This is a genomic window from Pseudomonas sp. R1-43-08 (assembly GCF_003852255.1).
GTDB lineage: Bacteria > Pseudomonadota > Gammaproteobacteria > Pseudomonadales > Pseudomonadaceae > Aquipseudomonas.
In genome coordinates this window covers 4,005,817-4,063,487 of record NZ_CP027734.1, presented here as the reverse complement: position 1 = coordinate 4,063,487, position 57,671 = coordinate 4,005,817, and the positions used below count along the sequence as shown (strand labels likewise).

The following is a 57,671-nucleotide window of genomic DNA, read 5'->3' as shown; positions in this document are numbered from 1 at the left end:
CTTGGTATTCGATCACCGCCGCCATGGCCGCTTTGCGGGCGGTCTCAAGATCACGGGCGGCCACGGCCAGTACTACCTGGCCGACGAACTGCACGGTGTCGATGGCCAGCAGCGGATCGCCGGGCATCAGCGGGCCGATGTCTTTCAGGCCCGGTACGTCTTCGTGGGTGATCACGATACGCACACCGTCGAAGGCGTAGCAGGGCGCGGTGTCGATGCTGAGGATTTTCGCGTGGGCGCGGTCGGACATGCGCGCATACAGGTGCAGTTGGTTGGGAAACTCGAGGCGGTCGTCGATGTACTGCGCCTCACCGCTGACATGCTTGGCGGCGCTGTCATGCTTGACGCTGCGGCCGACCCCGGAGGTCAAGTCGCGGGCGAACAGTTCGGCCAGTTCAGCCTGGGTTTTTTCCACGGCGTGATGGTTAGACATATGCGGTCACCCGAGTCTCGATGTGCGGCGTTTGCAGTTCGATGAAGTATTTGCGCAACAGGTTCTGCGCGCTGAGCAGGCGGTATTCCTTGCTGGCGCGGAAGTCCGAGAGCGGGGTGAAATCCTCGGCCAGGGCGGCGCAGGCTTTCTCCACGGTGGCGGCGTTCCAGGTGGCGCCCGTCAGCTGCGTCTCGCAATGCCTGGCGCGCTTGGGGGTGGCGGCCATGCCACCGAAGGCGATGCAGGCCTCGCTGACCACACCGTTGTCGAGCTTGAGGTTGAAGGCGGCGCACACGGCAGAAATATCATCGTCCAGGCGCTTGGAGACCTTGTACGCGCGAAACAGTGAGTGGCCCTTGGGCACGATGATTTTCTCGATGAATTCGCTGTCCTGGCGGGCGGTCACGCGGTAGTCGATGAAGTAATCTTCCAGCGCCAGGGTGCGCCGGGTATTGCCCTTGCACAGCACAATCTGTGCGCCAAGGGCGATCAGCAACGGCGGCGAATCGCCAATCGGCGAGGCGTTGCCGATATTGCCGCCGAGGGTGCCCTGGTTGCGGATCTGCAGCGAGGCGAAGCGATGCAGCAATTCGCCGAAGTCGGGGTATTCGTGGTGCAGCGCGGCGTAGCAGTCGGAGAGGGCGGTGGCGGCGCCGATTTCCAGGCGGTCGTCGAAGGATTCGATGCGCTTCATTTCTTCGATATTGCCGACGTAGATCATCACCGGCAGGGTGCGATGGAACTGGGTGACTTCCAGCGCCAGGTCGGTGCCGCCGGCCAGCAGGCGGGCTTGCGGATAAGCGTCGTAGAGGTCGGCCAGGTCGGCGACGGTCAACGGCACCAGGCAGCGTTTGTCGCCACTGTTGAGTTCACCGGTTTGCGTCGGCGCAATCGCCTTGAGCTGCGCGATGGTCTGGGCGGCGCGGCTGTCGAACTGGTCCTGGGGCTTGTTGCAGCAGGCCTGTGCGGCGGCGGCCAGAATCGGGCGATAACCGGTGCAGCGGCACAGATTGCCGGCGAGGGCTTCGTGGGCTCTCTGGCTGTCGGGGGCGTCGCTGTTCTTTTGCAGGGCAAACAACGACATCACGAAACCCGGGGTGCAGAAGCCGCACTGTGAACCGTGGCACTCGACCATCGCCTGCTGCACGCTGTGCAGTTGGCCCTGGTGCTTGAGGTCTTCGACACTGATCAGTTGCTTGCCGTGCAGCGACGAGACAAAGGTCAGGCACGAATTGAGGCTGCGATAACGAATCTGCTCGACGCCTTGATCGTTGCGGTGCAACTCACCGACCACCACGGTGCACGCACCACAGTCGCCGCTGGCGCAGCCTTCCTTGGTGCCGGATTTGCCCACATGCTCACGCAAATAGTTGAGCACGGTCAGGTTGGGGTCCAGGGCGTGCTCGCTACGGAGTTCCTGGTTAAGTAAAAACTGGATCACGGAAGGCCTCGCAGATTCATTATTGTTGTTAACCGCTTTGCGCCGAATCTAGTCATGTCTGACTTTTCGGTCAATGATTTTCTGACCTAAGGGTCAAGAAACTGCGGTCACAACCTATTCAATTATGGTTCAGTCTTCTGGAACCGGTGTTTTCAGGGGCTTGTGGCTTTCCAGGCTTGCGTGTTTCATGCCAAATTCGCCACCGTGGGCGTAGCGCCATCAGCGGGCCAATGCGCTACACTGCCGCGCTTGTACCGATAGCAGATTTTGAAGGGAAAACATGACGTTCAAGGCGCCGGACAGTCTCGCCGAGCAAATCGCTCACCACCTCGCCGAACGTATCATTCGCGGCGATCTCAAGCCTGGGGAGCGGATCCAGGAACAGAAAGTCACGCTGGCGCTGAATGTCAGCCGTGGTTCCGTGCGCGAAGCCCTGCTGATCCTCGAGCGCCGGCACTTGATCGCGATCCTGCCGCGCCGTGGCGCCCACGTCACTGAACTCAGCGCACACAAAGTGCAGAGCCTGTGTACGTTGATGGGCGAGATGTACATCCTGCTCGGCAATGCGGTTGCCGAAGGCTGGCAGACCCAGGCCGACATGGCGCCCTTCCTGCAAATCCAGCAGCGCCTGATGGCCAGCTATGAGCGCCAGGACATCCGCGCCTTCGTCGAAGAAAGCTTCAATGTGATGCGCGCCGCGTACCCCTTCGCCAACAACCCGTATCTGCAGGAAACCGTCGAGAACCTGCAGCCGGCGATGAACCGTGCCTATTATTTGGCCCTGGAGCAGCGCAAGGCGGAAATGAGCGAGTACCTGACGCTGTTCGAACAGCTGCTCGCTGCCGTACTGGCCCGTGACCTGGCGCAGATCCGCCTGGTGTTGTCGGCTTACTGCCAGCGCAGCAGCTCGCTGGTGATCGCAGCGTTGGCGGACGCCTAAGCGTGCGGCTCAAGTGCATCAAGTTGGCGGGGTTCAAATCCTTCGTCGACCCGACCACGGTGAACTTCCCCAGTAATATGGCGGCGGTGGTCGGGCCCAATGGCTGCGGCAAGTCGAACATCATCGACGCCGTCCGTTGGGTGATGGGCGAGAGCTCGGCGAAAAACCTGCGCGGCGAGTCGATGACCGACGTCATCTTCAACGGCTCCACCAGCCGCAAGCCGGTGAGCCAGGCCAGCATCGAACTGGTGTTCGACAACTCCGACGGTACCCTGGTCGGCGAGTACGCGGCCTACGCCGAAATCTCCATCCGCCGTAAAGTCACGCGCGACAGCCAGAACAGTTACTTCCTCAACGGCACCAAATGCCGTCGACGCGATATCACCGATATCTTCCTCGGCACAGGCCTGGGCCCGCGCAGCTACTCGATCATCGAGCAGGGCATGATCTCCAAGCTGATCGAAGCCAAGCCTGAAGACCTGCGCAACTTTATCGAGGAAGCGGCGGGCATCTCCAAATACAAGGAGCGCCGCCGCGAGACCGAAAACCGCATCCGCCGCACCCATGAAAACCTCGCCCGCCTGACCGACCTGCGCGAAGAACTGGAGCGCCAGCTGGAGCGCCTGCACCGCCAGGCCCAGGCCGCCGAGAAGTATCAGGAATACAAGGCCGAAGAGCGCCAGCTCAAGGCCCAATTGTCGGCCCTGCGCTGGCAGGCGTTGAACGAACAGGTTGGCCAGCGCGAGGCGATCATCGGCACCCAGGAAGTCAGCTTCGAAGCGCTGGTGGCCGAGCAGCGCAACGCCGACGCCAGTATCGAACGCCTGCGGGACGGGCACCATGAGCTGTCCGAACGCTTCAATCTGGTGCAGGGGCGCTTCTATTCGGTGGGCGGCGACATTGCCCGGGTCGAACAGAGCATCCAGCACGGCCAGCAGCGTCTGCGCCAGTTGCAGGACGATCTGAAGGAAGCCGAACGCGCGCGCCTGGAGACTGAATCGCACCTGGGTCACGACCGCACCTTGCTGCTGACCCTGGGCGAAGAGCTGGACATGCTCACCCCCGAACAGGAAATCACCAGCGCCGCCGCCGAAGAAGCAGCGGCGGCGTTGGAAGAGGCCGAAACCAGCATGCACGGCTGGCAGGAGCAGTGGGACACGTTTAACCTCAAATCCGCCGAACCACGGCGTCAGGCCGAGGTGCAGCAGTCGCGTATCCAGCAACTGGAAACCAGCATGGAGCGTTTGGCCGAGCGTCAGCGCCGTCTGCAGGAAGAGCGCGTGTTGCTCGCCGCCGACCCGGAAGACGCGGCGATCCTGCAGTTGAGCGAGCAACTGGCCGAAAGCGAAATGACCCTGGAAGAGCTCGAGGCCAGCGAAGCGCAGCAAGTGGAACGCCTTGAGCAATTGCGCCAGCAACTGCACACCGCAACCCAGGCGCAGCAGCAGGCCCAGGGCGATCTGCAGCGGCTTAACGGGCGGCTGGCATCGCTCGAAGCCTTGCAGCAAGCCGCGCTGGACCCTGGCACCGGCACCGCCGAATGGCTGCGCGACCAGCACCTGGCCGAACGCCCGCGCCTGGCCGAGGGTTTGAAAGTAGAAGCCGGTTGGGAGCTGGCGGTGGAAACCGTGTTGGGCGCCGACCTGCAAGCGGTGCTGGTGGATGATTTTGGCGGCTTCGACCTGGCCGGTTTTGCCCAGGGTGACTTGCGTCTGCTCAGCCCGGCCGCCGATGGCACGCGCGTGCCGGGCAGCCTGCTGGACAAGGTCGAGGCGGCGATTGACCTGTCGCCGTGGCTGGGCCAGGTCAAGCCTGTGGAAACCCTTGAGCAGGCTTTGGCCCAGCGCAGCCAGTTAGCGGCCGGCGAAAGCCTGATCAGCCGCGACGGTTACTGGGTCGGCCGGCACTTTCTGCGCGTGCGTCGCGCCAGCGAAGCTGAAAGCGGCGTATTGGCCCGTGGCCAGGAAATCGTCAACCTGAGCGCCGAGCGTGAAGAGCGCGAAGCCACCCTGGAAAGCCTGGAAACCGAACTGCAAACCCTGCGCGCTACCCAGCGCCAGCAAGAGACCGGCCGCGAACACCTGCGCCGTCTGTTGCAGGACGAGGCGCGCCAGCAAGGCGAACTCAAAGCCCAGTTGTCGGCGAGCAAGGCCAAGGTCGAACAGTTGACCCTGCGCCGCACCCGCCTTGACGAAGAAGTCGCCGAGATGGGCGAACAGCGCGCCCTGGAGCATGAACAGGTCGGCGAAGCGCGCCTGCACCTGCAGGAAGCCCTCGACAGCATGGCCCTGGACACCGAGCAGCGCGAACTGCTGCTGGCCCAGCGCGACAGCCTGCGCGAACGCCTCGACCGCGTGCGCCAGGAGGCCCGCCAGCACAAGGACCACGCCCACCAATTGGCGGTGCGCCTGGGCTCGTTGCGTGCCCAACATGATTCCACGCGCCAGGCCCTCGAGCGCCTGGAGATGCAGTCGGAACGCCTCACTGAAAAGCGCGAGCAACTGAGCCTCAACCTGGAGGAGGGCGAAGCGCCCCTTGAAGAGCTGCGCCTCAAGCTTGAAGAACTGCTCGACAAACGCATGAGCGTCGACGAAGAACTCAAGACCGCACAGATCGCCCTGGAAGACGCCGACCGCGAACTGCGCGACGCCGAAAAGCGCCGCACCGTGGCCGAGCAGCAGTCCCAGTTGATTCGCGGCCAGCTCGAACAACAGCGCATGGAATGGCAAGCCCTGACCGTGCGCCGCAAGACTTTGCAGGATCAATTGCTCGAAGACGGTTATGACCTGCACGGCGTGCTCAACACACTGACCGCCCAGGCCAACGAAAAAGACGCCGAAGAAGAACTTGAGCGGATTGCCGCGCGTATCCAGCGACTCGGTGCGATCAACCTCGCGGCCATCGATGAGTACCAGCAACAGTCCGAGCGCAAACGTTATCTGGATGCCCAGGACGCCGACCTGGTCGAAGCCCTCGACACCCTGGAAAACGTGATCCGCAAGATCGACAAGGAGACCCGCAACCGCTTCAAGGATACCTTTGATCAGATTAATGGCGGTTTACAGGCGTTATTCCCAAAAGTTTTCGGTGGTGGCAGCGCCTACTTGGAACTGACGGGCGAAGATCTACTCGATACAGGGGTAACGATCATGGCGCGGCCTCCGGGCAAGAAGAACAGCACCATCCATTTGTTGTCCGGCGGCGAAAAGGCCCTGACGGCGCTGGCGCTGGTATTTGCCATTTTCAAGCTGAACCCGGCACCGTTCTGCATGCTCGACGAAGTTGACGCACCGCTGGATGACGCTAACGTTGGACGCTACGCTCGGCTGGTCAAGGAGATGTCCCAGACCGTGCAGTTCATCTATATCACCCACAACAAGATCGCCATGGAAATGGCCGATCAGTTGATGGGCGTGACGATGCACGAGCCAGGCTGTTCGCGTTTGGTGGCGGTGGATGTGGAAGAAGCGATGAAGATGGTGGAATCCTGAGGTAAGGCAGGAAGGAATTTTTACGGCACGCCGTAGGGCGATTTACCGGTTTGGCAAAAGTGGCAAATGGACATATTTGTTCAAGGCATTTTGACAGACGGTGTAAAGTTATCTTTGGTCGTGCTAGTTTAATGTCAATTTTTCGTATGCGTGGGCAAAACGTCAGTCAGAACATAGAGTTGGCGCCACGTTTTAAAGCGGTTTGCACGGTGCTAAACCCCTTATTTTTCAGCATTTTTTATAGAGGCACGGGATTACATGGAAATCGGTCTGCGCGAGTGGCTGATCGTCATCGGCATCATTGTCATTGCCGGTATTCTTTTTGATGGCTGGCGCCGCATGCGCGGTGGCAAGGGCAAGCTTAAATTCCGCCTGGACCGGAACCTGTCCAACTTGCCCGACGACGACGGCAGCGCCGAGTTGCTGGGGCCTCCCCGTGTGCTGGACACCCACAAGGAACCGCAACTGGACGAGCACGACCTGCCGTCGATGAGCGCGCCGGTGCGTGAAGCCCGTGAGCCGTCGTCCAAGCGTGGCAAGCGCGGCAGTGCTGGCGTGGCCGAGCCGCATCAGGGCGACTTGAACCTCGATGTCGACGAAGGCCCGAGCTTCAGCAGCCGTGACGATGACTTCCCGGATGAAAACGCCGGCAAGAACGCCCCGCGCCAATCGGTCAATGATCAGCCGGCCGCTGAAGAAGTGCTGGTGATCAGTGTGATCTGCCGCGATGCCGGTGGCTTCAAAGGCCCGGCGCTGTTGCAGAATATCCTTGAAAGTGGCCTGCGCTTTGGCGAGATGGATATTTTCCACCGTCACGAAAGCATGGCGGGTAACGGCGAAGTGCTGTTCTCCATGGCCAACGCGGTCAAGCCGGGCACGTTCGACCTGGACGATATCGACCTGTTCAGCACCCCGGCGGTCAGTTTCTTCCTCGGCCTGCCAGGCCCGCGTCACCCGAAACAAGCGTTCGATGTGATGGTGGCTGCAGCGCGCAAGCTGTCCCAGGAACTGAACGGCGAGCTCAAGGACGACCAGCGCAGCGTGCTCACCGCCCAGACTATCGAGCATTACCGTCAGCGCATCGTCGAGTTCGAGCGTCGCGCCCTGACACAGAAACGCTGAGGATTGCGCTTCGGCGTTGTCAGTAGAATAAGCGCACTAACATATTGAGCAGCTTCGGCTGCTCTTTTGCTTTATGAGAGAACACCCATGACCGCCGCCCATACCCGCATCCTTGAACTGCGCGCTGAACTGGATCAGCACAACTACCGCTACCACGTCCTCGACGAGCCGAGCATTCCGGACGTCGAGTACGACCGCTTGTTCCATGAGCTCAAGGCCCTGGAGGCCGAGCATCCGGAACTGGTGACGCGTGATTCGCCGACGCAGCGGGTCGGCAGTGCGGCGCTGTCGGCGTTCACCCAAGTCAGGCATGAAATCCCCATGCTCAGCCTGGGCAACGCCTTCGATGAAGCGACCATGCTCGAATTCGATCGGCGGGTGACCGAGGGGCTGGACCTGCCGGCCGGTGACCTGTTCGCCAGCGTCGAATACAGCTGCGAGCCGAAGCTGGACGGCCTGGCGGTCAGCCTGCTGTATCAGGACGGCGAGTTGGTACGCGGCGCGACCCGAGGCGATGGCACCACCGGCGAAGACATCAGCGTCAATGTGCGCACCGTGCGTAACATCCCGTTGAAGCTGCACGGCAGCGGCTGGCCGGCCACCCTGGAGGTACGCGGTGAAGTGTTCATGTCCAAGGCCGGGTTCGAACGCCTGAATGCCTCACAACTGGAGGTTGGCGGCAAAACCTTCGCCAACCCGCGCAATGCGGCCGCCGGCAGCCTGCGCCAACTGGATTCGAAGATCACCGCCAGCCGCCCGCTGGAATTCTGCTGCTATGGCATCGGCCAGGTGACGGCGGATATCAGTGACACCCATATCGGTAACCTCAAGCAGTTGCAGAAGTGGGGCATGCCGATCAGTCATGAACTGAAACTGGCCAAGGGCATTCAGGAATGCCTGGACTACTACCGCGACATCGGCGCGCGGCGTAACAGCCTGTCGTATGAAATCGACGGCGTGGTGTTCAAGGTCAACAGCATCGCCTCCCAGCGTGAACTGGGCTTCCGCGCCCGCGAGCCGCGCTGGGCCATTGCGCATAAATTCCCGGCCATGGAAGAGCTGACCGAGTTGCTCGACGTGGAATTCCAGGTCGGTCGCACCGGCGCCGTCACGCCCGTGGCACGGTTGAAGCCGGTCAAGGTGGCGGGCGTGACCGTGTCCAACGCCACCCTGCACAACATGGACGAAGTGGCGCGCCTGGGCCTGATGATCGGCGATACAGTAATCATCCGCCGCGCCGGGGATGTGATCCCGCAGGTGGTGTTGGTGGTGGCCGAGCGTCGCCCGGAGCACGCCCGCGCCGTGCAGATCCCCGAGCACTGCCCGGTATGCGGTTCCCATGTGGAGCGCACGCAGCTGGTCAAGCGCAGCAAGGGCAAGGAAACCGTCAGCGAAGGCGCGGTGTACCGCTGCGTCGGGCGCCTGGCCTGTGGCGCGCAGCTCAAGCAGGCGATCATTCATTTCGTCTCGCGCCGCGCCATGGACATCGACGGCCTGGGCGACAAGACCATCGAGCAACTGGTGGATGAAAAACTCATCGGCTCGCCCGCCGACCTCTACAAGCTCAAGTACGAGCAGATCATCGACCTGGAAGGTTTTGCCGATATTTCCAGCAAGAAGCTGATCGCCGCCATCGAAAACAGCAAGACGCCGACCCTGGCGCGGTTTATCTACGCCCTGGGTATTCCCGATGTGGGCGAGGAGACCGCTAAGGTGCTGGCGCGCTCCCTGGCCTCCCTCGAGCGTGTGCAGAAGGCATTGCCGGAGGTGCTGACATACTTGCCGGACGTGGGCCTGGAAGTGGCGCACGAGATCCATAGCTTCTTTGAAGACAGCCATAACCAGGACGTGATCGGCGCGCTGCTCTCGCCCGATGAATGCGCCCTGCAATTGCAGGAGCAGGGCGACCTGAGCGCCGAATTCGCCGCCAGCACCACCCTGGGCGGCCTGCTCGACAAGCTGCACGTGCCCTCCGTGGGGCCGGGCGCGGCGCAAAAACTGGCGGACAAGTTCGGCAGCCTCGAAGGCGTGATCAAGGCCGACTGGCTGGACATGCGCCAGGCCCTGCCCGAAAAACAGGCCAAGGCCGTGCGTGAGTTCTTCGACAATCCGGACAACGCCCGCCATGCCCTGGCCATCGAGCAGCAGCTCAAAGACTTCGGCATGCACTGGCAGAGCGAGAAGAAGGTCGTCGAAGGCCTGCCGGAAGCCGGGCATACCTGGGTGCTCACCGGCTCCCTGGAGTTGATGAGCCGCGACGTGGCCAAGGACAAGCTGGAAAGCCTCGGCGCCAAGGTGGCCGGTTCCGTTTCTGCCAAGACCCATTGCGTGGTGGCCGGGCCCGGCGCTGGTTCCAAGTTGGCCAAAGCCAGCGAACTGGGGCTTAAAGTGCTGGACGAGGAGGCCTTCGTCGCGTTCCTGGCCGGGCACAATATCCCCGTATGACGATCGTTCCCACGCTCCGCGTGGGAATGCCACCCCGGACGCTCCGCGTCTGCTCTTCCAAGGCATGACGCGGAGCGTCACCGTATGCATTCCCACGCTGAGCGTGGGAACGATCCTGCGAGGGAAATGATCTAGTCTCAGTCATCCCAGGGAAAGATCGCCATGTTCCGCTACTTCGACCAGCTCAGCTCGCGTATCGCTGCACCGTTCATGGCCGGATCTTCGCGTAACAGCAAGGTATGGCAATGCCGCTGCGGCCAGTCGTTGTTCTTTCGCAACAGCCAATGCCTGGCCTGCTCGGCGCTGCTGGGCTATCACCCCTGGCAAAGTCGCCTGTCCTCACTGCAGCCCGGCCCCGCAGTCGGCACTTGGCTCATGGACGACAACCTCGACGCCGGCGCCTTTCGCCGGTGCGCCAACCTCGAGACCCCGGCCGCCTGCAACTGGCTGATCCCGGCGCACAGCACCTTTCCCTTATGCGTGGCCTGCAGCCTGAACCGTACCATCCCCGACTTGTCCGTCCCGGAAAATCCCGAACGCTGGCGCAAGGTGGAAACCGCCAAGCGCCGACTGGTGGCGCAACTGATCAGCCTGGGCCTGCAGGTGGTGCCCAAACGCGTCGACGAAGACACTGGCCTGGCATTCGACTTCGTCGGCGTCGACCTGCAAGGCAATGCGCCCACCACCGGTCACGCCAACGGCCTGATCACCCTCGATATCAAGGAAGCCGACGACGCCCATCGGGAAAAGATCCGCGTGCAGATGCGCGAGCCCTACCGCACGTTGCTCGGGCACTTTCGTCATGAGGTCGGCCACTATTACTGGGATCGCCTGATCGCAGGCAGCCATTGGCTTGAGCCGTTTCGCAGGCTGTTCGGCGACGAACGCGCCAGTTATGCCGACGCGCTCGACCAGCACTACCAGAACGGGCCACGTCCGGACTGGCAGCAAAACTGCGTCAGCGCCTACGCGACCATGCACCCTTGGGAAGATTGGGCCGAAACCTGGGCGCATTACCTGCACATGATGGACGCGGTCGACACCGCCTTGGGCTTCGGCATGAGCGCCCGCGAGATGGACCTGGATTACCAGCCGTTCCCCCTGACCACGCTGTACGACCCCGAGCACCCTGGCGGTGCGGCGTTCCTCTCCTTCGTCAACGCCTGGATCGAACTGGCCGGCATGCTCAACGAATTGTCGCGCAGCATGGGCCAGCCGGACTTTTACCCCTTCGTGCTGCCGCCAGCGGTGATCGCCAAGCTGCACTTCATCCACCTGGTAATCCAGGAAGAGGGCGGCCGGGCCGATGAGGTCCTACAGGCACAATGATCAGCCAGTGTGGGAGGGGGCTTGCTCCCGATGACGGAGTATCAGCCTACTCATCAGTGGCTGACCCACCGCCATCGGGAGCAAGCCCCCTCCCACATTGGATAGCGTCATTGTTGAAGGCCATGGCAAGTACTTGAAGCTTCTCATTTTTTACGGTTGTAACTTCCGATGAGATCGGTACAATGGCCCCGCTTGCCGAGAGGCCAGCGTCGTTATGGTGACCCCATCGGTCCCCCCGCAACGATTACCCGTGAACCTGGTCAGAGCCGGAAGGCAGCAGCCACAGCGGGAACATTGTGTGCCGGGGTGTGGCTGGTGGGGTTGCCTCCATAACGCTCCTTCCTGTAGTACCCTTCTCTGAATCCATATCCCCAGCCAATCATCTGTGACGCTTGTTGCACAGTTCATGACGGCTATTTCACCGCGAGTGGCATACTCCCAAGCGTTTCTCCCCTGGCTATGAGGCTGTATGCATTCGGAACATTTTGATCTATCCAGCCCTGTATTCCTGCCGATCACGGACGAAACCTGTGCGGGTTTGTTGGGCGCCGACGCTGCCAATGCGCTCGTCGCCCTGAGCGAGCCAGAGCTGGCAGCGGTGCTGGTGATCCAGAATCTTGCGCAAATGCCGGAAAACGAATTGAGCGCGGTGGGCGCTGAACGGGTGCTGGCCAAGCTCATTGGCTGGGCGGTGGATGCCAGGCATTCAGCCACCGTCAGCTTGCTGTCGGAAGCGCAGCGGCTGTTTGATCCACGCAAGCTGTACTTCGGCCTGAATGTGGTCAAGAGCCTGAAGTTGCGTTTCCTGCTGGCCGATGAAGTCCTGGCGCGAACCTACCTGTTGCCCGACGGAAAATGGGACGTCGAATACAAAGTTCGTCACCTCAAGGCCAACAACCCGTTCCGCCAGCAGATGGTCACGCCCAGGCACCGCGAGCGCTGGTTGAGTGCCGAGCAGGACAAACTGGTCAGGACCTTTCGCGCCAACCTGAACGAAGACCTGCACGTCCAGGGGTACGCCGGCATTGGCAAGAGTCACCTGCTGGTGGCGCTGATGGAGCACTTGCGCCCCGAAAAGACCCTGCTGCTGGCACGTACGCCGGCCAAGCTCGAGACCCTGCGCGCACGCATGGTGGGCACGCGGGAGCGAAAGGCCGGGCACACCTTCCAGGCGTTCGCGCATGCCTTGTTGCATGGCCCCAGGCCGCAGCCGGTGAATACGCAAGTGCGCGTCCCGAGCAAACAGGCACTGGCCCAGCAATTGAACATCTTCGGTTTTCGTCGCCTGGAAGGGCAGGCGGTGCTGGATGTGTGCCTCAAGGTGCTTGAAAGCTACTGCCGCTCCTGGGATTACAGCCTGTCGGCCAAGCATCTGCCGCATTTCAAGCAACCGTTGTCCTCTGTCGATGCCCAGGCGCTGGTCGAATATTCCAGCCGGTTATGGGGCTACCTGGAGGCGAATGCGGCCTGGAGCAGCCACACCGGGTTCGAAGCCTTGTTGATGATCAAGCGCGCAAGCCTGGCGGGCAGTGTGGTGCCTGACCGCTATACCCATGTGCTGATTGACGAGAGCCAGGACATTCCGGCGCCCTTGCTGCAAATCATCGAACGCGGTCGCCAGGTGCTGATTACCCTGGGCGATGAGTATCAGCAGGCCAGCGGGGTGATGGTCAGGCGTGCCCGTGAGGTTCGTCACACGGATGTGAGCTACTCCGTGCGTTCCGGGCGCAATGTCGAGCGCCTGGTCAATCCGCTGATCAGCCAGCACTCCGAGAAAAGCAAGGTGCTCTTCGAAGGCGCGCGGGACGCTGATGTCGGTATCGAGCTGTATCCCCAAGGCTTCGTACCGCCACCCGGCTGCGTGGTGCTGACCGCGTCCCACTGGGACACCATGAAATGGCTCATCCAACTGAGCGAAGAGCGTTGTGCCTGTGCCTTTCCCAGCAATGAGGCGCAGCAGGACCTCAAGCACTTCATGGACACCGTCATTGCGCTGTTCAAGCCAGAGTTCTATGGCAGCGAGCACAGTGACCGCGGGCCCCATCCGTTTTTCAGCGATCTGGCCGACTGGCAGCAAGTGCGCGACGCGTGCCGGTTCGATGAGGCATTCCTGTGGGTCGAGGCCGAGCTGGAAAAAGGCTTCAACGTCGCCGACGTGACCCGCTTGAACAGGCTGAGCGGCCATCCGGGCGAGCGCTGTTTATTGATGCTGGCCCAGGACGCTGGCGGCATGGAATTCGATCAGGTGTTGCTCACGCCTGAGCTGTTGACCAATGTGAAATTCAAGGACGCCTATGCGTTCGATCAGCGCCTGTGCGCGGTGTATATCGCCATTTCCCGGGCCACAACGCAGCTTTATCTGCCCTATGACGTGGTCGAGTGGATCGACTACCACCAGTACCAGAAGACCCGTGACGTGCATGGCTACTGAGTGATTTACCCTGGCTGATTCACAACTTTCCAAACCCCCTCTGGACAACCCCAAACCACCTTGTTAGCGTGCGCCGGCTGCTTGTTTCGGCGTATGCCAACGGCGCGGATCGGTATTGAAGTGCTCTCACTTCTTTAACTCACAAGGATGTCTGTCATGAAAAGCCTGCAAGGGTTGCCTCGTCTTATCAGTGCCTCGGTCGGCGCGCCCGGTAAAGCTCGCAACTTGCCTGCCGATGTTCAGTGCATCCAGTATTTATTCAACCTGATCATCCCCAAAATGGGTTTCCCCCTGCCCGAAAACGGCAAATGCGACGGCCAGTTGGTGCAGTGCATCAGCCAGTACCAGTTCCGTCATCTCAAATATGCCCACCCCGATGGCGTCATCGACCCCACCGGGCGTACGTTCAACAGCTTGATCGAAGAGGCGGTGAAGGTGCCGGTGCAGGCCTTCCCGACCACGCGTATTCCGAGCTTTCTCAACGCGTTCGGCAATAACAATGCCGATGCGGTGCAGGCCACGGTCAATGTCTACCTCAACCAGGTGCGCGCGGTGATCGAGGCCGAACGGCGTAACCGGCAGCTGATGATGCAGGCCACCTGCGACGGCGGCACGACGCTGAGCGAAACGGACTTCCAGAACGCTGCCAAGCAACTGGGCAACGGTATCTCGGTGAATGTCATCAAGGCATTCGCCACCGTGGAGTCGGGCGGGAAGGTGGGCTTCGGGCCGGCCAAGTTGCCGATCATCGCCTTTGAAGGCCATCAATTTCGCAAATACACCAAGCACATCTACGACCAGGCGCACCCGCTGCTGTCGTACATCTACAAGAAAAAAGCCGGGCCGCAGTGGCAGGCCAACAACAAGGATCAGGTCAAGGCCTGGGAAACCATGGCCACTGCGTTTGCGCTGGACCAGGAAGCAGCGTTGATGTCGGCCTCGTGGGGCATGTTCCAGATCATGGGGTTCAATTTCGCGTCGTGCGGGTTCAAGACGGTATTTGAGTTCGTAGCGTCAATGAAAGTGAATGCCGGCAATCAGCTCAAGGCCTACCTGGCCCTTTGCGGCAAAAATACCGCGTTGATGAGTGCGATGAAAAACAAGGACTTTACCGCCATGGCCCGCAACTATAACGGTGAGGACTATGGCAACTACGACGTGCTGATGAAGCAGGCCTACGACCTACTGGAAGGGAAGAAATAAGATGATTCGTTTTCTGGCGGTAGGTGTGTTGTCGCTGTGCGCCGTGGTGCCGGCCCTGGCAGGCTCGGCCGCGTTGCATTCGGGTAAGTACGAAGGGCTGATGCTGGCAGTGACGCCGCAGCAGCAGGTCGAAGGGTTCTACTCGGAAAGCCTGGGCGAGGGCGTGACGCGGGGCTGCAGGTTTTTTCTGCAGGGCACGCCCGCGGCGCTGACCACCTGGCTCGATGTGGCGTATCCCGGCAGCGTGGCGGCGGCGTCCGACGGGGTGAGCCTGACCGTGGCGCAAGGCCGTCAGCATCCTGGTTGCATCAATGTGTTGATGCCAGAGATTGCGACGGGCCTGGAGCTGAGCCAGACCGCCAGGAAAAAATGGATCGGTTTGGTGACTGTATCGGCCGACAAGGCTTACCTGTTGAAAGCCCCGGGTGCCAAAGCCGCCAAGCGACCCTACATCGTCAAGAATGATGTGGTGGGGGTGCTGGCCTTCAAGGACGGCTGGGCGCAGGTCGAGTTCATCAATGCCGATGACCGTTCGTTCACGGGCTGGATCAGCCAGGAGCAGTACGCACGCTTGGTGGCGCCGAAGATTTAAACCGGCGGGAGGCGACTTTATGAGCGTGCCGGATGCAATTTCCCCCCTGCTCCGCTAGCATTACCGGCTTCCGCTTCCCAGTTGCGACGGTTTTCGATGAGTTATCAGGTTCTTGCACGTAAATGGCGCCCGCGCTCGTTCCGCGAAATGGTCGGCCAGACCCATGTGCTCAAGGCTCTGATCAATGCCTTGGACAGCCAGCGGCTGCACCACGCCTACCTGTTCACCGGTACGCGCGGGGTGGGCAAGACCACGATTGCGCGCATCATCGCCAAATGCCTGAATTGTGAAACCGGTATCACATCGACCCCTTGCGGCACCTGTTCGGTGTGCCGCGAGATCGACGAAGGGCGTTTCGTCGACCTGATCGAGATCGACGCCGCCAGCCGCACCAAGGTCGAAGACACCCGCGAGCTGCTCGACAACGTGCAGTACGCGCCGAGCCGTGGCCGCTTCAAGGTCTACCTGATCGACGAAGTGCACATGCTGTCCAGCCATTCCTTCAACGCGCTGTTGAAAACCCTGGAAGAGCCGCCGCCCTACGTCAAATTCATCCTGGCCACCACCGACCCGCAGAAACTTCCTGCGACGATTTTGTCGCGGTGCCTGCAGTTCTCCCTGAAGAACATGACCCCTGAGCGGGTGGTCGAGCATTTGACCCACGTGCTGGGCGTCGAGAATGTACCGTTCGAAGACGACGCGCTGTGGCTGCTTGGCCGCGCTGCCGATGGCTCGATGCGTGATGCCATGAGCCTCACCGACCAGGCCATCGCCTTCGGAGAAGGCAAGGTCCTGGCCGCCGATGTGCGCGCCATGCTCGGCACGCTGGACCACGGCCAGGTGTTCGACGTGCTGCACGCGCTGATCGAGGGCGACGCCAAGGCGTTGCTCGAAGCCGTGCGCCACTTGTCCGAGCAGGGCCCGGACTGGAACGGTGTGCTCTCGGAAATCCTCAATGTGCTGCACCGCGTCGCCATCGCCCAGGCATTGCCTGAGGGTGTCGATAACGGCCATGGCGACCGCGACCGCGTGTTGGCGCTTGCCCAGGCGCTGCCGGCCGAAGATGTGCAGTTCTATTACCAGATGGGCCTGATCGGCCGCCGTGACCTGCCCCTGGCGCCGGACCCGCGAGGGGGCTTCGAGATGGTGCTGCTGCGGATGCTGGCCTTCCGGCCCGCCGACTCGGCGGATGCGCCGAGACAGCCGCTAAAGCCAGTGGGGATCAGCCAGGCCACAGTTGATTCCGCCAAACCAGTGGCTGGCGCGGCGGTGGTTGCGCCAGTAGTGGCTGCGCCCGCAGCGGTTCCCGAGCCTGTGGTTGCCGCCCCGGTGGCCGCGCCTGAAGCGGTTATCGAGCCAGAACCAGAGCCGCAAGTCGCCCCGGTGGTCGATCTGCCCTGGAATGACCCGGTTGAAGCGCCCGTCGAGCCCGAGCAACAGCCCGCCGTGGAGCCGGTCCTGGACACCACCGGCGAGCAGCCGGAGTTGACCCCCATGCCCACGCCAACCCCGGACAGCGTGGTGCCGGATGCGCCGGAGTGGGTATCCGCGCCTGTGCCCGAGCCGACTGTCGCCCAGGTTGAGGCGGCCACCCCCGGTATCGACTTGGACGACGAACCGCCGCTGGACGAAGACTACATCGAGCCGGACATGGATTCGGCCTACAGCTACCTGGACGAACTTGCCAGCGAACACACCGCCGAGCCGGCCCCTGAGCCGGAGGCGGAGCCTGCCGCCGCCCCGGCCACCGGCCTGGCCCTGCAATGGCTGGAATTGTTTCCAAAATTGCCGATCTCCGGCATGACCGCCAGTATCGCGGCCAACTGCACGTTGATTACCATCGACGGCGACCACTGGCTGCTGCACCTGGACCCGGCCCACAGCGCCTTGTTCAATGCCACTCAGCAGCGCCGGCTCAATGATGCGCTCAACCAGTACCATGGGCGCACGCTGACCATCGCCATCGAGTTGATCAAGCCCGAGCAGGAAACCCCGGCCCAGGCTGCGACGCGTCGGCGCCTGAACCGCCAGCGCGACGCCGAGGCGTCGATCCAGGCTGATCCGCTTATCCAACAAATGATGCAACAGTTCGGTGCGGTCGTCCGTCACGATACTATTGAACCTGTCGAAGCCCCGGCGCCCCAGGCGTCATGAACCGGGCGACTAATTTGATCCACGTACTTTTGAGGTGATTCCCATGATGAAAGGTGGCATGGCCGGCCTGATGAAGCAGGCGCAGCAGATGCAGGAAAAGATGGCCAAGATGCAGGAAGAACTGGCCAACGCCGAAGTCACCGGTAAAGCCGGTGGCGATATGGTCAGCGTGGTGATGACCGGTCGTCACGACATCAAGCGCGTCAGCATCGACCCCAGCCTGCTCGAGGGCGTCAGCGATGACGACCGCGAAGTGCTGGAAGACTTGTTCGCCGCTGCCGTCAACGACGCCGTGCGCAAGATCGAAGCCAACAGCCAGGAAAAAATGGGCGGCGTGACCGCTGGCATGCAACTGCCACCGGGTATGAAGCTGCCGTTCTGATTGACCGGCTTTGCGCTGCACCCGAATGCCAGGCCTCGTGCCTGGCATTTTTGTATGTGCCTATTGGATCTGAACCCTGGCGCAACAATCAGGGTCTGCACCCTATACGCATGCATTCGCTAAGGAGCCCCTGATGCCTCAAGAACCGACGCTCAACCAACGCATCGTCCTGGTTTCACGCCCTCAAGGCGCGCCAACCCCGGAAAATTTCCGCCTCGAACGGGTAACCCTGCCAGAGCTGGAGGACGGCCAGGTGTTGCTCAAGACGCTCTACCTGTCCCTGGACCCCTACATGCGCGGACGCATGAGCGACGCGCCGTCCTACGCCGCGCCGGTGGAAATCGACGAGGTGATGACCGGTGGCGCTGTCAGCCGTGTCGAGCAGTCACGTCATCCGAAATTCGAAGTGGGCGACCTGGTCGTGGGCTCCACCGGCTGGCAAAGCCACAGCATCAGCGATGGTCGCAACCTGATGCCGGTGCCCAATGGCTTGGCGAGCCCGTCGATGGCCCTGGGTGTGCTGGGCATGCCAGGCATGACTGCCTACATGGGCCTGATGGACATCGGCCAGCCCAAGGCCGGTGAAACCCTGGTCGTGGCGGCTGCCTCCGGTGCGGTGGGCTCGGTGGTGGGCCAGGTCGCCAAGCTCAAGGGTTTGCGCGTAGTGGGGGTTGCTGGCGGTGCGGACAAGTGCCGCTACGTGGTGGATGAGCTGGGCTTTGATGCCTGTATCGACCACAAGGGCGCAGATTTTGCCAACGAGCTGGCGCAGGCCTGTTCCAGCGGCGTGGACATCTACTATGAAAACGTCGGTGGCAAGGTGTTCGATGCCGTGCTGCCGCTGCTCAACCCCAAGGCGCGGATTCCGCTCTGCGGGCTGATCGCCGGGTATAACGCCCATGAAGCGCCAAGCGGCCCGGATCGCCTGCCGGCGCTGCAACGCACCTTGCTGACCAAGCGGGTGCGCATTCAGGGCTTTATCGTGTTTGACGACTACGGTGATCGTCAACCCGAGTTCCTGAGCGCCATGGCGCCTTGGGTGCGCGATGGCAAGATCAAGTTCCGCGAAGACGTGGTCGACGGCCTGGAGCAGGCACCTGAAGCCTTTATCGGTTTGCTCGAGGGACGCAACTTCGGCAAGTTGGTGGTGCGCGTCGCACAGGATTGAGCATTTGACGCTAATCCGAGGCGCGGGTATAAACCGCGTCTCGTTGTTTTGTCGGACCCTTCGCCCATGAGCTTCAGCCCCCTGATTCGCCAACTGATCGACGCCCTGCGTACCTTGCCGGGCGTCGGCCAGAAAACCGCCCAGCGTATGGCGCTGCAATTGCTGGAGCGCGATCGCAGCGGCGGCACCCGTTTGGCCCAGGCCTTGAGCCAGGCCATGGAAGGCGTAGGCCACTGTCGCCAATGCCGCACCCTGACCGAAGAAGAACTCTGCCCGCAATGCGCCGACCCACGTCGCGACGACACGCTGCTGTGCGTAGTGGAAGGGCCGATGGATGTGTACGCGGTGGAGCAAACCGGTTACCGCGGGCGTTATTTCGTGCTCAAAGGCCATTTGTCGCCGCTCGATGGCCTGGGGCCGGAAGCCATCGGCATCCCGCAACTGGTGGCGCGGATTGAAGAGCAGGGCACCTTCAGCGAAATCATCCTGGCGACCAACCCGACGGTGGAGGGCGAAGCCACGGCGCATTACATCGCCCAATTGCTGAGCAACAAAGGGTTGATCACCTCGCGTATCGCCCATGGTGTGCCCCTGGGTGGCGAACTTGAACTGGTCGACGGCGGCACCTTGGCGCACTCCTTCGCCGGTCGTAAGCCGATCGCCCTCTAACGACCACTGCAAATACCCAATGTGGGAGGGGGGCTTGCCCTAATGCCAGTCAGTTAAGGCTTTTCGTAGGAGCGAGCTTGCTCGCGAAAAACTCACAGGCACCGCGTTCATTCAGAAAGCACGCGTTATCGTTGACGTTTTTCGCGAGCAAGCTCGCTCCTACAGACGGCGGTGTACGCTTAACTGACTGGCATTAGGGCTTGCCCCCGATGGGGCCAATGAGGGCACTACTTATCGCTCGGTCAGGGCAAACTGCGTCAGGCAAAACGTCGGGATGCCCATGTCTTCCAAGCGCTGCGACCCACCCAGCTCCGGCAAATCGATGATCGCCGCGGCTTCAAATATTTTCGCGCCCATGCGCCGCACCAGGTTCGCCGCAGCAATCAGGGTGCCGCCCGTGGCGATCAAGTCATCGAACATCAGCACCGAGTCACCTTCGCACAGGCTGTCGGCATGCACTTCAAGGAAGGCTTCGCCATATTCGGTCTGGTAACCCTCAGCCAGGACGTCGGCCGGCAGCTTGCCTTGCTTGCGGAACAGGATCAGTGGCTTGTTGAGCTGGTAGGCGATGATCGAGCCGATCAGGAAACCGCGCGCATCCATCGCGCCGATATGGCTGAAATCGGCTTCGACATAGCGTTGGGCAAAGCTGTCGGCGACCAGGCGCAGGGCACGGGGTGATTGGAACAATGGCGTGATGTCACGGAAGATTACCCCAGGCTTGGGGAAGTCGATGACGGGGCGGATCAGGGATTTGATGTCGAACGAATCGAAAGTCATCGTCGAAGAGTCCTGGGCGGAAAACGGACTCGAAGTATACCTGCGGCCTCGCGGGTTCGCTTGGCCGCAGACCCTGGATCACATTTCCAGGGAACCGCCGGCCAGCGCGCACAGCTGGATGGGGTCGAGGATATGCACTTCCTTGCCCTCGGCGGCAATCAGTGCATTTTGCTGGAAGCGGGTAAATACGCGGGACACGGTTTCCACTGCGAGGCCCAGGTAATTGCCGATTTCATTGCGCGACATGCTCAGGCGGAACTGGTTGGCCGAAAACCCGCGGGCGCGGAAACGCGCCGACAGGTTGACCAGGAACGTCGCGATGCGCTCGTCGGCGGTTTTTTTCGACAACAGCAGCATCATCTGTTGATCGTCACGAATCTCGCGGCTCATCACGCGCATTAACTGACGGCGCAATTGCGGCAGTTGCAAGGCCAGTTCATCCAGGCGCTCGAAGGGGATTTCGCATACCGACGTAGTCTCCAGCGCCTGGGCCGACACCGGATGAATCTCGGTGTCCATCCCGGACAGCCCGACCAGTTCGCTGGGCAAGTGGAAGCCAGTGATTTGCTCTTCGCCGCCGTCGCTGAGGCTGAACGTCTTCAACGCCCCGGAACGTACTGCATAAACGGAATCGAACTTGTCGCCCTGGCGAAACAGAAACTCGCCTTTCTTCAGTGGTCGGCCGCGTTTAACGATGTCGTCCAGCGCATCCATGTCTTCCAGATTCAATGAAAGTGGCAGGCAGAGGGGGCCAGGCTGCAATCCTTGCAGTGGGCCTGCCCGTGAGCGCGCTGTTTAACTGGCTCGGACATTTCTTAAATCCTTGTGGGAAAACACACATAAGACGTAAGGGTAACGCACTGGAGGGCGGCGAGGCCAGCGCCAACGAGAAACCGTCGGCGGTCTAAAGATTCTGCGCGTGAGGTCGATACAGGGGCACATCCATTAGACGGAACCCGGATCATGTCTGTTATCAGTGCCTACAACCCTGCTGTCCGCGTCCCGTTTGTGCCTGATGCAAAGGCGGCGAGCGAGGCCGACGAAAAGGTACCGGCGATTGAAGAAAAAACCACGCCAACCAAAGTGGTTGAAGGTGTGACCGTGACTATTTCCACTGCTGCCTTCCAGGCTGCAGGCGCGGCCAAGAGCAGCAATTCGGACATCGATGACAGCGGCCTGGACGACAACGTCAAGCAGGTACTGAAAATGATCCGCCAGTTGAAGCAGCAGATTGCCGAAAAACAAGCCGAGCTGGCGGCGGTAGCCGCTGCCAATAATCTTTCCCCTGAAGAGGCTCGCGCCCGTACCAGCGCGCTGCAGAGCGAGATCAGTTCGCTGCAGGCGGGCCTGATGTCCGCTCAGACATCGCTGGCCAAGTCGATGAAGGGCATGAGCGCCGAGGACTCGATGAAAGCCGCCTCGCTGTCGATGTAATCAGATCACCCGCGAGAACCGCTGCCGGTTCTGGTGCTCGAGGTATGCATCGAACACCATGCACACCGAGCGCACCAGCAGGCGCCCGGCCGGCAGCACGCGGATGCCCCGGGCATCCAGCTCGATCAGGCCGTCCGCGGCCATTATCTGTAACTGCGGCCACAGCTCGTCGAAATAGCCGCGAAAATCGATATTGAACCTCTGCTCGATGCCCGCGAATTCCAGGCTGAAATGGCAGATCAACTGCTGGATCACGTCCCGCCGCAGACGGTCGTCGGTGGTACAGATCAGGCCGCGACTGGTGGCCAGTTGCGCACCGGCCAAGGCGTTCTGGTACTGGTTGAGGTCGCTGCTGTTCTGGCAATACAGGTCGCCGATCTGGCTGATCGCTGAAACCCCCAGCCCAATCAAATCGCAATGCCCGTGCGTGGTGTAGCCCTGGAAATTGCGTTGCAGCGTGCCTTCTTCCTGGGCGATGGCCAGTTCGTCATCCGGCAGCGCAAAATGATCCATGCCGATGTAGCGATAACCCGCCTGGGTCAACTGCTCGATGGTGGTTTGCAGCATCAGTAATTTTTCTGCCGGCGAGGGCAGGTCTTCGGTATGGATCCGCCGCTGCGGCATGAAGCGCTCCGGCAAATGCGCGTAGTTGAACACCGACAGGCGGTCCGGTTGCAGGCCGATGACTTCCTCCACGGTGCGCGCAAAATTGAGTGGCGACTGCTTGGGCAGGCCGTAGATCAGGTCGATATTGATCGAGCGAAATTGCAGGGTACGCGCCGCGTCGATCACCGCGCGGGTTTCTTCCAGGCTCTGCAGGCGATTGACCGCCCGTTGCACCTCGGGGTCGAGGTCTTGCAGGCCGACGCTGACGCGGTTGAAGCCCAGTTCACGGAGCAGGCCCATGGTTGCCCAATCGGCTTCGCGAGGGTCGATCTCGATGCCGTAGTCGCCCGAATCGTCCTCCAGCAGATTGAAGTGCTGGCGCAGGTGGGTCATCACCTGGCGCAGCTCGTCATGGCTGAGAAAGGTCGGTGTGCCGCCCCCCAGATGCAGTTGCTCCACCGGCTGTTTCGGGTCGAGGTGGCAGGCCACCTGCTGGATCTCTTGCATCAGGCGTTGCAGGTAGGCCTGGGCGCGACCACGGTCCTTGGTGATCACCTTGTTGCAGGCGCAGTAGTAGCAAATGTTGGCGCAGAACGGCACGTGCACATACAGCGACAACGGCCGTACGGCCTTGCGACTGTCGCGCAGCGCATGGAGCAGGTCGAAGGAGCCGACCTGGCTGTCGAATTGTACGGCGGTGGGGTAGGACGTGTAGCGCGGCCCCGCCAGGTCGTAGCGGTGAATCAGATCTGTGTCCCAACGAATGGCGTCGAGCATGCGCGCGGTCCCCCGGATTGGCTAGTCGGCCGAGTCTAGGGGCAGGGTGGGGAGGGCATGTTGATTTGCATCAACGGGGAGCGGCGCTATGCCACAGGCGTGTCAGTGCCCCATCAGCCAGTGCTGGTGCGGCCCAGGCAAGGTCCAGAGGCCGAACAACACCACCAGCACACCACCGGCCATGCGCACGCTGCGCTTGCGCAATAGCGCGGTGACACGTTCGGCGGCCAGCCCGGTCGCCAGCAACACCGGCCAGGTGCCTAGGCCGAACGCCAGCATCAGCAACGCGCTGTCCAGTGCATTGCCCTGGCTGGCGGCCCATAGCAGGGTGCTGTAGACCAACCCGCACGGCAACCAGCCCCACAGCGCGCCCAGCAGTAGCGCGCGAGGCAGGCTTGAGACCGGCAGCAAGCGGTTGGCAACCGGCTGGATATGCCGCCACAGGCCGCGACCGAGGCGTTCGACTCGGGTCAGGCCGCTCCACCAACCTGCCAGGTACAGGCCCATGCTGATCAGCAGCAACCCTGCGAGCACGCGCAGGAACATCGCCCCCGGGCTGTTGGCCACGGCCCAGCCGGCGAAGCCGATCAGCAACCCCGCCGAGGCATAACTGAGGATGCGCCCCAGGTTGTACGCCAGCAGCAGGCGAAACCGACGGCTGCGCTGCTCGGGGGGAATGGCCAGGGTCAGCGCCCCCATCAAACCGCCGCACATGCCCAGGCAATGGCCGCCGCCGAGCAGGCCGAGGATCAGCGCAGAGACCAGCAAAGGCGCCAGCTCAAGCATGGGGCGGCTCTTTGGGCGGCTGCTCGGTACGGTTGGCTTCGTCGACAGCGGCCAGGTGATTCGGGTCCTGGTCGTCGAACAGCACGCTGTGGGCCGGGCCGTCGAGGTCTTCGTACTGGCCGCTGTCCACGGCCCAGAAGAAAATGTAGATGGCCACGCCCACTAACAGCAGCGCCGCCGGAATCATCACGTATAGAGCTGGCATCTGCACTCCATGCCCGCGCGGTTCAAGCCGGCAGCGGGCGGTTTATCAAGGGGGCACTGGCGGCCTGCGCGCTGGGCAGGCGCGTCAGGCGCAGGGCATTGAGCACCACCGTCAACGAGCTGAGGGACATGCCGATGGCCGCCCAGATGGGGGTGATCCACCCCAGGGCCGCGAACGGCAGCATCAGGCCATTGTACAGCCCTGCCCACAGCAGGTTTTCGATGATCACCCGGCGTGTGCGTCGCGCCAAGGTAAAAGCCTGCACCAACGCCTCCAGGCGGTTGGACAACAGCACCGCGTCGGCGCTGGTTTTTGCCAGGTCGGTGGCCGAGCCCATCGCCACGCTGATATCCGCAGCGGCCAATACCGGCACATCGTTGACACCGTCGCCGAGCATCAGCACCTTGCGGCCTTCCCGGTGCAGGCGCTGCAGCACTTGCAGCTTGTCGTCGGGGCGCAGGCCACCGTGGGCTTCATCGATGCCCAGCTCAGACGCGACACTGGCGACCATCGGCGAGCTGTCCCCCGACAGCAGCAACGTGCGCCAGCCGCGCGCCTTGCATGCGGCAAGCAGGGCTGGTGCATCGCTGCGCAGGCGGTCGTCGAGCACAAACCAGGCGAGCGCGCCGCGTTGATCCCCCAACAGCAGCCATTGTCCGGCTTCGTCTGGTGAGGTGGGGATGGGGGCGCCACTGAGTTCACAGACAAAAGCGGCTTGGCCGATGCGCATCAGGCGTTCGCCCACGCGACCTTCCAGGCCCAGGCCGGGGCTGCTCAAGACGTCATCGGCAGCCAGGGGGGCACGGCCGAAGGCGCGGGCAATCGGGTGTTCGGAACGATTTTCCAGCGCGGCGGCGAGGCCCAGGCACTGTTCGCTGTCCAGCTCGCCCAGAGGCCGGATGGCCCTCAACGCCAGGCGCCCTTCGGTGAGCGTGCCGGTCTTGTCGAAAATCACCGTGTCGATCTGGTTAAGGCCTTCCAGCACATGGCCACGGGTCAGCAGCAAGCCAAGGGTGTGCAGCGTGCCGGTGGCGGCGGTGAGGGCGGTGGGGGTGGCCAGGGACAACGCGCACGGGCAGGTCGCTACCAACATGGCCAATACAATCCAGAACGCCCTGGAGGCATCGAGCTCCCACCACACCAGGCCGATTACCGCAGCCGCCAGCAGGGAGCCCAGCAGAAACCACTGTGCGGCGCGGTCGGCGATTTGCGCCAGGCGCGGTTTTTCGGCCTGGGCACGCTCCAGCAGGCGCACGATGGCCGACAGGCGTGTGTCGTGGCCCAAGGCGCGCACTTGGACGGTCAGCGCGCCTTCGACGTTGAGCGTGCCGGCGGTGACGGCATCGCCGACCTGCCGGGGCTGCGGCAGGTATTCGCCGGTAAGCAGGGATTCGTCGACGCTGGATTGGCCTTCGAGAATCACGCCATCCGCTGGCAGCACCGCGCCAGGGTGGACCAGCACCCGATCATCCAAGGTCAGTTCGCCGAGCAGGATGCGCTCGCTCTGCCCATCTGCGGTCAGGCGCAGGCACGAGGCGGGCAGCAGGTTGACCAACTGCGCGGTGGCGGCAGCGGTGCGTTCGCGGGCACGTCGCTCCAGGTAGCGGCCGGCCAGCAGGAACAGCGCGAACATGCCGACCGCATCGAAGTACAACTCGCCCACGCCGGTGATCGCGGTCCAGATGCCCGCCAGATAAGCCCCGCCGATGGCCAGGGACACCGACACGTCCATGGTCAGGTGGCGCGTGCGCAGGTCGCGCAGCGCCCCTTTGAAAAACGGCGCACAGCTGTAGAACACGATGGGGGTGGTCAGAAACATCGCGACCCAGCGCAGGATGACATGCAACTCGGGGCTGAGGTCGATATTGAATTCAGGCCAGGTGGCCATGGTCGCCATCATGGCCTGGAACCACAGTAACCCGGCAACGCCCAGTTGGCGCAGGGCCAGGCGATTCTCGCCGGCCAGTTGTTCGGCGGCACGGTCCGCTTGATAGGGATGGGCGGCATAGCCGATATGGCGCAGTTCACTGAGCACCTGGCTCAACGGTAGCTGCCCGTCGGCCCAGCGCACGTGCAGCCGGTGGTTGGACAGGTTCAGCCGCGCCTCGGCCACAGCGGGCAGGCTGCGCAGGTGTTTCTCGATCAACCAGCCACAGGCCGCGCAGCTGATGCCTTCCATCAGCAGGGTGGCTTCGGCGAATTCGCCGGTGTGGCGTACGAAAGGCTTTTGCACATCGGCGCGATCGTACAGCGCCAATTCATCGATAAGCTGCACCGGCAGCGCTTCGGGGTTGGCCGAGGCTTCGCTGCGGTGCCGGTAATAGCTTTCCAGCCCGCCTGCCACAATCGCCTCCGCCACCGCCTGGCAACCCGGGCAGCACAGTTCGCGGCGCTCGCCGAGGATTTGTGTGGTGAACCGGCTGCCGGAGGGGACGGGCAGGGCGCAGTGGTAGCAGGGGGTGATCATGGTTCGGGATCTCAGATCGTTCCCACGCTCTGCGTGGTAACGCCTCGCTGGACGCTCTGCGTCCGCTTTTATGGCGCTGAGCGCCACGGGCTGCATTCCCACGCGGAGCGTGGGAATGATCAGTTACTTTTTCAGGTCTTCGGCACCCTGCAACGGCTCATCGCCGAGCAACAAGTCTGTGTCGTGGCTGACCTCTTCTTCTTCGAACAGGCGCCAGGTCTTGTCGCCTTCCACGCCGAGCACTTCCACGAAGCGGCGCCCTTCGACCTTGTCGGTGACCTGGCCGATGTAGCGGCCCGGTTCGCTGGCGCTGCGGGTCAGGTTGATCTTGCGATCCTTCGCCGGCTGGGTCGGGGAGATCAGGTTCAGCTCCAGGGTGTTCGGGTTGCTGTAGCCGGTGAGGTGCAGCTCGACTTCTCCGGTCAGCGCGTCCAGGTGCAGCTTGCCGCGCAGTTGCAGGGTCTGGGCCAGGCGTTCGCGGTCCAGGGAGCGGTTGATGCCTTTGCCGGCCTCGTAATAGTTGTCGTTGACCAAGTTGTCCGGGTGGTTCACCGCGATGGTCACCATGGACAAGGTCAGGGTCACTGAGCAGGCGAGGATCGCGATGATGATCCAGGGCCAGAGGTGCTTGTACCAGGGGCTTGCGGCAGTGGTTACGGGCATTCTCGTGTTCCCTGTCTAACGGACTTGTGGGCCGATGAATCGGCTCTTGGCTTCAATGCGGACGCTGTTGTCGTCGGCGTCCTCAAGGATGAACGTTACCTCGTTGGTGCTTGACGGCAACTGCTCGGGCGCACTCGACAATTCTACCGGCATGCTGACGATGTCGCCGGCGGCCACCTTGATTTCGCGTCGGCCTTGCAGCTTGAGGTCGGGCAGGCCGGCAGCGTCGAGCACGTAGGTGTGGTCGCGCTGATCCTTGTTCATGATTTTCAGGCTGTAGACGTTTTCGATGCGCCCTTCGGCGTTTTCGCGGTACAGCACGCGGTCCTTGCTCACGTCGAAGCCCACCAGCGAACGCATGAAGAACGCGGCCACCAGCAGGCTGATCATCGCCAGCAACACCAAGGCGTAACCGATCAGGCGCGGGCGCAACTTGTGGGTTTTCTGTCCGGACAGATTGTGCTCGGTGGTGTAGCTGATCAGGCCGCGTGGGTACTCCATCTTGTCCATGATGTTGTCGCAGGCGTCGATGCAGGCAGCGCAGCCGATGCACTCGATCTGCAGGCCGTCGCGGATGTCGATGCCGGTGGGGCACACCTGCACGCACATCGTGCAGTCGATGCAATCGCCCAGGCCCTGGGCCTTGTAGTCGACCCCCTTCTTGCGCGGGCCACGCACTTCGCCACGGCGTGGGTCGTAGGAAACGATCAGCGTGTCCTTGTCGAACATCACGCTCTGGAACCGCGCATAGGGGCACATGTAGATGCACACCTGTTCGCGCAGCCAGCCGGCGTTGCCGTAGGTGGCGAGGGTAAAGAAACCCACCCAGAAATACGACCAGCCGTCGGCCTGGCCGGTGAAAAAGTCCAATACCAGTTCGCGGATTGGCGAGAAGTAGCCGACAAAGGTCAGGCCGGTGACAAAACCGATCAGCAGCCACAGCGTGTGCTTGCTGAATTTGCGCAGAAATTTGCTGACGCCCATGGGCGCCTTGTCCAGCTTGATGCGCTGGTTGCGATCGCCTTCGGTAACCTTTTCGCACCACATGAAGATCCACGTCCACACGCTTTGCGGGCAGGTATAGCCGCACCAGACGCGGCCGGCGTAAACCGTGATGAAGAACAGGCCAAACGCCGCGACGATGAGGATGCCCGACAGCAGGATGAAATCCTGAGGCCAGAAGGTTGCGCCAAAAATAAAGAACTTACGCTCCGGCAGGTTCCACCACACCGCCTGGTGGCCGCCCCAGTTCAGCCACACCGTGCCGAAGTACAGCAGGAACAGGCCGGCACCGCCGAGCATGCGCAGATTGCGGAACAGCCCGGTGAAGGCGCGAGTGTAGATTTTCTCTCGTGACGCATAGAGATCGACGGTTTTGGCAGGCGGGGTAACGTCGTGTACCGGTATCTGGTTGCTCATCATTGCATCCCACGGCGGTGGAGATTTGCCTCGGCCAGTACGTGCCAACCGGGGTCAAATTAAGGATGTTGCAGTGGCCTCATGATACGCCCCCGGTGGTGCGTGAAGGGTGCGACCTTTGGTCGCGTTGGGGGAAATCAATTGATGGTGTACGTGATCTGGATCAATTGACTTGTGAAGTATGGTTGGTTTTGCGGCTACGGTGGGGTGGAGGGCCCTGATGCTGTTCAGTAACTCTTTATCTGAAATCACTGCCTGGAAGAGTTCAGTTCTGGAGCGGCCTATGGACGATAGTTGCGCGATCAGGGCTGCGCTCTTCTGGCATTTGAAGCATTTCAACAATGTCTGAATGATTGGGCTTGAGCGCTTCTTTCGGATCTTTTTGCTGGGGACTTTCTGGGGGATTGTTCATGTTGAGTCTCGATGAAAGTGCCGAAGTCCAAACTAAATGACTGTCTCTCAAGGTGCAATGAACAAAAATGGCCCTGTCAGTTTTCGCTGATAGGGCCTTTTTCACTACCTTTTCGTTATGGCTCCTCAGGCTTCTTATCCCCATGGGACAAGCTGTAAACATACGCCGCCAACAAGTGCACCTTGTCATTGCCCTGCAGTTGTTCCTGCGCTGGCATCTGGCCCTGGCGGCCATAGCGAATGGTCTGCTGCAGTTGGGCGAAGCTCGAACCGTAGATGAACGCACCCGGATGAGTCAGGTCCGGTGCGCCCATGGCTGGGGTGCCTTTACCGGTCGGGCCGTGGCAGGCCACGCAGTTGGCGGCGAAGAGTTTCGCGCCGTTGGCGACGTCGGCCTTGGCGCCTTCCGGCAGCTTGCGGCCATCGAGGTTGGTCACCACGAACGCCGCTACGTCGGCCACGCCTTGCTCGCCGATCACTTCGGCCCAGCCTGGCATCACCGCATGGCGGCCCTGCATGATGGTTTGCTTGATGGTCGCCGCGTCGCCGCCCCAGCGCCAGTCGGCGTCGGTCAGGTTGGGAAAACCGTAGGCGCCCTTGGCGTCGGAACCGTGGCACACCGAGCAGTTGGAGGCGAACAGACGCCCGCCCATCTTCAGGGCCTGCGGGTCTTTGGCGACTTCTTCAATCGGCATCGAGGCGAATTTGGCGAAGATCGGCCCGAATTTGGCCTCCGACCTGGCCATTTCCTTTTCCCATTCGTGCACGCCGGTCCAGCCGGTCTGGCCGTTGGCGAACGCGGTTTGCTTGTCGTTGTCGAGGTAGTTGTAACCCGGCAGCAGGCCTTTCCAGTTGCCCAGGCCAGGGTACAGCGCCAGGTAGCCGAGGGCGAAGATGATCGTGCCGACGAACAGCATGAACCACCATTTGGGCAGCGGGTTGTCGTATTCCTCGATGCCGTCGAACGAGTGGCCGACGGTCTCGTCCGTCTGTTCGGCGCGCTGACCCTTGCGGGTCGACAGCAGCAGCCAGGTCAGGGCGAAGATGGTACCCAGACTGAGGACTGTGACGTACAGGCTCCAGAACGTAGTCATTCTTTGTTACTCCTAGACGCTTGCTCGACGTGCTTGATGGCTTCCGGGTCATCCGCAAAAGGCAGCATGGTCGCGTCGTCGAATTCCGATTTGCGCCGTGGGCTGAACACCCACAGCGCCAGGCCGATAAAGGCCACCATCACCACGACGGTGCCCAGGCCACGAATCATTCCGATATCCATGCCGGTCACCGTTTGCTTTTGATGAGGGTGCCAAGGCCCTGCAGGTAGGCCACCAACGCGTCCATTTCGGTCTTGCCTTTGACGGCGGCTGCCGCACCGGCGATGTCTTCGTCGGTGTAGGGCACGCCCAGGGTGCGCAGGACTTCCATTTTTTTCGCGGTGTCCTTGCCGTCGAGCTTGTTTTCCACCAGGAACGGGTATGCCGGCATTTTCGACTCCGGCACCACGTTGCGCGGGTTGTACAAGTGCGCACGGTGCCAGTCATCGGAGTAACGCCCGCCCACGCGCGCCAGGTCCGGGCCGGTGCGCTTGGAGCCCCACAGGAACGGGTGGTCCCACACGCTTTCACCGGCGACCGAGTAGTGGCCATAGCGTTCGGTTTCGGCGCGGAACGGGCGGATCATCTGCGAGTGGCAGCCCACGCAACCGTTGGCGATATAAACGTCGCGGCCTTCCAGTTCGAGGGCGGTGCGCGGTTTCATGCCTTCGACCGGCTTGTTGGTCACGTCCTGGAAGAACAGCGGGACAATCTGGGTCAGGCCGCCGATGCTCACGGCGACGACCATGAAGAAGGCCAGCAGGCCGATATTCTTCTCGACTACTTCATGCTTCATCAGTGGGCTCCCACGACGGCGATCTTGGCGGCGGCTTCAGCTTGCTCAGGGTCGGAGGCACGCACGGTGCGCCAGACGTTGTAGGCCATGAACAGCATGCCGGTGGCGAAGAACGCACCGCCCAGGGCGCGCACGATATAGCCCGGGTGGCTGGCTTGCAGCGCTTCGACGAACGAGTAGGTGAGGGTGCCGTCGTCGTTGATCGCACGCCACATCAGGCCCTGGGTAATGCCGTTGACCCACATCGAGGCGATGTAGAGCACGGTGCCGATAGTGGCCAGCCAGAAGTGCGTGTTGATCAGCCCGACGCTGTGCATCTGCGCACGCCCGAACAGCTTGGGGATCATGTGGTACAGCGCGCCGATGGAGATCATCGCCACCCAGCCCAGGGCACCGGCGTGGACGTGGCCGATGGTCCAGTCGGTGTAGTGGGAGAGCGAGTTGACGGTCTTGATCGCCATCATCGGGCCTTCGAAGGTCGACATACCGTAGAACGCCAGCGAAACCACCAGAAAGCGCAGGATCGGGTCGGTGCGCAGCTTATGCCAGGCGCCCGAGAGCGTCATCATGCCGTTGATCATGCCGCCCCAGCTCGGCGCCAGCAGGATGATCGACATCGCCATGCCCAACGACTGCGCCCAGTCCGGCAGCGCGGTGTAGTGCAGGTGGTGCGGGCCGGCCCAGATGTACAGGGTGATCAGCGCCCAGAAGTGCACGATGGACAGGCGGTAGGAGTAGATGGGACGTTCGGCCTGCTTGGGCACGAAGTAATACATCATCCCGAGGAAACCGGTGGTGAGGAAAAAGCCCACGGCGTTATGCCCGTACCACCACTGGATCATCGCATCCGTCGCGCCGGCATAGGCCGAGTAGGACTTGAACAGGCTGACCGGCAGGGACGCGTGGTTGACGATGTGCAGCATCGCCGTGACTAGGATGAAGGCCCCGTAGAACCAGTTGCCGACATAGATGTGTTTGGTCTTGCGCTTGACGATGGTGCCGAAGAACACCACGGCGTAGGTCACCCACACAATGGCGAGCAAAATGGCGATCGGCCACTCCAGCTCGGCGTATTCCTTGGTGGTGGTGTAGCCCAAGGGCAGGCTGATGATGGCGCCGACGATGACCGCCTGCCAGCCCCAGAAGGTAAAGGCGGCAAGGCCATCGGAAATCAGTCGCGTCTGGCAGGTGCGTTGCACGACGTAGTAGGAGGTGGCAAACAGCGCGCATCCACCGAAGGCAAAGATCACCAGGTTGGTGTGCAGCGGGCGCAGGCGGCCGAAGGTCGTCCAGGGCAGGTCGAAATTCAATTGCGGCCAAACCAGTTGCGAGGCGATGAACACCCCGAGCCCCATGCCAAGGATCCCCCAGACCACCGTCATGATGGCGAACTGGCGAACGACCTTATAGTTATAAGCAGTCGGACTGATTGCTGTGCTCATTCTAAGGTTCCACGGTTTAGGTTTTTTTATAGGTAAAATCGGCCGCAAGTATGTAGAAAGCGAGGGGCCATTGCAACGCAATGACTGACCTGTATCAATGCGTTCCACGCCAGATTCTGCGCCCTTTCCATGTTTGATGTAAGGATAAAATAGAAATCGAAAGCTGATCGAGTGGACAAGAAAATTTCGGAGCCTCGACAGCGGTTGTCGCGTACGCCGAAATCGCTTCGCTTGAAAGCAAGCGTAGACCCGAATCTGAGGTGGGGAAAGTTGGACTTGGGAAGGGCGCGACACTTAGTCGCGCAAGCAGTGGCGAACCGTGGCGAGGGAGCTTGCTCCCGCTGGAGTGCGAAGCGCTCCCAGATTTTTGGGGCCGCTTCGCTGCCCAGCGGGAGCAAGCTCCCTCGCCACAGCTAATGGTTATTGAGGTTGGCTTTCCGGCGTTGCACCGTCAGCGTTATGGGAAAGGCTATAAACATAAGCCGCCAGCAGATGCACCTTGTCATTGCCTTGCAGCACTTCCTGCGCAGGCATCTGGCCCTGGCGACCATGACGGATGGTCTGTTGCAGCTGCGCCAGGCTGGTGCCGTAGATAAACCCTGCAGGCTCGGTCAGGTTTGGCGCGCCCATGGCTTCCACACCGTGGCCCTGCGGCCCGTGGCAGGCAACGCAGGTGGTGTTGAATGCGGCCTGGCCCGCCGCCAGGTCGGCCGTGCTGTCGGCCGGTAAGGGCAACTTGGCCAGGTCGTGGCGTACATACGCGGCAACATTCTTCACCCCATCCTCGCCCAGCACTTCACCCCAGGCCGGCATCGCCGCGTGGCGACCGCCCAGGATGGTGGCCTTGATCGCTGCGGCCGAACCGCCCCAGCGCCAGTGGCTGTCTGCCAGGTTGGGGAAGCCGTACGCGCCCTTGGCATCCGAGCCGTGGCACACCGCGCAGTTGGAGGCGAACAGGCGACCGCCCATCTTCAAGGCTTGCGGGTCCTTGGCCACTTCTTCCACCGGCATCGCTGCGAATTTGGCGTAGATCGGCCCGAACCTGGCGTCGGCCTTGGCCATCTCCTTGTCCCATTCCTTGGTCGACGTCCAGCCGTCTTCATAGCCCGGCAACACGCCTTTCCAGTTACCCAGGCCCGGGTAGAGGATCAGGTAGCCGACGGCAAACACCAGCGTGCCGACGAACAGCATGAACCACCACTGGGGCAGCGGGTTGTCGTATTCCTCGATGCCGTCGAAGGCGTGGCCCATGGTCTGGTCGACGCTGCCGTGGGTTTCGCCCTTGCGGGTGCCGATCAACAGCCAGGTCAGGCCGATCAGGCTGCCGAGGGTCAGTACGCAGATCCATGCACTCCAGAAGGTAGTCATGGCCGAGTGCTCCTTGGTGCGGGCGCTTCTTGAGCGTCGGAGGGAGAAGGTTCATCGGCGAACGGCAGCAGGCGCGCCTGCTCGAAGTCCGCGTTGCGGCGGTTGTTGAACACCCACAGCGACAAGCCGATGAAAGCGATGGCGACCACCAGCGTGCCGAGGCCGCGGATAGTGCCCGCGTCGAATTCAAATCCCATGGCTCACCTCTTGCTCTTGATGGCAGTGCCGAGCACTTGCAGGTAGGAAACCAGCGCGTCCATTTCGGTCTTGCCCTTGAGGCTGGCGACCGCACCACGAATGTCGTCGTCGGTGTACGGCACGCCCAGGGTGCGCATGACGTTCAGTTTGGTCTCGGTGTGGCTGCTGTCGACCGGGGCCGTCACCAGCCATGGGTAGGCCGGCATTTTCGACTCGGGCACCACGTTGCGCGGGTTGTACAGGTGCGCGCGGTGCCAGTCGTCCGAGTAGCGTGCGCCCACGCGGGCCAGGTCCGGCCCGGTGCGCTTGGAGCCCCACAGGAACGGGTGGTCCCACACGCTTTCGCCGGCCACCGAGTAATGGCCGTAGCGTTCGGTCTCGGCGCGGAACGGGCGGATCATCTGCGAGTGGCACTGCACGCAGCCTTCACGGATGTAGATGTCGCGGCCCTCCAACTGCAGCGCGGTGTAGGGTTTCATGCCTTCGACCGGCTTGTTGGTCACGTCCTGGAAGAACAGCGGGACGATCTGGGTCAGGCCGCCGATGCTCACGGCGAGCACCATCAGCAGCATCAGCAGGCCGACGTTTTTTTCAATGACTTCGTGTTTCATCACAACCTCCTCAGGCCAGTTGCGCGACAGGCACGGCGTCGGCGGGCTGCACCGCGCGCACGGTGCGCCATGTGTTGTAAGCCATCAGGAACATGCCGCTGAGGAACACCGCACCGCCCACCAGCCGCACGATGTAGCCCGGGTGGCTGGCCACCAGGGTTTCGACGAAGGAGTAGGTCAGGGTGCCGTCCTCATTGATCGCACGCCACATGAGGCCCTGGGCGATGCCGTTGACCCACATCGAAGCGATGTAGAGCACGGTGCCGATGGTGGCCAGCCAGAAGTGCGCGTTGATCAGGCCGAGGCTGTACATCTGCTCGCGCCCGAAGACTTTGGGGATCATGTGGTACAGCGCGCCGATTGAAATCATCGCCACCCAACCGAGTGCGCCGGCGTGTACGTGGCCGATGGTCCAGTCGGTGTAGTGGGAGAGGGCGTTGACGGTCTTGATCGCCATCATCGGGCCCTCGAAAGTGGACATGCCGTAGAACGCCAGGGACACCACGAGGAAGCGCAGGATCGGGTCGCTGCGCAACTTATGCCAGGCGCCCGAGAGCGTCATCATGCCGTTGATCATGCCGCCCCAGCTCGGTGCCAGCAGCACCAGCGACATCACCATGCCCAACGACTGTGCCCAATCCGGCAACGCGGTGTAGTGCAGGTGGTGGGGCCCGGCCCAGATATACAGGGTGATCAGCGCCCAGAAGTGCACGATGGACAAACGATACGAATACACCGGGCGTTCGGCCTGCTTGGGCACGAAGTAGTACATCATCCCGAGAAAGCCGGCGGTGAGGAAAAAGCCTACAGCGTTATGCCCGTACCACCACTGCACCATCGCATCCGTCGCACCGCCGTACAGCGAGTAGGACTTGGTCAGGCTGACCGGGATTTCCAGGTTGTTGACGATATGCAGGATCGCCACGGTGATGATGAATGCGCCGAAAAACCAGTTACCCACATAGATGTGCTTGGTGTTGCGCTTCATGATCGTGCCGAAGAACACGATGGCATAGGCCACCCAGACGATGGTGATCAGGATGTCGATCGGCCATTCCAGCTCGGCGTATTCCTTGGAACTGGTGTAGCCCAGCGGCAGGCTGATCGCGGCCAACAGGATGACGAGCTGCCAGCCCCAGAAGCAGAATGCGGCGATTTTCGGTGCGAACAGCTGTGTCTGGCAGGTGCGTTGCACCGAATAGAAGGAGCTGGCGAACAGTGCGCAGCCACCGAAGGCAAAGATCACGGCGTTGGTGTGCAGCGGGCGCAGGCGACCGAAGCTGGTCCAGGGCAAATCGAAGTTGAGCGCAGGCCAAACCAATTGGGCCGCGAGAAAAACCCCGAGGCCCATGCCGACGATGCCCCACACCACCGTCATAATGGCGAATTGGCGGACCACCTTGTAGTTATAGGCGGTACTTAAAGTAGTGTTCATGGTTCCCCATCCACGGTTCAACCCAAGCCGGTGCGGCACTTGGGCTGGAGTTATAGGCAGACTAAAAAGCGAGGCAAGCATGGGCAAAGAGCACAAGGCCAGTATTGACGGGGATCAATGGGCGCAGTGTGTGCGTGAACGCGGCTGGTTATGGGATGTCGCAGCGCAGGCGATTTCAGGCGAGCCCGTCACGTTGATCCTGGCCCACGGCGCCGGCGCGCCGATGGACTCGGCGTTCATGAACGACATGGCTGCGCGCCTTGCCGGGCATGGCGTTAACGTCGTGCGCTTCGAATTTCCCTACATGGCCCAGCGCCGATTGGACGGAGGCAAGCGCCCACCGAACCCGGCGCCGAAACTGCTGGAGGCATGGCGGGAGGTGTATGCCCTGGTGCGGCGTCATGTCGCGGGCAAGGTGGCGATAGGCGGCAAATCCATGGGCGGGCGGATGGCCAGTTTATTGGCCGATGAACTGGGCGCCGCTGGGTTGGTGTGCCTGGGCTATCCGTTCTATGCGGTGGGCAAGCCGGAAAAACCTCGGGTAGAGCATTTGGCTGTGCTTAAGACGCCAACGCTGATTGTGCAGGGCGAGCGGGATGCCCTGGGTAATCGAGCGGCGGTGGAGGGGTATGACTTGTCGCCTAGCATCGAATTGATGTGGCTGGTGGCGGGGGATCATGACTTGAAGCCGTTGAAGGCTTCGGGGTTTAGTCATGAGCAGCATCTGGAGGCTGCGGCGGTGAAGGTGGCTGGGTTTCTTGGTGCCGGTTAGGGCCCTATCGGGGGCAAGCCCCCTCCCACATTTTGACCACATTTCCAAATTTGGAACTCGGTCGAATGTGGGAGGGGGCTTGCCCCCGATAGCGATCTACCGGTTAAAACGCTCCACCAGCGAGTACTGGGTATTCGCTGTATGCGTCAACTCTTCACTCAACTGCGCCGAGCTCATCGCCTGCTCCGAGGTCTGGTCCGCCAGCAACGCAATGGTGCTGATGTTACGGCTGATCTCTTCGGCAACGGCACTTTGCTCTTCAGTCGCGGCGGCGATCTGCGTGGTCATGTCGGTGATATTCGCCACCGCCTCACTGATACCCACCAACGCCTGATCCGCTTCCATCACCCGTGCCACACCCTCTTCGGCCTGGCGATGCCCGGCGTCCATGGTTTGCACGGCGGCGGCGGCAGTTTGCTGCAGTTTGGCGATCAGCGTGTGGATCTGTCCGGTCGATTCAGCGGTGCGTTGCGCCAACTGGCGTACTTCATCCGCCACCACCGCAAACCCACGGCCCATCTCACCGGCGCGCGCCGCTTCGATGGCGGCGTTCAAGGCCAGCAGGTTGGTCTGGTCGGCAATGCCTTTGATCACATCCACCACGCCGCCGATTTCATCGCTGTCCTTGGCCAGTTGCGTGACGGTGATACCGGTTTCGCCCACCGCCACCGACAAGCGCTGAATCGCCTCACGGGTTTCCCCGGCGATATCGCGGCCGCGACCGGTCAGGCGATTGGCTTCCTGGGTCGCATCTGCCGTGCGCTGCACGTGGCTGGCGACTTCCTGGGTGGTCGCCGCCATCTGGTTGACCGCAGTGGCTACCTGTTCCGTCTCTACGCGCTGGCGCTCCAGGCCGCTGGAGCTGTTGTGCGCCAGGGTGTTGGACTGCGCGGCCTGGTCGTTGAGGTGTTCGGCAGTGTCCTGCAGGCGGGTGAGGCAGGTCTTCAGACGCGCTTCCTGGCTGAGGATCGACATCTCCAGCCGCGCCTGGGCGCCGCGGCTGTCGGTGTACATCTGCGCGATCAACGGGTCGGAGGTGGTCTGCTCGGCCAGGCGCAGCAAACGCTTGAGGCCGCGCTGTTGCCAGCTCAGGCCCAACAGGCCCAACGGCACCGACAGCGCTGCCGCCAAGGCGAAACCCCACTGGGACGTGAGGGTGGCACCGATCATGAAGCTCAATTGGCTGACCAGGATAAACGGCAGCCAGTCCTGCAGCACCGGCAGCCACTTGTCCCGCTGGGGAACGGCCGACTTGCCCTGGTTGATGCGTTGATAGAGCGCTTCGGCCCGGCGGATCTGCTCGGCGGTGGGCTTGATGCGCACCGATTCGTAGCCGATCACCTGGTTGCCGTCGAAGACCGGTGTCACATAGGCGTTAACCCAGTAGTGGTCACCGGTCTTGCAGCGATTCTTGACAATGCCCATCCATGGCAAGCCTTGTTTGAGCGTCGACCACATGTGCGCGAACACCGCCGCCGGAACGTCCGGGTGACGCACCAGATTGTGCGGGGCACGGGTCAGTTCGTCGCGGGTGAACCCACTGATTTCGACAAAGGCGTCGTTGCAGTAGGTGATCACACCCTTGGCGTCTGTGGTGGAGATCAACCGTTGCTGAGCGGGGAAGGTACGTTCGCGCTGGGTAACGGGTTGGTTATTACGCATGATTGTTCAATCCGCAAGGCTTTCAGGGGGTATCGGCCATGTAGGGCATTTATTTAACTTATTTTTTGCAACAATCCGCTGGCAACGGTCGCGCGCAAACCGCCGAGCCTCACTGTGAGGCTGACAGCGCATCCTCGACCCGAGCTTTTTGTGGCCGCAACACCAGCCACAACGCGCCGGCGATCAACACCCCGCCATATACGTGGGCCATCGACAGCGGCTCATCCAGCAGCAACGCGCCCCACAGTACGCCGAACGGCGGGATCATGAAGGTCACGGTCATCGACTTGACCGGGCCGATGGAGGACAGCAGGCGGAAGTACAGGATGTAGGCGAACGCCGTGCACACCAGCCCCAACCCCAGCAGCGACGCCCATACCTGCCAGCCTCCCCAACTCGCCGGCGGCTGACTGATGGCGCTGTAGGCAAACAACGGCAGCAAGAACAATGTAGCGCCCAGCATGCTGCCCAAGGCCGACAGGCGACTGTCCAACCCGCCGCGCTGATCCAGCCAGCGCCGCGCCAGAAAACCGGCAAAGCCATAGCAGGTGGTCGCCAGCAGGCACGCCATTGCGCCCATCAACAATTCCAGATCAAAGGCCACCGGCCCCGCACGCGTGAGCACGGCCACGCCAAACAGCCCCAGGGCTACACCCGCGATTTTCGACGGTGTCAGGCGTTCGCTGAAGAACAACCCGCCAATCAGTACGCCCATCAGCGGCGTGGTGGCATTGAAGATCGCCGAATAACCCGCGGGCAATACCTGCGCCGCCACCGAGTACATGGTCGCTGGGATCCCTGAGTTGATTACGCCCAGCAGCAGCACCGTCTTGAACTTACCCTGGAAATCCCAGCTCACGCGCATCAACGCCAGGATCACCAACAAGCCTGCGGCGGCAATCGATACGCGGAAAAATGCGGTCGGCACGCTGCCGATTTCCGGCGCGATGATGCGCATGAACAGGAAACTCGCGCCCCAGATGGCGGCCAGTCCCAGCAAGTACAGGGTGTCGACAGGTTTCACAGAAAACTCCTACACGATCAGGCCGGGGAGTGTTGCCCAGCGTTCCGGTCGACACAATCGCTAAGTACGGCGGCCGGTGAAAAATCCTCCTTCTCCTGCCTGGGTTCACTGGCTAAGCTCAGGGCTTCCCGATACCCGTTCGAGGTTTTTCGCATGCCGCAGTCCGCCCTTGCTATCGCCCGGATGATCCTCGACGGTTTCGACGACTACCGTGAGCACTTTCGCCAGATCACCGATGGCGCTCGCGAGCGTTTCGAAAAGGCCCAATGGCAGCAAGGGCAAGCCGCTTCGGCGGCGCGCATCAGCCTGTATGAAGAGAAAGTGGGTGAGGTCACGGCGCGTCTGCGGGCTGCTTTCGAGGCGGGCGTGTTGCAGGACATCGAGCTGTGGCCCCAGGTGAAAAGCGCCTACATCGGCCTGATCGACCTGCGCTTTGACGATGAGCTGTCCGAAACTTGGTACAACTCGGTCTTCTGCAGCCTGTTCAGCCATGACCTGATCAGCGACGGCTGCATGTTTATCCACACCACGCGCCCCACCCAGCGTCTGGCGCGGGCGGCGCAGACCCGCATCTACACGCCTGCAGGCAACATGGCGCAGATGCTTGCGCAGATTTTTGCGGACTACAGCTTCAGTGAACCCTACGCCGACTTGCCTGCCGACCTGCAACGCCTGGAAGCCCAACTGCGCGAAAACCTGCCGGACTGGGTGTGCAAAGACCCGGACCTGAACGTCGAGCTGTTTTCCTCGGTGCTCTACCGCAATAAAGGCGCCTACCTGGTGGGGCGTATCTACACCCGCGACGAACAATGGCCGCTGGTGATCCCATTGCTGCACCGCGAAGGGCGGGGTATTCAGATCGATGCGTTGATCACCGACGAAGCTGAGGTGTCGATCATCTTTTCCTTTACGCGCTCCTATTTCATGGTCGACGTGCCCGTGCCTGCCGAGTTCATCGACTTTCTCAAGCGCATCCTGCCCGGCAAACACATCGCCGAGCTGTACACGTCCATTGGCTTCTATAAACACGGCAAGTCGGAGTTCTACCGCGCACTGATCAATCACCTGGCCACCACCGATGACCAGTTCATCATGGCGCCGGGCGTGCGTGGCATGGTCATGAGCGTGTTTACCCTGCCAGGCTTCAACACCGTGTTCAAGATCATCAAGGACCGTTTCTCACCGTCGAAAAACGTCAACCGCGCCACGGTGATCGAGAAGTACCGCCTGGTCAAAAGTGTCGACCGCGTGGGGCGCATGGCCGATACCCAGGAGTTCGCCGACTTCCGCTTTCCCTTGAGCAAGTTCGAGCCCGACTGCCTTGCCGAGTTGTTGGAAGTGGCCGCCAGCACCGTCGAAGTGGAAGGTGACACCGTGCTGATCCGCCACTGCTGGACCGAACGGCGCATGACCCCGCTCAACCTCTACCTGGAAAACGCCAATCCCGCCCAGGTGCGCGAAGCCCTGGAAGACTACGGGCTGGCGATCAAGCAATTGGCGGCGGCGAATATCTTTCCCGGTGACATGCTGCTCAAGAACTTCGGCGTCACCCGTCACGGCCGGGTGGTGTTTTATGACTACGATGAAATCTGCTTTCTCACCGAGGCCCACTTCCGCCACATTCCCGCGCCGCGTACCCCAGAGGATGAAATGGCCTCTGAACCGTGGTACTCCATTGGCCCGCTGGATGTGTTTCCTGAGGAATTCCCGCCTTTTCTGTTCGCCGACGCCGGCCAGCGCAAGCTGTTCGATGAGCTGCATGGTGAGCTGTATAACGCGGACTATTGGAAAGGGCTGCAGGAGGCTATTCGCGCGGGGAAGGTGATTGACGTGTTTCCGTATCGGCGCAAGGACCCGCGTGATGAAGAGGGGCTGGCGAGTTGAAGAGGTAAGCGTGGCCCAGTGGCCGACTGCGATGTGCAATCAGCCACTGGACGCCTGTTTTTGAAGCGCGTGGTCGAGCTCTTTTGGCCGGGCTGGGTTGAAGCTGGTGTACGGTTGTTTAAATCGCTATGCGTTACGGTTGCGTAGCGGTCAAGCGATGAAGGGCCAGCGTGTTTGTCAGATCGGTGTAGATAGTGCGCAAATCGGTGTTCAGTTCAGCGACCAGCGCTCGCTGTTTATTGCGATCTTTAAGTTGACTGATCGCCGCGTGTTTGACTTGCATGTTGTTTGCGGAATCAATCACTGCCTTGAACTGCGCACGTTCCTCGGCAATGCCAGGTTGTTCCGTACGGGGCACTGCGTTCAGTTGTACAAAGGCCTTTTCGATGACGGCCAATTCCAGTTTGATTCGGCGGTTGTTTGGCGGGGTCAGCAGCAGCGCAGGGTTCATGCCCTCAATCGAGCTGCCATCAAGGTTGCCGTTGCGCCAGGCGTCGCGCAAATTCACCAAGACGTCCCGTGCGGCATCGACCGCCTGGGCCGAGAGTTTCTCCCCCAGGCCGTTGCGCTGCACGGTCTCGACTGTGCGTTCCAGTCGGTGGAGTGTCAGTTCCACCGGTGCCAGTTGCTTGTGCCGCTCCAGACTCTGCTCCAGGCGTTTACGCTCCGGGGCCAGGCCAACGGAGGATTTGAATTGGCTGCTGCCTTTCAAACGGCCCGTTGCCCATGCATTGCGAGACTCGGTCATGGCGTTGCGTTGCCTGAGAAAGATCTCTTCCTCGGCGTGAGACAGAGGCTGCGGCTCTTGCCTGATGTGGTTGTCCAGCAGGGCAATCTCCTTCTCCAGAGCGTTGATATGTTTGACCGCCTGTTCCAGCGTGTGCCCACTCAGCTGGTTGCTCAGGGGTGCAGGCGGCAGGACGGCAACCGTTACCGGGTCCAGCTCGCAGGACGGTGGCGCGATGGCGGCGGCCCACGCTGCGCGTCGACCCAGCAGGGCATCGCGGCGCTCCACGCGAGCGGTCAGTTGCTCGTAGCGTTGCTGGAGGGCGTGCAGGCTTGTTTTGTCATCCGGCTGCACGGCGAAGTGTTTGTGGCTTTCCTGGTCTAAGGCTGCAAGCGCTTCATCAATCCTTGAACTGTGCATCCAGGCCTGAAGCTGATGGCCTTTTTCCTGCGCGGCACGGTCGGGCATTCGACTGATAGGGCCAAACAATGCGTGTTCAAGGTGCCGGCATTTATCGAGCATGTGCCGGTGGCCTTGCCCTACCAGGCTTTCAACCACCGCTTCATGGATGGCGTAGGTTTGCTGGAACAGCCTGCCCACGGTGGCGCCGGGTTGGTAGGCGGGCAATGGTTTTGATCCGAACATAATGGTTTCTCCGATACGGTGGGCATGAGGTTTTTCCTTGGCGAGCCGCGTGGGGTGGGTGTGCGGGTGGGGTCGCGTGCCGCAGTAAATCGCGCCGGATCGTCACCAGGCCAGATGTGCGTTCTGATAGCCCTGCGTGAAAAGTCGAATGAGAGAGTAGGTGGCACGACCCCGTCGAGCTAAAAATAGCCGGCTCACGCGTATGAAGCGGCCGTGTTGCCGTGAAGAAAGGGCTTGGCTCGTTTACAAGGACAGAAATCTGCGACAATTGCCGTCTACGATCATGTCACCGCAGGCTTACCTGCCTCATTAAAAGACCTTTGCGTACCTGATGACCGACCAAGCGCCCACCATCGACCAACTGCTTAAAACCCTCGATCACGCCATGCTTGCCGACCGCAACCGCTTGCGGCGCCAGTTGCTTGAGCTGCGCAAGAAGCCCGATGAGCAGAAGCTGGCGCAGTGGGTATCGCGTATGCAGGCGTCCTGCGCCCAGGTCACGGCGCGGCGGGACAGCCTGCCGGTGATTCGTTACGACGACAGCCTGCCGATTGCCGCCAAGCGCGATGAAATCAAGGCTGCGCTGAACAAGCACCAGGTGCTGATCATCGCCGGTGAGACCGGTTCGGGTAAAACTACCCAGTTGCCGAAGATCTGCCTGGAGATCGGCCGCGGCCAGTTCGGCCTGATCGGCCACACCCAGCCACGCCGGATTGCCGCGCGCAGCGTTGCCAGCCGGGTTGCCGAAGAGCTGGCGACGCCGCTCGGCGCGCTGGTCGGCTATCAGGTGCGCTTCGAGGACCAGAGCGACTCCAATACGCTGATCAAACTGATGACCGACGGTATCCTGCTGGCGGAAACCCAGAACGACCGCTACCTGGAACGCTACGACACGATCATCGTCGACGAAGCCCATGAGCGCAGCCTGAACATCGACTTCCTGCTGGGTTACCTCAAGACCCTGCTGCCGCGTCGCCCGGACCTGAAAGTTATCATCACTTCCGCGACCATCGACCTGGAGCGTTTCTCCAAGCATTTCGACGATGCGCCCATCGTGGAGGTATCAGGCCGTACTTTCCCGGTGGACACCTGGTACCGCCCGCTGACCCTGGAGCAGGACGAGGAGGGCAACCGTGTCGAGGATGACTTGACCGTCGACCAGGCGATCCTGGCCACCCTCGACGAAATCGCCGCCTACGAGCGCAGCGAACGCCGCAGCCCCGGTGATGTGCTGGTGTTCCTGCCCGGCGAACGCGAAATTCGCGACGCCGCCGAGATGCTGCGCAAGGCGCAGCTCAAGCACACTGAGATCCTGCCGCTGTATGCGCGCCTGTCACCCGCCGAGCAACAACGCATTTTCCAATCACACCCAGGCCGGCGCGTGGTGCTGGCAACCAACGTCGCGGAAACCTCGCTGACCGTGCCGGGCATTCGTTATGTGATCGACAGCGGCACCGCACGCATCAGCCGCTACAGCTACCGCGCCAAGGTGCAACGCTTGCCGATCGAGGCGATTTCCCAGGCCAGCGCCAACCAGCGCAAAGGCCGTTGCGGCCGGGTCGAGCCGGGCATCTGCATTCGCTTGTACAGCGAAGAGGACTTTATCGGGCGCCCGGAATTTACCGACCCTGAGATCCTGCGCACCAACCTTGCCGCCGTGATCCTGCAGATGCTGCACCTGCGCCTGGGTGAAATCACCGACTTTCCGTTTATCGAACCGCCGGATGGCAAGGCCATCAGCGACGGTTTCAACCTGCTGCAAGAGCTGTCGGCGGTAGACCGTAACAGCCAGCTCACACCATTGGGCCGCCAACTGGCGCGCCTGCCGGTGGACCCGCGCATGGGCCGCATGCTGCTCGAAGCCGCCAAGCTCGGCAGCTTGCAGGAAGTGCTGATCGTGGCCAGCGCCATGTCGATCCAGGACCCGCGCGAGCGCCCGCCAGAACGCCAGCAGGCCGCCGACCAGGCCCATGCGCAGTGGAAAGACCCGGATTCGGACTTCGCCGGGTTGGTCAACCTGTGGCGCGGCTTTGAAGAACAGCGCCAGGCACTAACCGCCAGCCCGCTGCGCAATTGGTGTCGCAAAAACTTCCTTAACTACCTGCGCCTGCGCGAGTGGCGCGATTCCCATCGCCAGTTGAGCCTGATCTGCCGCGACATGCAGCTGACGATCAACAAGGAACCGGCGGACTTCCCGAAATTGCACAAGGCGGTGCTGTCCGGCTTGCTCAGCCAGATCGGCCAGAAGACCGAGGACGGCGACTACCTCGGTGCCCGGCAGCGGCGTTTCTGGATTCATCCTTCCTCGGGCATCGGCAAGAAGCGCCCGCAATGGCTGATGACCGCCGAACTGGTGGAAACCACCAAGCTGTATGCGCGCATGGTGGCCAAGATCGACGCCGACTGGATCGAACCGCTGGCCGGGCACCTGATCAAGAAAAACCACTTCGAGCCCCATTGGGAGAAAAAGCGCGGCCAGGTGGTGGCGTTTGAACAGATCACGCTGTTCGGGCTGATCGTGGTCGGACGCCGGCCGGTGCATTACGGGCCGATCGACCCGGTGGTGTCCCGCGAGCTGTTCATTCGCGAAGGCCTGGTGCGTGGAGAGATCCAGTCCCGAGCCAAGTGCCTCACGGCCAACCAGCAACTGCTGGAGCAGCTCGACGAACTGGAAGCCAAGGCGCGCCGTCGCGACATCCTGGCCGACGAGGAAACCCTCTACGCCTTCTACGATGCGCGTTTGCCGGCAGAGATCCACCAGACCGCCACCTTCGACAGCTGGTACAAGGTCAACAGCCAGAAAGACCCGCAACTGCTGATCATGCGCGAGGAAGACGTGCTGGCCCGCGAAGCCAGTGAAGTCACCGCCGCGCATTACCCGGACACCTTGCACCTGGGCGACCTGGCCCTGGCCTTGAGTTACCACTTCGAACCCAACCACCCGCGCGATGGCGTAACCCTGCGCGTGCCGGCGCCGCTGTTGCCGGCGTTGCCCGCCGAGCGTCTGGAATGGCTGGTGCCGGGAGTGATCGAAGCCAAGTGCATCGCCCTGGTGCGTAACCTGCCCAAGGCGCTGCGCAAAAACTTCGTGCCGGTGCCGGATTTCGTCAAGGCGGCGCTGCAGCGCATCGAGTTTGGCCAGGGTTCGCTGCCCCAGGCATTGGGTCGCGAACTGTTGCGCATGACCGGTGCGCGGGTCAGCGATGAAGCCTGGGCGGAGGCCGCACAGCAGGTGGAAAACCATTTGAAGATGAACCTGGAAGTGGTTGACGGCGAGGGCAAATTCCTCGGCGAAGGCCGTGACCTGGCACAGCTGACCGCGCGTTTCGCCGAAGCCAGCCAGGCCGCCCTGGCAGTGCCGCAAACCGCGAAAAGCCAGCAGCCGGTGCACGCCAAGGTGTTTGCACCGGTGGCCGAAAAAACCCAGCAAAACATCGCCGGCCTGTCGATGACGGTGTACCCCGCGCTGGTGGAAGAAAACGGCACGGTCAAGGAAGGGCGTTTCTCCACGGCCGCCGAGGCCGAGTTCCAGCATCGGCGTGCCTTGCAGCGCCTGTTGATGCAGCAACTGGCGGAACCGGCGAAATTCCTGCGCGGCAAATTGCCGGGCCTGACCGAGTTGGGCCTGTTGTACCGCGAACTGGGGCGTGTCGAGGCGCTGGTGGAAGATATCCTGCTGGCCAGCCTCGATACCTGCGTATTGGAAGGCGAAGCCACGTTGCCGCGCGATGGCGCTGGGCTGGCCGCGCTGGCCGAGCGCAAACGTGGCGGTTGGACCGAACAGGCCGAGCGTCTGGCGCGCCTGACCCTGGAAGTGCTGAAACTCTGGCACGGCCTGCAAAAACGCTTCAAAGGCAAAATCGACCTCGCCCAGGCGGTGGCCTTGAACGATATCAAGCAGCAGTTGAGCAACCTGGTGTACCCAGGGTTTGTGCGCGAGACCCCGGCCCAATGGTTCAAGGAGTTGCCGCGTTTCCTCAAGGCCATCGAGCTGCGCCTGGAAAAACTGCCGAGCCAGGTGCAGAAGGACCGTGTGTGGAGCGCCGAGTTGAGTGGCCTGTGGGCGCAGTACCAGAATCGCCTGAATAAACACGCCCAGGAAGGCAAGCGCGATCCGCAGCTGGAGCTCTATCGCTGGTGGCTGGAAGAATACCGGGTGTCGTTGTTTGCCCAGCAACTGGGGACCAAGGTGCCGATTTCCGATAAGCGCTTGAGCAAACAATGGAGCCAGGTCGAGCCCTGAAGCATTCCCGGTTTCCTGAACTGAACAGGGTCAAATGTGGGAGGGGGCTTGCCCCCGATAGCTGTGTATCAGGTGCAGAGTCTGGCTCTGACACACCGCCATCGGGGCCAAGCCCCCTCCCACAATGAGATGTTTGTCTGGCATATGGCGCCAAATCACCGGCGTTGTGGCAAACTTCGCGGTTACAAGATGAATAAAGCGTTGCCAGTTCGATGTCCGCTGGACGGAATCGAACGACTTACAGTTTGGTACGACGGTACCAATATCTTCTGCCTGACAGATTTAGAGGAACGACCGTGCATAACGTCGTCATCAGCGGCACTGGCCTGTACACCCCGGCCAACAGCATCTCCAACGAAGAGCTGGTGCAGTCTTTCAATGCCTATGTGCAGCAGTTCAACCGCGAAAACGCCGCTGCCATCGAGCGCGGTGACGTGCAGGCGCTGACTGAGTCCAGTGCGGCGTTCATCGAAAAAGCCTCGGGCATCAAGAGCCGTTTCGTGATGGACAAGGACGGCATCCTCGACCCTCAGCGCATGGCCCCACGCCTGCCCGAGCGCAGTAACGACGAATGGTCGGTGCTCTGCCAGATGGCCGTCGGCGCCGCCGAACAGGCCCTGCAGCGCGCAGGCAAGACCGCCGCTGATATCGATGGCGTGATCGTCGCCTGTTCCAACCTGCAGCGCGCCTACCCGGCCATCGCCATTGAGGTTCAGGAGGCCCTGGGTATCCAGGGCTTCGGTTTCGATATGAACGTGGCGTGTTCCTCGGCCACGTTTGGTATCCAGAATGCCGCCAACAGCATCCAGCTGGGCCAGGCCCGGGCGATCCTGATGGTCAATCCGGAAGTCTGCACCGGCCACCTGAATTTCCGTGATCGTGACAGCCACTTCATCTTTGGTGATGCCGCCACGGCGGTGATCCTCGAGCGGGCTGACCTGGCGACGTCCGAGCATCAGTTCGATGTGGTGAGCACCAAGCTGCTGACCCAGTTCTCCAACAACATCCGCAATAACTTTGGCTTTCTCAACCGCACGGCGGAAGAGGGCATCGGCGCACCGGACAAATTGTTCGTGCAGGAAGGCCGCAAGGTGTTCCGCGATGTGTGCCCGATGGTGGCCGAGCTGATCGCTGCGCACCTGGCGGAAAACCAGCTGGGCGTCAACGATGTGAAGCGCTTCTGGCTGCACCAGGCCAACCTGAGCATGAACCACCTGATCGTGAAAAAACTGCTCGGCCGCGAGGCCTCGGTGGAAGAAGCACCGGTGATCCTCGATACCTACGCCAATACCAGCTCGGCGGGTTCGGTGATTGCGTTTCACACCTATCAGGACGACTTGCCCAAGGGCTCCGTGGCGGTGCTCAGCTCGTTCGGTGCGGGCTATTCCATCGGCAGTGTAATTCTGCGCAAACGCTGATGCGCGCGTTTACATCGAGGTGTTGAATGGCCGCAGCGGACGACGCGCACCTGCTTGAACGCCTGCTCAAGGGCGAACAGCGGGCCTACAAGGAACTGGTCACCACTTACCAGAGTGCGATGCGGGCGGTGGCCTATGCCATCGTCGGGCAGCGGCATGCCGACGAGGTGGTGCAGGATGCCTGGTTGTCGGTGGTCCGCAACCTCGCCAGGTTCGAAGGGCGCTCCAGCTTGAAGACCTGGCTGCTGACCATCACGGCGAACGCCGCCAAGGGCCGCTACAAGCAAAATCGTCGCGAGGTGTTACTCGACGACCTGCCTTCCCCCCATGGCACCATCGGTGATGAACGCTTCACCCCGGACGATGGTCACTGGGCTGTCGCGCCTTATGCCTGGCACCAAGACACGCCGGAAGCCTTGCTGACCGAGGAGGAATTGCGTAAATGCCTGGAGCATACGATTCTGAGCTTGTCCGAGTTGCAAGGCAGCGTGCTGGTGCTGCGCGAGCGCCAGGGCCTGGAGCTGGAAGAAATCTGTAATCTTCTGACGCTCTCACTCTCCAATGTGCGCGTGCTGTTGCATCGAGCACGGCTTAAAGTCTTCGCAACCGTGGAGCATTTTGAGGAAACGGGCGAATGTTGACGTGTAAAGAGCAAGTGGCGCGTTCCAGTGACTACCTCGATGGGCAATTGACCTTTCGTGAGCGTCTGCTGGTGCGTCATCACTTGATGTTCTGCCCGAACTGCCGGTGCTTCATTCGTCAGATGCGCCTGATGCAGGCGACGTTGCGGATCATGCCGCAGGAGCCAGTGAAAGATGCGGACGCACTGGCCGAACGGCTCGCCGCCGAACGGCGCAAAGACCTGTAGGAGCGAGCTTGCTCGCGAAAAACGTCAACGATAACGCGGGTATCCTGGATAACCGCGCCTGTTCGTTCTTCGCGAGCAAGAACTAGGCGTCCCCTCGCTCCTACAGGGTGAGGTCAGAACTTGGCTTCAGCATCCAGTTGCAGCGTGTTGGTGTTGGCATCACGCTGGGTACGGCTGGCGTAGTCAGCCTTGGTCAGGAAGTAGGTGGCGCCCAGGGCGAAGTTCTTGTCGATGTCGTAGCTGACCTTCATCTTGTGACCGCGCGAGCCGGTGGTGCCGTTGGCGAAGTCCGAATCGGTGAAGGCGCCCACGACCGCGTCGCGTTGTGTATCGCGGTAGTTGTAGTCGAGGTTGAAACCGAACACCTTGGACTTGGCACCCACCAACCAGGCGGTGTCCTGATCGGTCACGGCATCGTTGTTTTTCACGTACTGGCCGTAGAAGGCCAACGGCACTGCCAGGCCGCCGATGTCCGCCTGGGCAAAACCTTCATACAGGCGGAATTCATTATTGGCCGAGTTGCCGTTGACCGCCAGTGCGCAAGGCGTGGTGGTGGTCGTGCAGCGGCTGTCCTTGTCGTTCTGATAAGCGTAGACGCTGCCGCCCAGGGTCATTTTCAAGTTGTCGGTGAGCGAGAAACGCGTGCCCAACTGGCCGGAGGTCAGGCGCAGGTCGTGGCGAAATTGCACGCCGTCGCCGTCGACGTTGTCCTTGAGGTTGTAGTTACCCAGGCTGCCGAACAGTTCGGCACTGGCGCCCAACGGGTATTTGTAGGTGACTGCCAGGCCTTCGGGGTTGATGTCGCTGTCCCAGATCACATCGCCCATGCTCACCCACGGTTGCAGCATCTTGCCGCCGATCACGTGCAGGTTCTTGATCTGGTCCGGGTGGTAGTCGATGTAGCCGAGGTCCAGCCAGATCGATTTTTTATCGAAGTAACCATCCTGGTCCTGGTTGGTGGAACGTGCATCGTCACCGCCGCCCGTGGCGATACGGATACCGGTGTCCACTTGCGGGTTGATTTCAGTGTAGGCACCCAGACGAGCCCGGATACGTTGACGGTCCTTGTCACGCCCACCGTTGTTGGGCTCGCCATCGATCTTGATGGTTTCCTGGCGAAAGCGCACATCGCCCTTGAACTGAGTCTTGGCGGCCCAGGCCAGCTTCTGGTCGAAGCTGCTCAGCTCGTTGGTTTTTTTCGCGGTGGCCGCGATCTGTTCGTTGGTTTCTTGTTGAGCTTGCCGGGCGATCTGCTGTTCTTTCTGGTCTTTGGCCAACTCGTTTTGCAATTCGGTGTACTGCGAAGCGGTGATCTGGCCGTTGGCCTTGAGCATGTCGAGCAACTTAGCGTCGACTGCAGCGCTGGCCGGAACGCTGAGGGCCAGCATCAGGCCGCCACACAGGGCCGCCGCAGTTTTAGTGGAAGCAAGACGCATATCAATCTCCGAAAGTGAGGAGGGATACAACCCCTCCAGGACACAACCGACCGATGACGGACGGAAAAAAATGCCACCCGGCAACCCGGGTGCTCTGAAAACAGGCGTCAGTATCGCGGCGGTTTATGACGGAGTAGTGGCTAAGTGATTTCATCTGCATGACAAATTGTTTGCCGATGGAACTATCGGTTTAGAGCTGTGTCCGGCCATTTTTGGTGATGTGCATAGGGCTGTGATAGGCGATACTCGCCAGGCTTTTACGTCAGAAACAGAGAGGATGCCGATGCCGTTGCAACGCCTGCACAGCCTGTCCGAAATCACCCCGCAGGCCTGGGATGCCCTGGCGCCGCAGGCCCAGCCGTTCGTGCGGCATGCCTTCCTTAGCGCGCTGGAAGACAGTGCCAGCCTGGGGCCCCAGTCGGGCTGGCAACCGGAGCATTTGCTGCATTGGGACGGTGATCGGCTGGTGGCCGCGTTGCCCGGCTATCGCAAGTGGCATTCCTACGGCGAGTACGTGTTCGATCACGGTTGGGCCGACGCCTGCGCGCGCGCCGGCATCGACTACTACCCCAAGCTGCTGACGGCGGTGCCGTTCAGTCCGGTCAGCGGCCCGCGACTGTTGGCCGCCAATGCCGAAGACGGCTTCGAGCTGTTGAACAGCCTGCCCGGTTACCTGGAAATCGAAGGGCTCTCCGGCGCCCATATCAACTTCACCGACACGTTGGCCGACGACGCACTGGCCCGGCAACCCGGCTGGCTGCAGCGCCTGGGCTGCCAATTCCACTGGCAGAACCGTGGCTATCGCGACTTCCAGGACTTTCTCGACGCACTGAGTTCACGCAAGCGCAAACAGATGCGCAAGGAACGCGAGCAGGTGGCGGGGCAGGGCATTGAGTTCGAGTGGCTGCAGGGGCATGAGCTGAGTGAAGCCCAGTGGGATTTTGTCTACGCCTGCTACGCCAACACCTACGCGGTACGTCGCCAGTCGCCCTATCTGACCCGGGCGTTTTTCAGCCTGCTGGCCGAGCGCATGCCCGAGGCGATCCGCGTAGTACTGGCCAAACAGGGCTCACGCCCGGTGGCCATGGCGTTCAGCCTGATCGGTGGCGACAGTTTCTACGGCCGCTACTGGGGCTGCCTGGCCGAATTCGACCGGTTGCATTTCGAAACCTGTTTCTACCAGGGCATGGACTACGCCATCGCCCACGGCCTGCAACGCTTCGACGCGGGCGCCCAGGGTGAGCACAAATTGATTCGCGGCTTTGAACCGGTGATCACCCGTTCGTGGCATTACCTGCGCCATCCGGGGTTGAAAAACGCCGTGGAGGATTTCCTCGAGCGCGAGCGGGTGGGGGTTCTGGCGTATGCCGAAGAGGCGAGGGAGGCCCTGCCTTATCGGCAGGGCTGACTGCCCCTTGCCCTAATGCCAGTCAGTTAAGAAGTAGAAAGGGTAAAAAGTAACCTGTGGCGAGGGAGCTTGCTCCCGCCGGACTGCGCAGCAGTCCCATTTTTGGGGCCGCTTCGCGGCCCAGCGGGAGCAAGCTACCTCGCCACAGGTACAGTGTTCGTCCTTAACTGACTGGCATTACCCCTTGCCCTGGGTTTCGATGCCTTCAATCGATCCCGACAAATCCACCCGTCTGATGCTGCCACAAGCGCGCATACAGCCCGCCATGGGCCAGTAACTCGGCATGGCTGCCACTCTCGGCGATCTGGCCTTTCTCCAGCACCACCAGGCGGTCCATTCGCGCGATGGTCGACAGGCGGTGCGCAATCGCAATCACGGTCTTGCCCTGCATCAGGGTTTCCAGGCTTTCCTGGATCGCCGCTTCCACTTCCGAGTCCAGCGCTGAGGTGGCTTCGTCCATGATCAGGATCGGCGCGTCCTTGAGCAGCACACGGGCAATGGCGATGCGTTGGCGTTGCCCGCCGGAGAGTTTCACGCCGCGTTCGCCCACGTGGGCATCCAGGCCGGTGCGACCTTCGGCGTCCGACAGCAGCGGGATAAACTCGTCGGCGCGGGCCTTGTGCACGGCGGCCCAGAGTTCGTCGTCGGTTGCATCCGGTTTGCCATACAGCAGGTTGTCGCGGATCGAGCGGTGCAGCAGCGAAGTGTCCTGGGTAATCATGCCGATCTGCGCGCGCAGGCTTTCCTGGGCGACTTCGGCGATGTTCTGGTCGTCGATCAGGATGCGCCCGCCTTGCAGGTCGTAGAGGCGCAGCAGCAGGTTGACCAGGGTCGACTTGCCCGCGCCGGACGGGCCGATCAGGCCGATCTTTTCCCCTGCCTTGATTTCAAGGTTGAGGCCGCCAATGATCCCGCTCTGCTTGCCATAGTGAAAATCCACCTGCTCGAAGCGCACTTGACCATGGGGCACGCTCAGGCGCGGGGCGTTGTCGCGGTCTGTCACCGCCAGCGGCTGGGCGATGGTTTTCAGGCCGTCCTGCACCATGCCGATATTTTCGAAAATGCCATTGACCACCCACATGATCCAGCCGGACATGTTGACGATACGAATCACCAGGCCGGTGACCAGGGCAATCGCGCCCACGGAAATCAGCGACTGGGTCCACAACCACAGGGCCAAGCCGGTGGTGGTGACGATCAACAGGCCGTTCAGGAGGGTGATCACCGTGTCCATGCCGGTCAGCACGCGGGCGGCCAGCTGGGCTTTTTCGGTTTGCTCGATGATCGCTTCCTTGGCGTATTCCTGCTCATTCTGCGTATGGGCGAACAGCTTCAACGTGGTGATGTTGGTGTAGCCATCAACGATGCGGCCCATCAACTTGGAACGCGCCTCGGAGGAAATCACCGAGCGCTCTTTGACCCGTGGTACGAAGTAGCGCAGTGCCAGGCTGTAGCAGATGATCCAGGTGATCAGCGGCACCATCAGCCGCCAGTCTGCCTCGGCAAATAACACCAGGGAACTGATCGCATAGATCGACACGTGCCAGATGGCCTCCGCCGTCGCCACGGCCGAATCGCGCAGGGAGTTGCCGGTTTGCATGATGCGCTGGGCGATGCGCCCGGCGAAATCGTTCTGGAAGAAGTTCAGGCTCTGCTTGAGCACGTAGCTGTGGTTCTGCCAGCGAATCAGGCTGGTCATGCCGGGGTTGATGGTCTGATGCACCAGTAGATCGTGCAGGCCGTTGAAGATCGGGCGCAACAGCAGCGCGACCACGGCCATCCAGATCAACTCCGCGCTGTGGACCTGGAAGAAATCCGCCGGCGGCGTGCCCTGGGCCAGGTCGATGATGCGACTCAGGTAGCTGAACAGCGCGACTTCGATGAGCGCACCGACCAGTCCCACCACCAGCAATGCGGCGAAGCAGGGCCACACCTGGCGCAGGTAATAGAGATAGAAGGGCAAAACTTTTTCGGGAGGGGCCGCGCTGGGAGCATCGCGGAAGATGTCGATCAGTTGTTCAAAACGACGATAGAGCATTAGGCTTGACGCCCGCCGTGCGGGCTCTCCTTTCAAATGCGCACGCTGCCTTGTGGGCAACGTGCGGAGCTACTTGCAGGTCTACCCGCAGACCTCAGTCGATGCGCTTGGCCGACTTGATCAAGACGGGATCGATTGGCACGTTCTGCATGCCTTGCTTGGTGGTGGTCTGGGAATTGACGATGACATCGACCACGTCCATGCCCTTGACCACTTTGGCGAATACGGCGTAACCGGCATCGCGACCCGGGTCGAGGAAGGCATTGTCGGCCACGTTGATGAAGAATTGGCTGGTGGCCGAGTCGGGATTAGACGTACGAGCCATGGACAGCGTACCGCGAACGTTATGCAGGCCGTTGCTGGCTTCGTTCTTGATCGGTGCTTCGGTCGGCTTCTGCGACATCTGCTGGGTGAACCCGCCGCCCTGGACCATGAAGCCTGGGATCACACGGTGAAAAATCGTGTTGGTGTAGAAGCCTTTGTCGACATAGGCAAGAAAATTCTTGGTACTGATCGGCGCCTTGACCGGGTCCAGTTCGATTTCAATGTCGCCATTGGTGGTGGAGATCAAGACGTGGGGCGCCTTGGCGGGCTCGGCCGCCATCAGGTTGGCAGCGAACAGAACGGAACCGGCAAAGAAGGCGATTTTTTTCAGCATGGGTCAGTGATCCTGGGTAGTGGCATCGACGGAGTTTGGAAAGTCGAGCAGGGTAGCGTTAAAGACTTCGGGTTGGTCCAGGGGCGTGGCATGGCGGGAATCTTCAATCACCACCAGTCGCGCGTTGGGCAGCAGTTTTACATAGATTTCTTTGTGCGCCACGGGCGTGTAGTCGTGGTCGGCGTTGATGACCTGGGTTGGACAGGTGATTCTGGAGCGTTGTTCCTGCCGCCACAGCGCACTATCGCGTCGAGCTTGCGGAATTGAAAGCAGGCCATGGGTGAACTCCGTCTCAGGCTTGCCGAGGGGCCGCGAAGGGCGCGTCCAGCGGAGCGGTATCAAAGGTGCGCAACAATTCCACGAGGATCTGCGTCGCCGGGCCCAAGGGTTTGTCCTTGTTCGAATACAAATAGAACGTCGGATGGCGGCTGCCGCCCTGTTCCAGGGGCAGTTGCTTGAGCACGCCTTCGGCAAGTTCGCGCTCGATCATGTGCCGGGGCAACCAGGCAAAACCCAGGCCGCTGCCCACAAACGCGGCGGCGGTGGCCAGGCTGCCGACGGTCCAGCGCTGTTCGGCACCGAGCCACCCCACATCGCGCGGTTGCTGGCGGCCGGAGTCACGGATGACCACCTGCATCTGGCTTTCCAGGTCCTGGAAGCTCAACTCACGGTTCATGCGGTGCAACGCATGCTCGGGGTGGGCCACGGCGACGAATTCCACATCGCTCATTTCCGTGCCCAGGTAACCGGCGATGCTGAACCCGCAAATCGCCAGGTCGGCCACGCCTTCTATCAGCAGCTCTTCGACGCCGGAGAGCACCTCCTCACGCAAGCGCACCCGGCACCCTCGGCTCTGCGGCATGAATGCGGTCAGGGCGCGCACCAGGCGCGCATTGGGGTAGGCCGCATCCACGACCAGCCGCACCTCGGCTTCCCAGCCTTGTTCCATGTGATGGGCGAGGTCTTCCAGTTGACTGGCGTTTTTCACCAGTTGCCGCGAGCGGCGCAGCAGCACTTCACCGGCATCGGTGAGCACCGCCTTGCGCCCATCGATGCGCAGCAGCGGCACGCCGAGCTGGTCCTGCATGCGCGCCACGGTGTAGCTCACCGAGGACTGCGAACGGTGCAGCGCTTCGGCCGCCTGGGCGAAGCCGCCATGGTCGACCACGGCTTGCAACGTGCGCCATTGATCGAGGGTAACGCGGGGCGCTTTCAAGATGAGCTCCTCTTGTCCTAAGCTGGCGGTCCTTATTGGAGACTGCCGAATGAGAAAATTCTGTTGTGTGTTGCTGGCGCTGCTGCCGATGAGCGCGTTTGCCTATCCCATCGACGTGACCAAAAAGATCGAGGGTGTAAGCATCGATTACACCGCGTCCGATGTGGACGGCGATATCAGTTCGATTCAGCTCAACAACTACGGCACGACAGCGGCTGTGTGTTCGGTGGTCTTCACCAATGGCCCTGAAGCGCCGCGGCGTCGTACCGTCACCGTACCGGCGGGCAAAAGCACCAACACCACGGTCAGGTTCAACCGCGCGATCATCAAGATGCGCATTGCCCTGAGCTGCGCGCCGAAATAAAGCAAAAGCGGAGCATGCCCAAGGGAATACTCCGCTTATAAACAAATTTCTAGATGGGTTATAGCAGTTTTTTGTGCTTTTTAATCGAACGGGCCCTGGTTAATCTTTTCTCCATCGACTTACAGCATTTACCGATGGAGCCTACATAGCCATGTCCAACGTTCTGATCATCGAAAGCAGCGCTCGCCAGCAGGATTCGATTTCCCGCCAACTGACCCAGCAGTTCATCAACCAGTGGCAGGCGACTCATCCTGGCGATCGGATCACCGTGCGCGACGTGGCGCTCAACCCGGTGCCCCACCTCGATGCCAACCTGCTGGGCGGCTGGATGAAGCCCGCCGAACAGCGCAGCCCGATCGAGCAGGCATCCCTGGACCGCTCCAACGCATTGACCGACGAGCTGCTCGCCGCCGACGTTCTGGTGATGGCGGCGCCGATGTACAACTTCGCCATCCCCAGCACCCTCAAGGCCTGGCTGGACCATGTGCTGCGCGCCGGGGTTACCTTCAAGTACACCGCCACCGGGCCGCAAGGTTTGCTGACTGGCAAGCGCGCCATCGTGCTCACCGCCCGTGGCGGCATTCACACCGGCGCTGCATCGGACCATCAGGAACCGTACCTGCGCCAGGTCATGGCCTTTATCGGGATTCACGACGTCACCTTCATCCATGCCGAAGGCGTGAACCTGAGCGGTGACTTCCAGGAAAAAGGCCTCAACCATGCAAAGGCGCTGCTTGCCCAAGTGGCTTGATCCTTTAATCGCCAGATAATCCCCTGGTGTTTATCTAGGGCCACGCAATCCCTTCAAGTACGCGTACCGAACCTCCCTTTGCACTTGTGCTCCTGAGTGCTCCTGCCCGACTGCCGCTTTAGCGAGGTCGGGTTTTTTTTGCCTCGAGTTTCTTCAAACATCGAAAAGCTTTAATGTCGCGCCCATTCGAAACGAGGCGCACATGGGCTATCTACTGGTTGTTACCCTGATTCAGGCATTTTCCTTCAGTTTGATCGGCGAATAC

General features: G+C 61.5%; 48 protein-coding genes, 1 other RNA gene and 2 pseudogenes (2 of these 51 only partly in view). 24 read left to right on the top strand and 27 right to left on the bottom strand.

Features of this window, described 5'->3' with window-relative positions; translation table 11 throughout:
* Positions 1-433 carry the 5' portion of a xanthine dehydrogenase molybdopterin binding subunit gene (xdhB, locus tag C4J87_RS18555; RefSeq protein ID WP_124367943.1) on the bottom strand. Its footprint begins 1,958 nt before the window's first position, so only the first 433 of its 2,391 coding nucleotides appear in the window; the start codon lies at positions 431-433; the stop codon falls past the left edge of the window.
* Positions 426-1,874: a xanthine dehydrogenase small subunit gene (xdhA, locus tag C4J87_RS18550; protein WP_124367942.1), complete on the bottom strand. Its 1,449-nt coding sequence runs from the start codon at positions 1,872-1,874 to the stop codon at positions 426-428. The genes xdhB and xdhA overlap by 8 nt, the downstream gene beginning before the upstream one ends.
* Before the next feature lie 280 nt (positions 1,875-2,154).
* Between xdhA and C4J87_RS18545 the strand changes: the two genes are divergently transcribed.
* The 13 genes from C4J87_RS18545 (at position 2,155) to recR (ending at position 19,800) form a co-directional block, all read left to right on the top strand.
* Positions 2,155-2,814 (top strand): GntR family transcriptional regulator, encoded by a 660-nt coding sequence (locus C4J87_RS18545; protein WP_124367941.1) that lies wholly within the window; start codon positions 2,155-2,157, stop codon positions 2,812-2,814.
* Positions 2,815-2,816: 2 nt separating this feature from the next.
* Positions 2,817-6,305, top strand: a complete 3,489-nt coding sequence (gene smc, locus C4J87_RS18540; RefSeq protein WP_124367940.1) for a chromosome segregation protein SMC — start codon at positions 2,817-2,819, stop codon at positions 6,303-6,305.
* 258 nt (positions 6,306-6,563) lie between these two features.
* Positions 6,564-7,427 (top strand): cell division protein ZipA, encoded by an 864-nt coding sequence (gene zipA / locus C4J87_RS18535; protein WP_124367939.1) that lies wholly within the window; start codon positions 6,564-6,566, stop codon positions 7,425-7,427.
* Between the two features lie 87 nt (positions 7,428-7,514).
* Positions 7,515-9,872, top strand: a complete 2,358-nt coding sequence (gene ligA, locus C4J87_RS18530) for an NAD-dependent DNA ligase LigA (RefSeq protein ID WP_124367938.1) — start codon at positions 7,515-7,517, stop codon at positions 9,870-9,872.
* 162 nt (positions 9,873-10,034) lie between these two features.
* On the top strand, positions 10,035-11,201 hold the full coding sequence (locus C4J87_RS18525; RefSeq protein ID WP_124367937.1) for a putative zinc-binding metallopeptidase: 1,167 nt from the start codon (positions 10,035-10,037) through the stop codon (positions 11,199-11,201).
* A 224-nt stretch (positions 11,202-11,425) separates the two neighbouring features.
* Positions 11,426-11,522, top strand: an RNA gene (gene ffs / locus C4J87_RS18520) — signal recognition particle sRNA small type.
* Between the two features lie 148 nt (positions 11,523-11,670).
* Positions 11,671-13,632: a hypothetical protein gene (locus C4J87_RS18515; RefSeq protein WP_124367936.1), complete on the top strand. Its 1,962-nt coding sequence runs from the start codon at positions 11,671-11,673 to the stop codon at positions 13,630-13,632.
* 156 nt (positions 13,633-13,788) lie between these two features.
* Positions 13,789-14,835, top strand: a complete 1,047-nt coding sequence (locus C4J87_RS18510) for an N-acetylmuramidase family protein (protein ID WP_124367935.1) — start codon at positions 13,789-13,791, stop codon at positions 14,833-14,835.
* A 1-nt stretch (position 14,836) separates the two neighbouring features.
* The gene (locus C4J87_RS18505) at positions 14,837-15,427 is read left to right on the top strand and encodes a hypothetical protein (RefSeq protein ID WP_124367934.1); all 591 of its coding nucleotides are present in this window, start codon (positions 14,837-14,839) and stop codon (positions 15,425-15,427) included.
* Between the two features lie 96 nt (positions 15,428-15,523).
* Entirely contained in the window at positions 15,524-17,581 is a 2,058-nt protein-coding gene (dnaX, locus tag C4J87_RS18500) for a DNA polymerase III subunit gamma/tau (protein ID WP_124367933.1), read from the top strand.
* A gap of 43 nt (positions 17,582-17,624) precedes the next feature.
* Positions 17,625-17,963 (top strand): YbaB/EbfC family nucleoid-associated protein, encoded by a 339-nt coding sequence (locus C4J87_RS18495; protein WP_124363899.1) that lies wholly within the window; start codon positions 17,625-17,627, stop codon positions 17,961-17,963.
* Between the two features lie 133 nt (positions 17,964-18,096).
* Positions 18,097-19,131 (top strand): NADP-dependent oxidoreductase, encoded by a 1,035-nt coding sequence (locus C4J87_RS18490; RefSeq protein WP_124367932.1) that lies wholly within the window; start codon positions 18,097-18,099, stop codon positions 19,129-19,131.
* A 66-nt stretch (positions 19,132-19,197) separates the two neighbouring features.
* Positions 19,198-19,800, top strand: a complete 603-nt coding sequence (gene recR, locus C4J87_RS18485) for a recombination mediator RecR (RefSeq protein ID WP_124363897.1) — start codon at positions 19,198-19,200, stop codon at positions 19,798-19,800.
* Between the two features lie 231 nt (positions 19,801-20,031).
* On the opposite strand, the gene C4J87_RS18480 is transcribed toward recR, so the two are convergent.
* Both C4J87_RS18480 and fnr read right to left on the bottom strand, forming a co-directional pair.
* Positions 20,032-20,580, bottom strand: coding sequence for an adenine phosphoribosyltransferase (locus C4J87_RS18480; protein ID WP_124363896.1), 549 nt, complete (start codon positions 20,578-20,580; stop codon positions 20,032-20,034).
* Between the two features lie 78 nt (positions 20,581-20,658).
* Positions 20,659-21,392, bottom strand: a pseudogene (gene fnr / locus C4J87_RS18475) (fumarate/nitrate reduction transcriptional regulator Fnr).
* A gap of 151 nt (positions 21,393-21,543) precedes the next feature.
* On the opposite strand from fnr, the gene C4J87_RS18470 reads away from it, so the two are divergent.
* Positions 21,544-22,014: a hypothetical protein gene (locus C4J87_RS18470; RefSeq protein WP_124367931.1), complete on the top strand. Its 471-nt coding sequence runs from the start codon at positions 21,544-21,546 to the stop codon at positions 22,012-22,014.
* Here the strand turns inward: C4J87_RS18470 and hemN are convergent, their stop codons facing one another.
* The 15 genes from hemN to ccoN (C4J87_RS18400) form a co-directional block, all read right to left on the bottom strand.
* Positions 22,015-23,397 carry an oxygen-independent coproporphyrinogen III oxidase gene (gene hemN / locus C4J87_RS18465; RefSeq protein ID WP_124367930.1) on the bottom strand — a complete coding sequence of 461 codons (1,383 nt, stop codon included), beginning with the start codon at positions 23,395-23,397 and terminating at the stop codon, positions 22,015-22,017.
* 102 nt (positions 23,398-23,499) lie between these two features.
* Positions 23,500-24,183 (bottom strand): sulfite exporter TauE/SafE family protein, encoded by a 684-nt coding sequence (locus tag C4J87_RS18460; protein WP_124367929.1) that lies wholly within the window; start codon positions 24,181-24,183, stop codon positions 23,500-23,502.
* A complete protein-coding gene (ccoS, locus tag C4J87_RS18455) occupies positions 24,176-24,388 on the bottom strand; it encodes a cbb3-type cytochrome oxidase assembly protein CcoS (protein WP_124367928.1) in 213 nt (70 codons plus the stop codon). Before ccoS ends, C4J87_RS18460 begins: the two co-directional genes overlap by 8 nt.
* A 22-nt stretch (positions 24,389-24,410) precedes the next feature.
* Positions 24,411-26,855: a heavy metal translocating P-type ATPase gene (locus C4J87_RS18450; RefSeq protein ID WP_124367927.1), complete on the bottom strand. Its 2,445-nt coding sequence runs from the start codon at positions 26,853-26,855 to the stop codon at positions 24,411-24,413.
* 123 nt (positions 26,856-26,978) lie between these two features.
* The gene (locus tag C4J87_RS18445) at positions 26,979-27,518 is read right to left on the bottom strand and encodes a FixH family protein (protein ID WP_124367926.1); all 540 of its coding nucleotides are present in this window, start codon (positions 27,516-27,518) and stop codon (positions 26,979-26,981) included.
* A gap of 15 nt (positions 27,519-27,533) precedes the next feature.
* Positions 27,534-28,937, bottom strand: coding sequence for a cytochrome c oxidase accessory protein CcoG (ccoG, locus tag C4J87_RS18440; protein WP_124363889.1), 1,404 nt, complete (start codon positions 28,935-28,937; stop codon positions 27,534-27,536).
* A gap of 265 nt (positions 28,938-29,202) precedes the next feature.
* Positions 29,203-29,349 carry a hypothetical protein gene (locus C4J87_RS26170; RefSeq protein WP_164487670.1) on the bottom strand — a complete coding sequence of 49 codons (147 nt, stop codon included), beginning with the start codon at positions 29,347-29,349 and terminating at the stop codon, positions 29,203-29,205.
* Between the two features lie 115 nt (positions 29,350-29,464).
* Positions 29,465-30,442 (bottom strand): cytochrome-c oxidase, cbb3-type subunit III, encoded by a 978-nt coding sequence (ccoP, locus tag C4J87_RS18435; RefSeq protein WP_124367925.1) that lies wholly within the window; start codon positions 30,440-30,442, stop codon positions 29,465-29,467.
* On the bottom strand, positions 30,439-30,624 hold the full coding sequence (locus C4J87_RS18430; protein ID WP_003193169.1) for a CcoQ/FixQ family Cbb3-type cytochrome c oxidase assembly chaperone: 186 nt from the start codon (positions 30,622-30,624) through the stop codon (positions 30,439-30,441). The genes ccoP (C4J87_RS18435) and C4J87_RS18430 overlap by 4 nt, the downstream gene beginning before the upstream one ends.
* A gap of 5 nt (positions 30,625-30,629) precedes the next feature.
* Positions 30,630-31,238, bottom strand: coding sequence for a cytochrome-c oxidase, cbb3-type subunit II (ccoO, locus tag C4J87_RS18425; RefSeq protein ID WP_124367924.1), 609 nt, complete (start codon positions 31,236-31,238; stop codon positions 30,630-30,632).
* Complete coding sequence (gene ccoN, locus C4J87_RS18420; RefSeq protein WP_124363884.1) at positions 31,238-32,680, bottom strand: cytochrome-c oxidase, cbb3-type subunit I; 1,443 nt, start codon at positions 32,678-32,680, stop codon at positions 31,238-31,240. The genes ccoO (C4J87_RS18425) and ccoN (C4J87_RS18420) overlap by 1 nt, the downstream gene beginning before the upstream one ends.
* A gap of 420 nt (positions 32,681-33,100) precedes the next feature.
* Entirely contained in the window at positions 33,101-34,048 is a 948-nt protein-coding gene (ccoP, locus tag C4J87_RS18415) for a cytochrome-c oxidase, cbb3-type subunit III (protein WP_124367923.1), read from the bottom strand.
* A complete protein-coding gene (locus C4J87_RS18410; protein WP_124363882.1) occupies positions 34,045-34,245 on the bottom strand; it encodes a cbb3-type cytochrome c oxidase subunit 3 in 201 nt (66 codons plus the stop codon). The genes ccoP (C4J87_RS18415) and C4J87_RS18410 overlap by 4 nt, the downstream gene beginning before the upstream one ends.
* Positions 34,246-34,248: 3 nt before the next feature.
* Complete coding sequence (gene ccoO, locus C4J87_RS18405; protein WP_124367922.1) at positions 34,249-34,857, bottom strand: cytochrome-c oxidase, cbb3-type subunit II; 609 nt, start codon at positions 34,855-34,857, stop codon at positions 34,249-34,251.
* 10 nt (positions 34,858-34,867) lie between these two features.
* Positions 34,868-36,292, bottom strand: a complete 1,425-nt coding sequence (ccoN, locus tag C4J87_RS18400; protein WP_124363880.1) for a cytochrome-c oxidase, cbb3-type subunit I — start codon at positions 36,290-36,292, stop codon at positions 34,868-34,870.
* A gap of 79 nt (positions 36,293-36,371) precedes the next feature.
* On the opposite strand from ccoN (C4J87_RS18400), the gene C4J87_RS18395 reads away from it, so the two are divergent.
* Positions 36,372-37,064 (top strand): alpha/beta family hydrolase, encoded by a 693-nt coding sequence (locus C4J87_RS18395; RefSeq protein WP_124367921.1) that lies wholly within the window; start codon positions 36,372-36,374, stop codon positions 37,062-37,064.
* A gap of 96 nt (positions 37,065-37,160) precedes the next feature.
* Here the strand turns inward: C4J87_RS18395 and C4J87_RS18390 are convergent, their stop codons facing one another.
* Together C4J87_RS18390 and C4J87_RS18385 are read right to left on the bottom strand one after the other, a co-directional pair.
* Positions 37,161-38,726, bottom strand: coding sequence for a PAS domain-containing methyl-accepting chemotaxis protein (locus C4J87_RS18390; protein WP_124367920.1), 1,566 nt, complete (start codon positions 38,724-38,726; stop codon positions 37,161-37,163).
* A gap of 109 nt (positions 38,727-38,835) precedes the next feature.
* Complete coding sequence (locus C4J87_RS18385; RefSeq protein ID WP_124367919.1) at positions 38,836-39,750, bottom strand: DMT family transporter; 915 nt, start codon at positions 39,748-39,750, stop codon at positions 38,836-38,838.
* Between the two features lie 153 nt (positions 39,751-39,903).
* Between C4J87_RS18385 and aceK the strand changes: the two genes are divergently transcribed.
* Positions 39,904-41,634 carry a bifunctional isocitrate dehydrogenase kinase/phosphatase gene (aceK, locus tag C4J87_RS18380; protein ID WP_124367918.1) on the top strand — a complete coding sequence of 577 codons (1,731 nt, stop codon included), beginning with the start codon at positions 39,904-39,906 and terminating at the stop codon, positions 41,632-41,634.
* A gap of 133 nt (positions 41,635-41,767) precedes the next feature.
* Here the strand turns inward: aceK and C4J87_RS18375 are convergent, their stop codons facing one another.
* Positions 41,768-43,006 (bottom strand): hypothetical protein, encoded by a 1,239-nt coding sequence (locus tag C4J87_RS18375; protein WP_124367917.1) that lies wholly within the window; start codon positions 43,004-43,006, stop codon positions 41,768-41,770.
* Between the two features lie 331 nt (positions 43,007-43,337).
* Here C4J87_RS18375 and hrpA point away from each other — a divergent pair, with 331 nt between their 5' ends.
* The 4 genes from hrpA to C4J87_RS18355 all read left to right on the top strand — a co-directional run bounded on the left by hrpA (position 43,338) and on the right by C4J87_RS18355 (position 49,535).
* Positions 43,338-47,249 (top strand): ATP-dependent RNA helicase HrpA, encoded by a 3,912-nt coding sequence (gene hrpA, locus C4J87_RS18370; protein ID WP_124367916.1) that lies wholly within the window; start codon positions 43,338-43,340, stop codon positions 47,247-47,249.
* Between the two features lie 296 nt (positions 47,250-47,545).
* Entirely contained in the window at positions 47,546-48,667 is a 1,122-nt protein-coding gene (locus C4J87_RS18365) for a beta-ketoacyl-ACP synthase III (RefSeq protein WP_124367915.1), read from the top strand.
* Between the two features lie 26 nt (positions 48,668-48,693).
* Positions 48,694-49,308, top strand: coding sequence for an RNA polymerase sigma factor (locus C4J87_RS18360; RefSeq protein ID WP_124367914.1), 615 nt, complete (start codon positions 48,694-48,696; stop codon positions 49,306-49,308).
* Positions 49,302-49,535: an anti-sigma factor gene (locus tag C4J87_RS18355; protein WP_124367913.1), complete on the top strand. Its 234-nt coding sequence runs from the start codon at positions 49,302-49,304 to the stop codon at positions 49,533-49,535. Before C4J87_RS18360 ends, C4J87_RS18355 begins: the two co-directional genes overlap by 7 nt.
* A 113-nt stretch (positions 49,536-49,648) precedes the next feature.
* Here C4J87_RS18355 and C4J87_RS18350 read toward each other — a convergent pair whose 3' ends face one another.
* Positions 49,649-50,971, bottom strand: a complete 1,323-nt coding sequence (locus tag C4J87_RS18350; RefSeq protein WP_124363868.1) for a putative porin — start codon at positions 50,969-50,971, stop codon at positions 49,649-49,651.
* Between the two features lie 283 nt (positions 50,972-51,254).
* Here C4J87_RS18350 and C4J87_RS18345 point away from each other — a divergent pair, with 283 nt between their 5' ends.
* Positions 51,255-52,379: a GNAT family N-acetyltransferase gene (locus C4J87_RS18345; RefSeq protein ID WP_124367912.1), complete on the top strand. Its 1,125-nt coding sequence runs from the start codon at positions 51,255-51,257 to the stop codon at positions 52,377-52,379.
* Positions 52,380-52,584: 205 nt separating this feature from the next.
* Here C4J87_RS18345 and C4J87_RS18340 read toward each other — a convergent pair whose 3' ends face one another.
* The 4 genes and pseudogenes from C4J87_RS18340 to C4J87_RS18325 form a co-directional block, all read right to left on the bottom strand.
* Positions 52,585-54,417 carry an ABC transporter ATP-binding protein gene (locus tag C4J87_RS18340; RefSeq protein WP_124367911.1) on the bottom strand — a complete coding sequence of 611 codons (1,833 nt, stop codon included), beginning with the start codon at positions 54,415-54,417 and terminating at the stop codon, positions 52,585-52,587.
* A gap of 94 nt (positions 54,418-54,511) precedes the next feature.
* Positions 54,512-55,075, bottom strand: coding sequence for a peptidylprolyl isomerase (locus tag C4J87_RS18335; protein ID WP_124367910.1), 564 nt, complete (start codon positions 55,073-55,075; stop codon positions 54,512-54,514).
* A gap of 3 nt (positions 55,076-55,078) precedes the next feature.
* Positions 55,079-55,303, bottom strand: a pseudogene (locus C4J87_RS18330) (alpha/beta fold hydrolase); the annotation flags it as partial.
* A gap of 64 nt (positions 55,304-55,367) precedes the next feature.
* Entirely contained in the window at positions 55,368-56,291 is a 924-nt protein-coding gene (locus tag C4J87_RS18325; protein WP_124363864.1) for a LysR family transcriptional regulator, read from the bottom strand.
* Positions 56,292-56,340: 49 nt separating this feature from the next.
* On the opposite strand from C4J87_RS18325, the gene C4J87_RS18320 reads away from it, so the two are divergent.
* The 3 genes from C4J87_RS18320 to C4J87_RS18310 all read left to right on the top strand — a co-directional run.
* Complete coding sequence (locus C4J87_RS18320; protein WP_124367909.1) at positions 56,341-56,655, top strand: 3-phosphoglycerate kinase; 315 nt, start codon at positions 56,341-56,343, stop codon at positions 56,653-56,655.
* A 151-nt stretch (positions 56,656-56,806) separates the two neighbouring features.
* A complete protein-coding gene (locus C4J87_RS18315; protein WP_124367908.1) occupies positions 56,807-57,406 on the top strand; it encodes an FMN-dependent NADH-azoreductase in 600 nt (199 codons plus the stop codon).
* 202 nt (positions 57,407-57,608) lie between these two features.
* Positions 57,609-57,671: the start of a carboxylate/amino acid/amine transporter gene (locus tag C4J87_RS18310; RefSeq protein WP_124367907.1), read on the top strand. 801 nt of this gene lie beyond the right edge of the window; the window shows 63 of its 864 coding nt (coding positions 1-63); it begins with the start codon at positions 57,609-57,611; its stop codon lies beyond the right edge, outside the window.

Coding starts and splice junctions, on each gene's coding strand:
- C4J87_RS18545 (WP_124367941.1), top strand. CDS start 2,155: ATGACGTTCAAGGCGCCGGACAGTCTCGCCGAGCAAATCGCTCACCAC.
- zipA (WP_124367939.1), top strand. CDS start 6,564: ATGGAAATCGGTCTGCGCGAGTGGCTGATCGTCATCGGCATCATTGTC.
- ligA (WP_124367938.1), top strand. CDS start 7,515: ATGACCGCCGCCCATACCCGCATCCTTGAACTGCGCGCTGAACTGGAT.
- C4J87_RS18525 (WP_124367937.1), top strand. CDS start 10,035: ATGTTCCGCTACTTCGACCAGCTCAGCTCGCGTATCGCTGCACCGTTC.
- C4J87_RS18515 (WP_124367936.1), top strand. CDS start 11,671: ATGCATTCGGAACATTTTGATCTATCCAGCCCTGTATTCCTGCCGATC.
- C4J87_RS18510 (WP_124367935.1), top strand. CDS start 13,789: ATGAAAAGCCTGCAAGGGTTGCCTCGTCTTATCAGTGCCTCGGTCGGC.
- C4J87_RS18505 (WP_124367934.1), top strand. CDS start 14,837: ATGATTCGTTTTCTGGCGGTAGGTGTGTTGTCGCTGTGCGCCGTGGTG.
- dnaX (WP_124367933.1), top strand. CDS start 15,524: ATGAGTTATCAGGTTCTTGCACGTAAATGGCGCCCGCGCTCGTTCCGC.
- C4J87_RS18495 (WP_124363899.1), top strand. CDS start 17,625: ATGATGAAAGGTGGCATGGCCGGCCTGATGAAGCAGGCGCAGCAGATG.
- C4J87_RS18490 (WP_124367932.1), top strand. CDS start 18,097: ATGCCTCAAGAACCGACGCTCAACCAACGCATCGTCCTGGTTTCACGC.
- recR (WP_124363897.1), top strand. CDS start 19,198: ATGAGCTTCAGCCCCCTGATTCGCCAACTGATCGACGCCCTGCGTACC.
- C4J87_RS18480 (WP_124363896.1), bottom strand. CDS start 20,580: ATGACTTTCGATTCGTTCGACATCAAATCCCTGATCCGCCCCGTCATC.
- C4J87_RS18470 (WP_124367931.1), top strand. CDS start 21,544: ATGTCTGTTATCAGTGCCTACAACCCTGCTGTCCGCGTCCCGTTTGTG.
- hemN (WP_124367930.1), bottom strand. CDS start 23,397: ATGCTCGACGCCATTCGTTGGGACACAGATCTGATTCACCGCTACGAC.
- C4J87_RS18460 (WP_124367929.1), bottom strand. CDS start 24,183: ATGCTTGAGCTGGCGCCTTTGCTGGTCTCTGCGCTGATCCTCGGCCTG.
- ccoS (WP_124367928.1), bottom strand. CDS start 24,388: ATGCCAGCTCTATACGTGATGATTCCGGCGGCGCTGCTGTTAGTGGGC.
- C4J87_RS18450 (WP_124367927.1), bottom strand. CDS start 26,855: ATGATCACCCCCTGCTACCACTGCGCCCTGCCCGTCCCCTCCGGCAGC.
- C4J87_RS18445 (WP_124367926.1), bottom strand. CDS start 27,518: ATGCCCGTAACCACTGCCGCAAGCCCCTGGTACAAGCACCTCTGGCCC.
- ccoG (WP_124363889.1), bottom strand. CDS start 28,937: ATGAGCAACCAGATACCGGTACACGACGTTACCCCGCCTGCCAAAACC.
- C4J87_RS26170 (WP_164487670.1), bottom strand. CDS start 29,349: ATGAACAATCCCCCAGAAAGTCCCCAGCAAAAAGATCCGAAAGAAGCG.
- ccoP (WP_124367925.1), bottom strand. CDS start 30,442: ATGACTACGTTCTGGAGCCTGTACGTCACAGTCCTCAGTCTGGGTACC.
- C4J87_RS18430 (WP_003193169.1), bottom strand. CDS start 30,624: ATGGATATCGGAATGATTCGTGGCCTGGGCACCGTCGTGGTGATGGTG.
- ccoO (WP_124367924.1), bottom strand. CDS start 31,238: ATGAAGCATGAAGTAGTCGAGAAGAATATCGGCCTGCTGGCCTTCTTC.
- ccoN (WP_124363884.1), bottom strand. CDS start 32,680: ATGAGCACAGCAATCAGTCCGACTGCTTATAACTATAAGGTCGTTCGC.
- ccoP (WP_124367923.1), bottom strand. CDS start 34,048: ATGACTACCTTCTGGAGTGCATGGATCTGCGTACTGACCCTCGGCAGC.
- C4J87_RS18410 (WP_124363882.1), bottom strand. CDS start 34,245: ATGGGATTTGAATTCGACGCGGGCACTATCCGCGGCCTCGGCACGCTG.
- ccoO (WP_124367922.1), bottom strand. CDS start 34,857: ATGAAACACGAAGTCATTGAAAAAAACGTCGGCCTGCTGATGCTGCTG.
- ccoN (WP_124363880.1), bottom strand. CDS start 36,292: ATGAACACTACTTTAAGTACCGCCTATAACTACAAGGTGGTCCGCCAA.
- C4J87_RS18395 (WP_124367921.1), top strand. CDS start 36,372: ATGGGCAAAGAGCACAAGGCCAGTATTGACGGGGATCAATGGGCGCAG.
- C4J87_RS18390 (WP_124367920.1), bottom strand. CDS start 38,726: ATGCGTAATAACCAACCCGTTACCCAGCGCGAACGTACCTTCCCCGCT.
- aceK (WP_124367918.1), top strand. CDS start 39,904: ATGCCGCAGTCCGCCCTTGCTATCGCCCGGATGATCCTCGACGGTTTC.
- C4J87_RS18375 (WP_124367917.1), bottom strand. CDS start 43,006: ATGTTCGGATCAAAACCATTGCCCGCCTACCAACCCGGCGCCACCGTG.
- hrpA (WP_124367916.1), top strand. CDS start 43,338: ATGACCGACCAAGCGCCCACCATCGACCAACTGCTTAAAACCCTCGAT.
- C4J87_RS18360 (WP_124367914.1), top strand. CDS start 48,694: ATGGCCGCAGCGGACGACGCGCACCTGCTTGAACGCCTGCTCAAGGGC.
- C4J87_RS18355 (WP_124367913.1), top strand. CDS start 49,302: ATGTTGACGTGTAAAGAGCAAGTGGCGCGTTCCAGTGACTACCTCGAT.
- C4J87_RS18350 (WP_124363868.1), bottom strand. CDS start 50,971: ATGCGTCTTGCTTCCACTAAAACTGCGGCGGCCCTGTGTGGCGGCCTG.
- C4J87_RS18345 (WP_124367912.1), top strand. CDS start 51,255: ATGCCGTTGCAACGCCTGCACAGCCTGTCCGAAATCACCCCGCAGGCC.
- C4J87_RS18340 (WP_124367911.1), bottom strand. CDS start 54,417: ATGCTCTATCGTCGTTTTGAACAACTGATCGACATCTTCCGCGATGCT.
- C4J87_RS18335 (WP_124367910.1), bottom strand. CDS start 55,075: ATGCTGAAAAAAATCGCCTTCTTTGCCGGTTCCGTTCTGTTCGCTGCC.
- C4J87_RS18320 (WP_124367909.1), top strand. CDS start 56,341: ATGAGAAAATTCTGTTGTGTGTTGCTGGCGCTGCTGCCGATGAGCGCG.
- C4J87_RS18315 (WP_124367908.1), top strand. CDS start 56,807: ATGTCCAACGTTCTGATCATCGAAAGCAGCGCTCGCCAGCAGGATTCG.